This window comes from Blautia sp. HCP3S3_B11 (assembly GCF_052064435.1).
Lineage (GTDB): Bacteria > Bacillota > Clostridia > Lachnospirales > Lachnospiraceae > Blautia_A.
The window spans coordinates 54,207-108,342 of sequence record NZ_JBQHVP010000009.1; the positions used below are offsets into that span (position 1 = coordinate 54,207).

74 protein-coding genes (2 of these 74 only partly in view) are annotated in these 54,136 nt (G+C 42.4%); all 74 read right to left on the reverse strand.

Features of this window, described 5'->3' with window-relative positions:
• On the reverse strand, nucleotides 1–1,257 hold the 5' portion of the coding sequence (locus tag ACTNC0_RS08625) for an NlpC/P60 family protein (RefSeq protein WP_441087036.1). It extends 114 nt beyond the left edge of the window; the window shows 1,257 of its 1,371 coding nt (coding positions 1–1,257); the start codon lies at nucleotides 1,255–1,257; the stop codon falls past the left edge of the window.
• Between the two features lie 42 nt (nucleotides 1,258–1,299).
• Nucleotides 1,300–1,614, reverse strand: a complete 315-nt coding sequence (locus tag ACTNC0_RS08630; protein WP_008704562.1) for a hypothetical protein — start codon at nucleotides 1,612–1,614, stop codon at nucleotides 1,300–1,302.
• A gap of 18 nt (nucleotides 1,615–1,632) precedes the next feature.
• Entirely contained in the window at nucleotides 1,633–2,124 is a 492-nt protein-coding gene (locus tag ACTNC0_RS08635; RefSeq protein ID WP_118566517.1) for a DUF2829 domain-containing protein, read from the reverse strand.
• A 4-nt stretch (nucleotides 2,125–2,128) separates the two neighbouring features.
• Entirely contained in the window at nucleotides 2,129–2,434 is a 306-nt protein-coding gene (locus tag ACTNC0_RS08640) for a hypothetical protein (RefSeq protein ID WP_441087037.1), read from the reverse strand.
• A 21-nt stretch (nucleotides 2,435–2,455) separates the two neighbouring features.
• Nucleotides 2,456–2,920, reverse strand: coding sequence for a hypothetical protein (locus tag ACTNC0_RS08645; protein WP_441087038.1), 465 nt, complete (start codon nucleotides 2,918–2,920; stop codon nucleotides 2,456–2,458).
• A gap of 27 nt (nucleotides 2,921–2,947) precedes the next feature.
• The gene (locus ACTNC0_RS08650) at nucleotides 2,948–3,118 is read right to left on the reverse strand and encodes a hypothetical protein (RefSeq protein WP_441087039.1); all 171 of its coding nucleotides are present in this window, start codon (nucleotides 3,116–3,118) and stop codon (nucleotides 2,948–2,950) included.
• A 29-nt stretch (nucleotides 3,119–3,147) separates the two neighbouring features.
• Entirely contained in the window at nucleotides 3,148–3,294 is a 147-nt protein-coding gene (locus tag ACTNC0_RS08655) for an XkdX family protein (RefSeq protein WP_441087040.1), read from the reverse strand.
• Nucleotides 3,291–3,479, reverse strand: a complete 189-nt coding sequence (locus ACTNC0_RS08660; protein ID WP_441087041.1) for a hypothetical protein — start codon at nucleotides 3,477–3,479, stop codon at nucleotides 3,291–3,293. Before ACTNC0_RS08660 ends, ACTNC0_RS08655 begins: the two co-directional genes overlap by 4 nt.
• A gap of 15 nt (nucleotides 3,480–3,494) precedes the next feature.
• Entirely contained in the window at nucleotides 3,495–5,207 is a 1,713-nt protein-coding gene (locus tag ACTNC0_RS08665; protein WP_441087042.1) for a DUF6273 domain-containing protein, read from the reverse strand.
• On the reverse strand, nucleotides 5,164–6,351 hold the full coding sequence (locus tag ACTNC0_RS08670; RefSeq protein WP_441087043.1) for a reverse transcriptase domain-containing protein: 1,188 nt from the start codon (nucleotides 6,349–6,351) through the stop codon (nucleotides 5,164–5,166). Before ACTNC0_RS08670 ends, ACTNC0_RS08665 begins: the two co-directional genes overlap by 44 nt.
• A gap of 316 nt (nucleotides 6,352–6,667) precedes the next feature.
• Complete coding sequence (locus tag ACTNC0_RS08675; RefSeq protein ID WP_441087044.1) at nucleotides 6,668–7,171, reverse strand: hypothetical protein; 504 nt, start codon at nucleotides 7,169–7,171, stop codon at nucleotides 6,668–6,670.
• Entirely contained in the window at nucleotides 7,171–7,557 is a 387-nt protein-coding gene (locus ACTNC0_RS08680) for a hypothetical protein (RefSeq protein WP_441087045.1), read from the reverse strand. Before ACTNC0_RS08680 ends, ACTNC0_RS08675 begins: the two co-directional genes overlap by 1 nt.
• Nucleotides 7,558–7,644: 87 nt before the next feature.
• Nucleotides 7,645–8,028 (reverse strand): phage tail-collar fiber domain-containing protein, encoded by a 384-nt coding sequence (locus ACTNC0_RS08685; RefSeq protein ID WP_441087046.1) that lies wholly within the window; start codon nucleotides 8,026–8,028, stop codon nucleotides 7,645–7,647.
• Nucleotides 8,028–8,792, reverse strand: coding sequence for a putative phage tail protein (locus tag ACTNC0_RS08690; protein WP_441087048.1), 765 nt, complete (start codon nucleotides 8,790–8,792; stop codon nucleotides 8,028–8,030). Before ACTNC0_RS08690 ends, ACTNC0_RS08685 begins: the two co-directional genes overlap by 1 nt.
• A gap of 2 nt (nucleotides 8,793–8,794) precedes the next feature.
• Nucleotides 8,795–9,925, reverse strand: coding sequence for a baseplate J/gp47 family protein (locus ACTNC0_RS08695; protein ID WP_441087049.1), 1,131 nt, complete (start codon nucleotides 9,923–9,925; stop codon nucleotides 8,795–8,797).
• A 4-nt stretch (nucleotides 9,926–9,929) separates the two neighbouring features.
• On the reverse strand, nucleotides 9,930–10,382 hold the full coding sequence (locus tag ACTNC0_RS08700) for a DUF2634 domain-containing protein (protein WP_441087050.1): 453 nt from the start codon (nucleotides 10,380–10,382) through the stop codon (nucleotides 9,930–9,932).
• 8 nt (nucleotides 10,383–10,390) lie between these two features.
• The gene (locus tag ACTNC0_RS08705) at nucleotides 10,391–10,741 is read right to left on the reverse strand and encodes a hypothetical protein (protein WP_441087051.1); all 351 of its coding nucleotides are present in this window, start codon (nucleotides 10,739–10,741) and stop codon (nucleotides 10,391–10,393) included.
• 8 nt (nucleotides 10,742–10,749) lie between these two features.
• Nucleotides 10,750–12,000: an XkdQ/YqbQ family protein gene (locus ACTNC0_RS08710; RefSeq protein WP_441087052.1), complete on the reverse strand. Its 1,251-nt coding sequence runs from the start codon at nucleotides 11,998–12,000 to the stop codon at nucleotides 10,750–10,752.
• A 12-nt stretch (nucleotides 12,001–12,012) separates the two neighbouring features.
• The gene (locus ACTNC0_RS08715; RefSeq protein WP_441087053.1) at nucleotides 12,013–12,711 is read right to left on the reverse strand and encodes a LysM peptidoglycan-binding domain-containing protein; all 699 of its coding nucleotides are present in this window, start codon (nucleotides 12,709–12,711) and stop codon (nucleotides 12,013–12,015) included.
• 14 nt (nucleotides 12,712–12,725) lie between these two features.
• Nucleotides 12,726–17,474, reverse strand: coding sequence for a phage tail tape measure protein (locus ACTNC0_RS08720; RefSeq protein ID WP_441087054.1), 4,749 nt, complete (start codon nucleotides 17,472–17,474; stop codon nucleotides 12,726–12,728).
• 163 nt (nucleotides 17,475–17,637) lie between these two features.
• Nucleotides 17,638–18,192, reverse strand: coding sequence for a phage tail assembly chaperone (locus tag ACTNC0_RS08725; RefSeq protein ID WP_441087055.1), 555 nt, complete (start codon nucleotides 18,190–18,192; stop codon nucleotides 17,638–17,640).
• A 61-nt stretch (nucleotides 18,193–18,253) separates the two neighbouring features.
• Nucleotides 18,254–18,709: a hypothetical protein gene (locus ACTNC0_RS08730; protein WP_441087056.1), complete on the reverse strand. Its 456-nt coding sequence runs from the start codon at nucleotides 18,707–18,709 to the stop codon at nucleotides 18,254–18,256.
• A gap of 13 nt (nucleotides 18,710–18,722) precedes the next feature.
• A complete protein-coding gene (locus tag ACTNC0_RS08735; RefSeq protein ID WP_441087057.1) occupies nucleotides 18,723–20,132 on the reverse strand; it encodes a phage tail sheath subtilisin-like domain-containing protein in 1,410 nt (469 codons plus the stop codon).
• Nucleotides 20,132–20,377 carry a hypothetical protein gene (locus ACTNC0_RS08740; RefSeq protein ID WP_441087058.1) on the reverse strand — a complete coding sequence of 82 codons (246 nt, stop codon included), beginning with the start codon at nucleotides 20,375–20,377 and terminating at the stop codon, nucleotides 20,132–20,134. The genes ACTNC0_RS08735 and ACTNC0_RS08740 overlap by 1 nt, the downstream gene beginning before the upstream one ends.
• 12 nt (nucleotides 20,378–20,389) lie before the next feature.
• A complete protein-coding gene (locus tag ACTNC0_RS08745) occupies nucleotides 20,390–21,259 on the reverse strand; it encodes a hypothetical protein (protein ID WP_441087059.1) in 870 nt (289 codons plus the stop codon).
• Nucleotides 21,249–21,533: a DUF5026 domain-containing protein gene (locus tag ACTNC0_RS08750; protein ID WP_441087060.1), complete on the reverse strand. Its 285-nt coding sequence runs from the start codon at nucleotides 21,531–21,533 to the stop codon at nucleotides 21,249–21,251. Before ACTNC0_RS08750 ends, ACTNC0_RS08745 begins: the two co-directional genes overlap by 11 nt.
• Before the next feature lies 1 nt (nucleotide 21,534).
• Nucleotides 21,535–21,894: a hypothetical protein gene (locus ACTNC0_RS08755; RefSeq protein ID WP_195382632.1), complete on the reverse strand. Its 360-nt coding sequence runs from the start codon at nucleotides 21,892–21,894 to the stop codon at nucleotides 21,535–21,537.
• A complete protein-coding gene (locus ACTNC0_RS08760; protein ID WP_441087061.1) occupies nucleotides 21,891–22,253 on the reverse strand; it encodes a hypothetical protein in 363 nt (120 codons plus the stop codon). Before ACTNC0_RS08760 ends, ACTNC0_RS08755 begins: the two co-directional genes overlap by 4 nt.
• Nucleotides 22,250–22,678 carry a hypothetical protein gene (locus ACTNC0_RS08765; protein ID WP_441087062.1) on the reverse strand — a complete coding sequence of 143 codons (429 nt, stop codon included), beginning with the start codon at nucleotides 22,676–22,678 and terminating at the stop codon, nucleotides 22,250–22,252. Before ACTNC0_RS08765 ends, ACTNC0_RS08760 begins: the two co-directional genes overlap by 4 nt.
• The gene (locus tag ACTNC0_RS08770; RefSeq protein WP_441087063.1) at nucleotides 22,678–23,112 is read right to left on the reverse strand and encodes a hypothetical protein; all 435 of its coding nucleotides are present in this window, start codon (nucleotides 23,110–23,112) and stop codon (nucleotides 22,678–22,680) included. The genes ACTNC0_RS08765 and ACTNC0_RS08770 overlap by 1 nt, the downstream gene beginning before the upstream one ends.
• Nucleotides 23,113–23,123: 11 nt before the next feature.
• Entirely contained in the window at nucleotides 23,124–24,149 is a 1,026-nt protein-coding gene (locus ACTNC0_RS08775; protein ID WP_441087064.1) for a hypothetical protein, read from the reverse strand.
• Nucleotides 24,150–24,173: 24 nt separating this feature from the next.
• The gene (locus tag ACTNC0_RS08780; protein ID WP_441087065.1) at nucleotides 24,174–24,602 is read right to left on the reverse strand and encodes a structural cement protein Gp24; all 429 of its coding nucleotides are present in this window, start codon (nucleotides 24,600–24,602) and stop codon (nucleotides 24,174–24,176) included.
• Nucleotides 24,603–24,619: 17 nt separating this feature from the next.
• On the reverse strand, nucleotides 24,620–25,798 hold the full coding sequence (locus ACTNC0_RS08785) for a hypothetical protein (protein WP_441087066.1): 1,179 nt from the start codon (nucleotides 25,796–25,798) through the stop codon (nucleotides 24,620–24,622).
• Between the two features lie 64 nt (nucleotides 25,799–25,862).
• Complete coding sequence (locus tag ACTNC0_RS08790) at nucleotides 25,863–26,354, reverse strand: Gp49 family protein (RefSeq protein WP_441087067.1); 492 nt, start codon at nucleotides 26,352–26,354, stop codon at nucleotides 25,863–25,865.
• Nucleotides 26,347–26,811 (reverse strand): XkdF-like putative serine protease domain-containing protein, encoded by a 465-nt coding sequence (locus ACTNC0_RS08795; protein ID WP_441087068.1) that lies wholly within the window; start codon nucleotides 26,809–26,811, stop codon nucleotides 26,347–26,349. Before ACTNC0_RS08795 ends, ACTNC0_RS08790 begins: the two co-directional genes overlap by 8 nt.
• A complete protein-coding gene (locus ACTNC0_RS08800) occupies nucleotides 26,798–27,736 on the reverse strand; it encodes a phage minor head protein (RefSeq protein ID WP_441087069.1) in 939 nt (312 codons plus the stop codon). Before ACTNC0_RS08800 ends, ACTNC0_RS08795 begins: the two co-directional genes overlap by 14 nt.
• A 4-nt stretch (nucleotides 27,737–27,740) precedes the next feature.
• Nucleotides 27,741–29,108 carry a phage portal protein family protein gene (locus tag ACTNC0_RS08805; RefSeq protein ID WP_441087070.1) on the reverse strand — a complete coding sequence of 456 codons (1,368 nt, stop codon included), beginning with the start codon at nucleotides 29,106–29,108 and terminating at the stop codon, nucleotides 27,741–27,743.
• A 26-nt stretch (nucleotides 29,109–29,134) separates the two neighbouring features.
• Nucleotides 29,135–30,601, reverse strand: coding sequence for a DEAD/DEAH box helicase family protein (locus ACTNC0_RS08810; protein ID WP_441087071.1), 1,467 nt, complete (start codon nucleotides 30,599–30,601; stop codon nucleotides 29,135–29,137).
• Nucleotides 30,594–31,394: a phage terminase small subunit gene (gene terS / locus ACTNC0_RS08815; protein ID WP_441087072.1), complete on the reverse strand. Its 801-nt coding sequence runs from the start codon at nucleotides 31,392–31,394 to the stop codon at nucleotides 30,594–30,596. Before terS ends, ACTNC0_RS08810 begins: the two co-directional genes overlap by 8 nt.
• A gap of 99 nt (nucleotides 31,395–31,493) precedes the next feature.
• Nucleotides 31,494–32,015, reverse strand: coding sequence for a ParB N-terminal domain-containing protein (locus ACTNC0_RS08820; protein WP_118566490.1), 522 nt, complete (start codon nucleotides 32,013–32,015; stop codon nucleotides 31,494–31,496).
• Nucleotides 32,008–33,150: a phosphoadenosine phosphosulfate reductase domain-containing protein gene (locus ACTNC0_RS08825; RefSeq protein WP_441087073.1), complete on the reverse strand. Its 1,143-nt coding sequence runs from the start codon at nucleotides 33,148–33,150 to the stop codon at nucleotides 32,008–32,010. Before ACTNC0_RS08825 ends, ACTNC0_RS08820 begins: the two co-directional genes overlap by 8 nt.
• Nucleotides 33,141–33,794 carry a ParB/Srx family N-terminal domain-containing protein gene (locus tag ACTNC0_RS08830; RefSeq protein ID WP_291810195.1) on the reverse strand — a complete coding sequence of 218 codons (654 nt, stop codon included), beginning with the start codon at nucleotides 33,792–33,794 and terminating at the stop codon, nucleotides 33,141–33,143. Before ACTNC0_RS08830 ends, ACTNC0_RS08825 begins: the two co-directional genes overlap by 10 nt.
• A gap of 45 nt (nucleotides 33,795–33,839) precedes the next feature.
• Nucleotides 33,840–34,616, reverse strand: a complete 777-nt coding sequence (locus tag ACTNC0_RS08835; protein ID WP_441087074.1) for a phosphoadenosine phosphosulfate reductase domain-containing protein — start codon at nucleotides 34,614–34,616, stop codon at nucleotides 33,840–33,842.
• Nucleotides 34,606–35,985, reverse strand: a complete 1,380-nt coding sequence (locus tag ACTNC0_RS08840) for a sodium:solute symporter family transporter (protein WP_441087075.1) — start codon at nucleotides 35,983–35,985, stop codon at nucleotides 34,606–34,608. The genes ACTNC0_RS08835 and ACTNC0_RS08840 overlap by 11 nt, the downstream gene beginning before the upstream one ends.
• 194 nt (nucleotides 35,986–36,179) lie before the next feature.
• Nucleotides 36,180–36,752 carry a helix-turn-helix domain-containing protein gene (locus ACTNC0_RS08845; RefSeq protein ID WP_441087076.1) on the reverse strand — a complete coding sequence of 191 codons (573 nt, stop codon included), beginning with the start codon at nucleotides 36,750–36,752 and terminating at the stop codon, nucleotides 36,180–36,182.
• A gap of 8 nt (nucleotides 36,753–36,760) precedes the next feature.
• A complete protein-coding gene (locus tag ACTNC0_RS08850) occupies nucleotides 36,761–36,991 on the reverse strand; it encodes a hypothetical protein (RefSeq protein ID WP_441087077.1) in 231 nt (76 codons plus the stop codon).
• A gap of 1 nt (nucleotide 36,992) precedes the next feature.
• Complete coding sequence (locus tag ACTNC0_RS08855) at nucleotides 36,993–37,202, reverse strand: hypothetical protein (RefSeq protein WP_441087078.1); 210 nt, start codon at nucleotides 37,200–37,202, stop codon at nucleotides 36,993–36,995.
• Nucleotides 37,180–37,383: a DUF6011 domain-containing protein gene (locus ACTNC0_RS08860; RefSeq protein WP_441087079.1), complete on the reverse strand. Its 204-nt coding sequence runs from the start codon at nucleotides 37,381–37,383 to the stop codon at nucleotides 37,180–37,182. The genes ACTNC0_RS08855 and ACTNC0_RS08860 overlap by 23 nt, the downstream gene beginning before the upstream one ends.
• Nucleotides 37,328–37,681: a hypothetical protein gene (locus ACTNC0_RS08865; RefSeq protein WP_441087080.1), complete on the reverse strand. Its 354-nt coding sequence runs from the start codon at nucleotides 37,679–37,681 to the stop codon at nucleotides 37,328–37,330. The genes ACTNC0_RS08860 and ACTNC0_RS08865 overlap by 56 nt, the downstream gene beginning before the upstream one ends.
• Nucleotides 37,678–38,109 carry a hypothetical protein gene (locus ACTNC0_RS08870; RefSeq protein WP_441087081.1) on the reverse strand — a complete coding sequence of 144 codons (432 nt, stop codon included), beginning with the start codon at nucleotides 38,107–38,109 and terminating at the stop codon, nucleotides 37,678–37,680. Before ACTNC0_RS08870 ends, ACTNC0_RS08865 begins: the two co-directional genes overlap by 4 nt.
• A complete protein-coding gene (locus ACTNC0_RS08875) occupies nucleotides 38,106–38,498 on the reverse strand; it encodes a hypothetical protein (RefSeq protein WP_441087082.1) in 393 nt (130 codons plus the stop codon). Before ACTNC0_RS08875 ends, ACTNC0_RS08870 begins: the two co-directional genes overlap by 4 nt.
• On the reverse strand, nucleotides 38,495–38,989 hold the full coding sequence (locus tag ACTNC0_RS08880) for a hypothetical protein (RefSeq protein ID WP_441087083.1): 495 nt from the start codon (nucleotides 38,987–38,989) through the stop codon (nucleotides 38,495–38,497). Before ACTNC0_RS08880 ends, ACTNC0_RS08875 begins: the two co-directional genes overlap by 4 nt.
• Nucleotides 38,970–39,299: a hypothetical protein gene (locus tag ACTNC0_RS08885; protein WP_441087084.1), complete on the reverse strand. Its 330-nt coding sequence runs from the start codon at nucleotides 39,297–39,299 to the stop codon at nucleotides 38,970–38,972. The genes ACTNC0_RS08880 and ACTNC0_RS08885 overlap by 20 nt, the downstream gene beginning before the upstream one ends.
• Nucleotides 39,296–39,451, reverse strand: coding sequence for a hypothetical protein (locus ACTNC0_RS08890; protein ID WP_441087085.1), 156 nt, complete (start codon nucleotides 39,449–39,451; stop codon nucleotides 39,296–39,298). Before ACTNC0_RS08890 ends, ACTNC0_RS08885 begins: the two co-directional genes overlap by 4 nt.
• Entirely contained in the window at nucleotides 39,444–39,686 is a 243-nt protein-coding gene (locus ACTNC0_RS08895; protein ID WP_441087086.1) for a hypothetical protein, read from the reverse strand. Before ACTNC0_RS08895 ends, ACTNC0_RS08890 begins: the two co-directional genes overlap by 8 nt.
• Nucleotides 39,683–40,099 (reverse strand): YopX family protein, encoded by a 417-nt coding sequence (locus tag ACTNC0_RS08900; RefSeq protein WP_441087087.1) that lies wholly within the window; start codon nucleotides 40,097–40,099, stop codon nucleotides 39,683–39,685. The genes ACTNC0_RS08895 and ACTNC0_RS08900 overlap by 4 nt, the downstream gene beginning before the upstream one ends.
• The gene (locus ACTNC0_RS08905) at nucleotides 40,100–40,348 is read right to left on the reverse strand and encodes a hypothetical protein (RefSeq protein WP_441087088.1); all 249 of its coding nucleotides are present in this window, start codon (nucleotides 40,346–40,348) and stop codon (nucleotides 40,100–40,102) included. It abuts the gene before it with no gap.
• Nucleotides 40,349–40,386: 38 nt separating this feature from the next.
• Nucleotides 40,387–40,773, reverse strand: a complete 387-nt coding sequence (locus ACTNC0_RS08910) for a hypothetical protein (protein ID WP_441087089.1) — start codon at nucleotides 40,771–40,773, stop codon at nucleotides 40,387–40,389.
• Between the two features lie 81 nt (nucleotides 40,774–40,854).
• Nucleotides 40,855–41,046, reverse strand: coding sequence for a hypothetical protein (locus ACTNC0_RS08915; RefSeq protein ID WP_008704644.1), 192 nt, complete (start codon nucleotides 41,044–41,046; stop codon nucleotides 40,855–40,857).
• On the reverse strand, nucleotides 41,027–41,251 hold the full coding sequence (locus tag ACTNC0_RS08920) for a hypothetical protein (protein ID WP_055200067.1): 225 nt from the start codon (nucleotides 41,249–41,251) through the stop codon (nucleotides 41,027–41,029). Before ACTNC0_RS08920 ends, ACTNC0_RS08915 begins: the two co-directional genes overlap by 20 nt.
• Nucleotides 41,248–41,499: a hypothetical protein gene (locus ACTNC0_RS08925; protein WP_441087090.1), complete on the reverse strand. Its 252-nt coding sequence runs from the start codon at nucleotides 41,497–41,499 to the stop codon at nucleotides 41,248–41,250. Before ACTNC0_RS08925 ends, ACTNC0_RS08920 begins: the two co-directional genes overlap by 4 nt.
• Before the next feature lie 13 nt (nucleotides 41,500–41,512).
• The gene (locus ACTNC0_RS08930) at nucleotides 41,513–41,716 is read right to left on the reverse strand and encodes a hypothetical protein (RefSeq protein ID WP_118566470.1); all 204 of its coding nucleotides are present in this window, start codon (nucleotides 41,714–41,716) and stop codon (nucleotides 41,513–41,515) included.
• 5 nt (nucleotides 41,717–41,721) lie between these two features.
• Nucleotides 41,722–42,786, reverse strand: coding sequence for a DNA polymerase III subunit beta (locus tag ACTNC0_RS08935; protein WP_441087091.1), 1,065 nt, complete (start codon nucleotides 42,784–42,786; stop codon nucleotides 41,722–41,724).
• Nucleotides 42,767–43,318: a Holliday junction resolvase RecU gene (locus ACTNC0_RS08940; RefSeq protein WP_441087092.1), complete on the reverse strand. Its 552-nt coding sequence runs from the start codon at nucleotides 43,316–43,318 to the stop codon at nucleotides 42,767–42,769. The genes ACTNC0_RS08935 and ACTNC0_RS08940 overlap by 20 nt, the downstream gene beginning before the upstream one ends.
• Nucleotides 43,305–43,586, reverse strand: coding sequence for a hypothetical protein (locus ACTNC0_RS08945; protein WP_441087093.1), 282 nt, complete (start codon nucleotides 43,584–43,586; stop codon nucleotides 43,305–43,307). The genes ACTNC0_RS08940 and ACTNC0_RS08945 overlap by 14 nt, the downstream gene beginning before the upstream one ends.
• The gene (locus ACTNC0_RS08950; protein ID WP_441087094.1) at nucleotides 43,567–44,583 is read right to left on the reverse strand and encodes a DUF5131 family protein; all 1,017 of its coding nucleotides are present in this window, start codon (nucleotides 44,581–44,583) and stop codon (nucleotides 43,567–43,569) included. Before ACTNC0_RS08950 ends, ACTNC0_RS08945 begins: the two co-directional genes overlap by 20 nt.
• Nucleotides 44,576–44,806: a hypothetical protein gene (locus tag ACTNC0_RS08955; protein WP_441087095.1), complete on the reverse strand. Its 231-nt coding sequence runs from the start codon at nucleotides 44,804–44,806 to the stop codon at nucleotides 44,576–44,578. The genes ACTNC0_RS08950 and ACTNC0_RS08955 overlap by 8 nt, the downstream gene beginning before the upstream one ends.
• Entirely contained in the window at nucleotides 44,806–45,000 is a 195-nt protein-coding gene (locus tag ACTNC0_RS08960) for a hypothetical protein (RefSeq protein WP_055149907.1), read from the reverse strand. Before ACTNC0_RS08960 ends, ACTNC0_RS08955 begins: the two co-directional genes overlap by 1 nt.
• The gene (locus tag ACTNC0_RS08965; RefSeq protein ID WP_441087096.1) at nucleotides 45,000–47,162 is read right to left on the reverse strand and encodes a PcfJ domain-containing protein; all 2,163 of its coding nucleotides are present in this window, start codon (nucleotides 47,160–47,162) and stop codon (nucleotides 45,000–45,002) included. The genes ACTNC0_RS08960 and ACTNC0_RS08965 overlap by 1 nt, the downstream gene beginning before the upstream one ends.
• A gap of 11 nt (nucleotides 47,163–47,173) precedes the next feature.
• Complete coding sequence (locus tag ACTNC0_RS08970; protein ID WP_441087097.1) at nucleotides 47,174–47,869, reverse strand: Cas9 inhibitor AcrIIA9 family protein; 696 nt, start codon at nucleotides 47,867–47,869, stop codon at nucleotides 47,174–47,176.
• Nucleotides 47,854–48,600: an N-6 DNA methylase gene (locus tag ACTNC0_RS08975; RefSeq protein WP_441087098.1), complete on the reverse strand. Its 747-nt coding sequence runs from the start codon at nucleotides 48,598–48,600 to the stop codon at nucleotides 47,854–47,856. Before ACTNC0_RS08975 ends, ACTNC0_RS08970 begins: the two co-directional genes overlap by 16 nt.
• A gap of 76 nt (nucleotides 48,601–48,676) precedes the next feature.
• Nucleotides 48,677–49,603 (reverse strand): phage replisome organizer N-terminal domain-containing protein, encoded by a 927-nt coding sequence (locus ACTNC0_RS08980; protein WP_441087099.1) that lies wholly within the window; start codon nucleotides 49,601–49,603, stop codon nucleotides 48,677–48,679.
• A 10-nt stretch (nucleotides 49,604–49,613) separates the two neighbouring features.
• Nucleotides 49,614–53,441 (reverse strand): metallophosphoesterase, encoded by a 3,828-nt coding sequence (locus tag ACTNC0_RS08985; protein ID WP_441087100.1) that lies wholly within the window; start codon nucleotides 53,439–53,441, stop codon nucleotides 49,614–49,616.
• Nucleotides 53,438–54,136: the 3' portion of a hypothetical protein gene (locus ACTNC0_RS08990; protein ID WP_441087101.1), read on the reverse strand. 423 nt of this gene lie beyond the right edge of the window; only the last 699 of its 1,122 coding nucleotides appear in the window; the start codon falls outside the window, past its right edge; the stop codon is at nucleotides 53,438–53,440. The genes ACTNC0_RS08985 and ACTNC0_RS08990 overlap by 4 nt, the downstream gene beginning before the upstream one ends.

Consider the following 54,136-nt stretch of genomic DNA (forward strand, 5'->3'; position numbering starts at 1 on the left):
CATCACATCTACAACCGCATTCTTTTTAATCACTGGGAACATTTTCGCCTGAGTCTTACCAGCTACACTGTAGCATTTGCAGTCCTTTGTAAATCTCGCTACATAGGCTACTGCGTTCTGCTTCTTTTCTGTGTCAGAAGCGGAGGAAAAAATATTCTCTCTATACCTGAGCACACAATTCCAAGGATAGTTCCGATAGCTCCGGATCAGAAACTCCTTACCAGTCTGGTCTCCCGGTTTGCCGCCATGAGCGGTACCTTTCTCGTTAATTGAGGCTTCTACCTCTTTGCCATTTCCACAATACATGGCTACATGATGTGCTTCATTCAGCAGCACATCACCGCGTTTAAGTCCTGCTGCCGTTTTTACATTTACATCTGCTGTAATGTCCTTGAATCCATTACGGAGAAAGACATTTTTCATGTCCCCTGTATATGTCGCACCGGAACTTTTTACGGGAACTCCGGCGTTCTGCCATGCCTGTATTACTGCGGAACTACAGTCAAAATCACCTTTTTCATCCCAACGATAATCCTGATCGTAGCCATGAGAATCATCTTTCGCCCATGTCTCCATTTGTCTTATTGCTTTTTCTGTCTTAGTCATTGCAATACCTTCTTTCTCTGTGCTATCAGCATATGTATGAATCATGTTTATGACAGCTTTCTGCCTGTCTGTGTAATCCCCTACCTGGTTCGGCGTCGGGTCTGCCGGATCCCGGCACAGTGTTACATAAATCTTGTCTGCAGTATATGGTTCCGGAGTTTTAGACAAGATTCTTTTCAATGCGTCAAAGCCACCCTGGTGCAGGACATTAATACATTCCATCATGGCTGAATCTTCCATGGTTCCATATGCTTTTTCAATGATCGGAATATACGCTTGTATCTGGTCTTCCATGTACTGATCCTGGCATTCCTTCCCCAAGTCAGTGCTGATAATGTCTACGATACATTTTCCTTTCGCAGATTCTGCTGTTACGGCGTATGTATCCCAGTTCTTCATCAGCAGGTCTTTTTCCATACCTGCATTATCCATGTCTTTGAATAGCTTCGGATTTGCTCTCTGAATCCGGTATAACAGTTCTTTTGCTTCTCCTGCGTACCACTGGCCCGCGCCGATCGTAATAGCTTTTTCATTGCTACAGTTCGCTCCGACCCCGGCAAAGCAGGAATAATCCTGCTTACCATATACCTGATCTCCGGATTCCACTGCGTACAGTATTTTTCTCAATACAGTTATATTTTGCTTATTCATAAGTCCACCTCACAAAAAAGAAGCCTTAAAACAGGCTCCTAACTACTCGTTCTTATTCGGGAGTTTGATCTGTCCAAGTGACTGAATGACTTTATCATATCCAACCATTGCAGACAGCCATGAAAGCAGGATCAGCGCAATAAGGTATACTGCCATCTTGCTGTTGATCTGTGCATCCATCAAAATAATATATCCACTTCCTACAAGCACTGATAAAACTACAGCCACCCCTCCTGCAAGGAAATTTGCCTTGTAGGTTTTTTTTGACTCTTCAAGCAACTTCTTAATACCTTCAGTCACTAAGCCGGTAAAGATTGATACAATCATAAGTAACAGTAAAAAATATTCTAATGTCATAAATTTATCCTCCTCTTCTTATGCAAATACCCAGTCTTCAGCAAGCATATCTGCCTGTGACGCTAGCCATCCCATCTGTACACCAGAAGTTCCGACAAAAGCTACTGCCATGTTGCCGATTGCGTCATGTTCACAGTTCACGATATCTCCGGTAGGCGCTTTATAAGAGATTCCGCTTGCAAGCTGAATGTACTGCTTCTTTCCATTCCATCCTTTTCTTGCTACTTTCATGCCTCTTTTCAGGTACTTAATTGCTTCTCCGAAGGAGAATGTTGCTTCTCCACCAAGTATTGGGCAGTTCCGACTATCCGCATAAACCCACTCATCGGAAAGAATATTCTGAAGCGTATACTCCACATTCTGTGTTTCTCTTATATCCAGACAGCCACCGTCTTTTGTGTACATAAGGATTGTCTGGGATTCTTCATCCCACCACCAATAGCCAGCCCATGACGGGAGTTTTACTGGAATTCCTGATTTCATCTCTTCAAATGCTTCTTTAAATTTCATTTTCTCAATCCTCCTCATTTTCTACCATATTGGCGTCGTTTTGTTCCTGCTTCTTCCTGTCCTCTTTTTCCCATTTCCGATCCTGCTGTTTGTCTTTATTCGTCCGAATCCAGCCGCATATGCCACACTCTCCAATGGTTGCTGCCACAACTGCACAGGCATATGTTTCCGGCATGCTATCACACTGTCTGTACAGCAAGATCATCTGCCAGTTGAACCATATAAAAAAAGCGCCGACAAACATCAGCACCAGGTTCAATGTTCCGACTTTCTTTATCGCCGAAACTATCTTTTTTAATCTTTTTTTCATTTTACCTGCCGCCTCCAGTGTTTACAGAAAAGAATGTTCGTCACTACATTTATCATAAATCTTCCGGATATTCGAAATCGAATGAACTGCTTTTCCATTTGGAAAGCGAGGATGATCGCTACAATAATTTTCATAAGTATCAATATCTTCAATAATCTGGTCAAAATGTTCCTCTGTATGTTTTACATCATGCTTAACCTCATCATTAAATCGAATAATTCTGTAACGTGCATTCTTAGCGTTTCCCTCCTCGATTTTGTCCATGACTTCTTTGTTCAGTACGCGACCAATTGATCGTCCCAATGCTGTCCAAGGATTTACCTTAATTGGCGCTACCTGTACTAATGTAAGAACAACAAAAAGGATTCCCCCACCAGCTTCCAAAATCTCTTTTAACGTCATTCCAATACCTCCGTATTTAATTTCTAAGACTTCTATATTGCTCTTACGGCGGGCTTCTTTGGCTACACATAGTTTTACCTCCATTAAAAAAAGAGCCTGCTCAGGCTCTTTTCATGCCATCAATTCTTCATCATCTGCTTCGACATACTTTCTACAATGAAATTCCAATGTATCCATATCCTGTTCAATCTCATCAAGGGTTCTTTCGCTCGCCCCCTTATTAAGAAGCAGAAGATCATAAATCAATGACCATTGTTTACTTATTATCTGCAATTTTGTCATTCTTTTTATCAAACTTCCCAAACATATTATTATAAAGAGTATGCTTCACCAGTAATCTCTTCGTACTCTTCTTCAGTTAATGCTCCAAGCTCTACAAATCTCTTGAGCTGGCTCTTAGTGCAGCCTCCTCTTTTATATCTTTCTTTTAAAATTTTGAATCTTGGTGAATGACTCATAATGCTTCCTCCTTATTCTGATCTACTTTCTGCTGTAACTCAAGAACATCAAGTTCAAGATCTGTGATTGCCTGTTCATGGATGATATCTTCTATCTCCTGATCGGTGATCGCTCTTTCCAGTATTGCAGGCAATTCCTGTTTTTCACGCTTCATTTTTAGCGAAGCCTTTTTTATAACTAACATTCTATGCTCCTTTCTTTAGTCGAAGCTAAAGCCAAATCCATCGCAGTATACCCTGTCGATTCCGGCAGTCTTGCTTATTGTTACTCTTATGGATACACCATAGCCAGATACTGGCGCATTTGTGAAATCATGCGCTTTACTGGCGAGATACTCTTCTGTCATATCCTCCCAGTGCTTATCAGTTGCAGTCGCATCATTGCATGCCTCAACCTTTATTCCAGGTGATCCGGTTTTATCATAATTTATTCTTACGATAATCCGCTGCGCAGGCGCATCCGTTTCTACCGCTTTTGTTTCGAAACACAGCTTATCCGGCGTTTTCTTGAATGTAATATACCTATACACCTCTGCTCCGCTGCTGTTGACTGCTTTTACCTTAGCTGTGTGGGAAGCTTCCGGGGCAGCACTCTTAAACGCATCTGCAAAATCAAATGTGATTTCTCCGGCTGTATGTGCATCATTGACTGTCCGGATCAATGTGTCATCTAGGTACTCATATACGGTGATAGCATTCCCAAGAGAATCTGTTGCCGTATATGAGTATTCCGGCACAGACCATATTGATCCCAAGTTGGTATCGCTTCCGGAAATCACTATACTGCTCGCAACACGCTTAAATGCTATCGTCTTCGTTGATACATTCCCGAAAGAGTCTGTTGCGGTTATGGTTATATTGTGCAATCCAACTGCTAGGCTATTGAGCTTTTTGCCCGAAATACTATAAGTATAGGTCTGGCTCTGGTTTACCGGATTAAGATTCATTACTTCTGCCCCATCTAGTTTTACAGTTGCAGTCACTGTATCTCCGTCTGGATCCTTAATCGTAAATGACACATCAAACGGTGCATTCTTATCTCCAAGGTTTTCGCTGGCGGTAGATATTTTAGGCGCTGCGTTCCACTGTATCGTATATGCTCCATCTGTATCGGCTGTGTCAGAAACAAGAATAGAAGATGAAATACAACAAGCGGGGCGAACGCCACTGTTGCCATAGTACGCATAGTTGTAGTTGAGTGAGCCGTCAGTGTCGATAATGCGCGCACAGTGAGAATACGAGGCATACGGGGTTCTCAGCCAGTAATACCAGTTACTATTAACATTCAGGTTTGAATCTGTATACTCGCTCTTCGATACAGCTTCTGCTGTAGGCTTGCACTGTCTATTGCTTGCAGTCTGAAACAATTTATAAATCGTGCCTTCAGCAATAGAGTTTTCGTTAGGTAAACCTACTTCTGTGTTTGACAGAAGGAATATCTTGCCAGACACATTTTCATAGCCTCCGCCGTCAGTGGCTGTATTTTTGGCTGTTTTTTTTGCCACGCTCATAAGAGCAGATTTCATATTTTTGCTGAAGTTAGTCAGGAATCCAGCTTCCTGATCGTACTCATTTTTGTTATTCCACACATAATCATTTGTCGGAGCTTGGTCAGCATTATGCTGTGCCGTATACCAATTTCCGCCAGCTGCATCTGAGTTCAGCCATAAGCGCAGATTTGAGTGCAGGTATCTATTGTTTCCATAACTGTATCTGTCACCGCTGTTGTTTGGTTCTCTCGCATCAAAACACTTCAGTGTTATAAGTCTCTCTGTTACCAACGCGGTGGAGCCCGAGGGATCGCCGCTATGACCATGTTCCATGATCTTCCAGATGATCGGCTTGTTATTGTAAATGGTATTCGCATCCTTAACAAGCGTCCCTACTGGCAGACTGCTCAAGGTTTTTGCCATTTTTCCTTTTCCTCCTCTTGTGATTTCTGTATTTTTGTTCTTTTTTCAGTTTCCTGTACTCTGCCTTTTCTATTTCTGATAAATAGTCCATAAAAACTGTATAAAAATAAAATTGCATATCGCGGATCAGGTAATAAGATTCTCCCCTCTTAGCATGTGCCTTCCTGCTATCAAAAGATTCTTTCGCCTGCTCATAAGTCATCTCTCCTGATAAGACTTTTTTCTTATGTTTGCGGATTTTCTCTCTCCATCTTGACTTTGATTTTGCTTTTATCCTGCTTATCACTTTTCCTGAATCCGTAACATAAAAATGAAAGCCAAGAAAATCTATTCCGGCTTTCATTGGTGATATTTTAGTCTTCTTACTGTTCAACGTAAGACCAAGTTCTTTGGTGATCCTACGGATATTATCGAGGCATTCCTGCAGATATGTTTTATCGTGATGGATAAGGTAAAAGTCATCCATGTATCTACCATACCCTCTTATATGCAATCGTTCCTTTATGTAATGGTCCATCGGGCTTGCAATCATAAGCGCATCATTCTGGCTAAGTTGATTGCCTAACGGCACGCCTATGCCGCCAGGAATGCTTGCGTGAATGTCAGTAATTAGTTTTACCAGTTTTGCATCATGAAAATAGCTCCTGTACATGTCGTTCACCACATCATGCCGAATACTGTCGAAGTATCCCGAGAAATCGCAGATAAGAATATAGCCACCAATTCCATGTTTTGAAACTTCTTCACGCAGATGTCGTCTCAAAAGATCAAGTGCAAAGTTGGTTCCCTTTTCAGCTTGACTGGCGGAATTTTCATAGCAGAATGTAGGCTGGATTGCAGGGACAATTATGTTGTCATTTAATATTTTCTGCACAACTCTGTCTTTGTATTGCGTGCTCTTGATCTGCCTTGTTTTTCCTCGTTCATTTACAGTAAATCGGTGATAATCACTAATTTTATACTGTCCTCTTGCAAGCAGTGATTGTAAATACAGAGTACATTCCGGTGCTCTTAGATCATAACTGGCAACGCTGTCTTTCCAGAGCTTACCTTTGCGGCATTTTTTATGTGCCGCATACAAATTATTATAATCTGTAATAATTTCAAAGTTATCATACTCACTTATATCTCTTTTATATGTCATAAATAATACTCCCTGTTAAAGAAGTTCATGCCGCATACGCATGAGTACGTGTCCTGTACCTCAAATGAGAAGTACAGGATGTCGGCAATCGTTTATTCGATCATGTTGATCTTGATCTGGGATAGATTCTCCTTGGCCGGTGTACAGTGTTCGGCTTATTTCAGCTTACTATGTCAAACTTGTCCGGCAAATCGGGGCGAACGCCATTGTTGCCATTGTACGCATTGTTGTTGTTGAGTGAGCCGTCAGTGTTGATAATGCGCGCATTGTTAGAATTCGAGGCATTCGGGGAACAGATTCTACCCCAAGCAGAAAATCATGCCTGCATTTTTATTTCTTTCGCCATATCAAGAAATGTAAGTTCCAGCTCCGTAATAAATATTTCTTGTTTTGTTTCCGCAATATCTGCAAATCTCTTGCCAAATGTCTGCAATTCAGCTTTATACCATGCAGCTGTTGCATATCGAATCTCAACTACAAGCTGAGTCCAGTATCGAACTTTGTCTCCCGGAAGATGAAACAACTCCTCTGCAACGTCTATCATTGCAGTAAGGGTTCTGCAACAGGCCATTGCCTTACGCTGTTTCCTCTGCCTTTCTTCAAATTCTTTCTTGGTCCGGGGGAAAATTTCGTTTGTTTCATACAGCAGTGTAAATATCTCGAATGCTTTATTTGTAATCTTATCCGTAATTGTCAGACGAAATCTTTTCGGGAAATAATTTGTGTTGTTTGTGATCCTCACTGTATGGGCGGCCATCTGCTTCGCTTTAACAATTACTTCCAGATCGCCTTGCGTTCTCTCACTTCTTCTTGTTGCCATTATGCGTACAGCCTCTTATTTGCAGCGTCATATGATCCGCATATCAGCACTATATCGTCTGCTGTATCAAACAAATCAACTGCAACATTATCCGAATCTAAGACTTTTGCATCCGTCATAGCCTGCACAACCATCGCAATCTGCAGAACATTTTCCTTCAGCACCACCAAGCGTGCATCAACAGCACCCGCCACTTCCAATGAGCCTTGAATTCGCTCAGATAATTGAGTTTCTAATAATTGTCTCTCTTTTCTTTCGCAAAATTGATTGCTAATTATTTGTTGAAATACGTAATTAAAAACATCTGCATGAGCTCTATCTGTTACCTCTAATTTGCGGATTTTCTCATTAAAAATTACATTCTCCGAAATATCATAATACGCCATGTGTCACCTCCCATATCGAAAATTGATATTATCACTTTTGGCGAGACTAATGCTCAAATCGTTAAAAAATATCGAATATCGTTATTGTCAATCTTTCATCGAATCATCGATTTGAAACGTCATTTCCCACTCTGGGTCTTTTCCTTTTTTTAAAAAGTTCTTTACGGCTATTATATCTCCCTCTGCGTCATATAAGGCAATTTCAGATATATATTTTCCTACCAATTCATCTTCTTGCAATGTGCAGAAATATCTGCAGGTAAGATTATCAATGAGTTCATATTTATCTATTTCCTTGCGCAGTAATTCGCTGTTCAACATCGTTTGTGTGATACTAGGAATCTTCACATTTCCTTCTTCATCAGTCCCGCCATCCCCAAAAGCAAAACCAACAATTTTAGGGAGCGCTTTCACCCCCATTCTTGCCTGAAGAATTTTTTCCCTGGCTTTTTCCGTTATTACTGCTTCCATTATAATTTCTCCTTTTCTTCCAAAGCATTCAGTTGTTTTTTACCATCTAGTAATTCGTTGCCATCTAAACGCCACATAGCCTTTCTTCTTATCACCGCGACATCTATGTTCTCAGAAAACAGCATATGAGGTAGCGGTATCTGCATCCGTATGTTGATTTTCTCTTTTTTACACAAGCTGAAATGTGTCCTTAAAAGCAAAACTTTCGAAATGAAATCTTCTATGTTGTGGCATACTATTTGTTCAATTCCAACTCGAATTGACAACGACAAATGAGACGGTTTGATTTTTTTAACATATTCTATCACCTGGTAAATATATTCGATATTCATTAGATAGCTTAAATCTATCAAAAGGTTTATAACTATTATGTATTTATCACAATACTCAACCACGAGAGATCTCAATCCATATACAGATGATATTATGTTTTCAATTCTATACGGATTCAATGGAGATTTTATCGTGCTGTCTCTGTATTTTGTTATCTGCCTTCTCCGGTCTTCGATTGGTTCTTTTTGATTTATCGGTATTCCATACATTATCTCATGAAGATATAGTCCCCATGTCGCAGTTTGCGGAAATACTTGGTTCTGTATTTCCGCAGTTGATTTAATCGCTGTATCTAATTCTTCTCCGATAATTTCAAAGATCCATTTTGCAACATATGATTTATCATACCAGCCTCTTGTCACATACGTCAGGAGCCTCTGAGCAACCTCATTCGTAGGAAAATGTTCCAAATCAACATTGTCTATATGCATCTCTATCCCTCCGTAAAATTAAGCTCCGTCGCAGTTGTGATCGGATAATAGTCTGCCGCAACCGATATATTGTTCGTATTTTCATTTATACGAAAATCTGAGAAATCAATTACTCCGGCTGTGTTAGACAACAATGCAGATGCAACCGTATACCGGATTTCTTCACTGTCCTTAGCTTTCCTGTAGTAGGTCTTTAATGCTGTCAGGAATGCTTCCTTTACATTATCGATACTGTAATTGCTTTCCAATTCAAGCACTGCACTGTAGGATATGGTCATATCCTTCACTGTAGATATCGTCACGGATGCTCCAATTGGAGCCAGACGCTTCATTCTGTCCTTCGGAGATACAATATAGTCTTCAACCGCCTGCAATGTTTCTTCTCCGACTGCACTTCCGTCCGGATCAGCAACAACAACCTTAACAGTTCCAGGTCCTTTCCATTCAGCTTCCACGACAGCAGAACCAACACCAGATACCTCTTTCGCCCAACGTACATAATCTGCATCACAGCCAACAAAAGAAACCTCAGCTGAACGCAGTTTTTCAAGAATTCGTTCACGATATGTATCATCGTCTTCTTCGTCTGTTCCGCCTCGGATAGGATTTTCATTCGTCACGGAAGCGATGTTTTTATTTGTCTGTTTTTGCAATATTACAGTGTTTCTCGTAACATTATAGGCAGCTCCTGCCATGACAGACGCAACAGCTATATCAACCGTTCCGGAATCCGAAATAGTTTCCTCAGTAGTTGTAGCAAATTCAATAGATTCTGTATCTGCTGTTCCTTCCGTACAGAAGACAGTTCCTTCTTCAATCACGGTTCCCGGAGTACCTGTAACAGTCACATGCCCGGAAGCTCTGCTTGCCTGCTTTCGTGTTACCTTTGCAGATACTCCATGCAGATCAAGCCATTCACCCCAGGCCCACATTGGAAACATAAGCATCAATGTTCGGGTAAGGTTGTACTGTATCAGTCTGGAGATCTCGATTGCAGTCGGCATGGTAAAATCATATGGAAAGTCTGCCGGCATATCAGATATATCAACTGGCAGATTATTCATCATCCGGGACTGGATTGTATCAGGATCGCTGTTATCTATAAATTCTGGAGTTACAAATTCTTCTGTCAAATTCTCATCTCCTTTTCAATGTTACTTCTAAATCAAATTTCTCCCAGTGTATTGCGTACACTGTAAATTTCACATAAACCACAGATGGTTCCCATGAGAACTCAAAGTCCTCTACGGATTCAGTTCGTGGATTTACCATCAGGGCCTCTTCTATGGTACGTTCGATTGCCAGTTCCACAGCTGTATCATCTTCTTCCTTCATGGCATCTTCCATCTCTGCGCCGATATCATCGTCGTACCCGAGACAGCTATACCTTTCTGTAGCAACTGCCTTTACGCACCATATCTTATATGCTTCGAGCCCTTCGCTTTTAAGCATGCAAAAAGGAGATTCACAAACGAAATCTCCTTTCTCTAAGTCCCACGCCACAGATGGCTTGTACTCTGTATCATATTCTTCGCTTTCTTCCTCATATTCCGGTATATCCACCACCGGATATAAGTTATTGTCTGCCATATGTCCTCCTATACCGGTCTGGTTATAATGTCGATCACAACAGCAGTGTCTTGCACCCACGCAATCAACACTCTGTCTCCGGCCTGCAACTGCCGCATAGATTCCGGAAGATATGCTTTTCCAGAATGTTCATCTGCCCGGACATCGCAAAATGCATCTCCCGTCTTTCCAAGAGTTAATTGCCTACAAACTCTGTAATCGTTTTTAGGAATTGGAATCGGAAATGTATTCGAGAGCAGGCTGCCGTCTGCCTGAATCTCTGCAAAATCAAGGTAGAGCGGCTTATCTGCGTGTTCCTTCATTCTTGCATCTAATGCCGCAGCTAATCGTGCGACACCGTCATTACTGTCATATGCCATATGCCCTCCTAATCAAACGAGCCTTCGTCTACCCAGCCGCATACATGGGTCTCAGCCCAGTTAACATTTTCCAAGCACCATGGATGAGCACTGCCCGGATTACTGTGTGTTATTGTCGCCTTTCCGGCGCTTACCTTATATCCTGACGTTGCATCCGAAGAAACATAATGATAGCCGCCATGGAAGTTGACTGTATCTCCGATGCTGTAATCTCCATCCTTTTTCTTGTTATCCTTTTTCGAAGACGAAGATTTCAGCTTAGTTTTCTTTAAAGTCATAGTCATTTCCATCTTGTCGCAATCATGAGTAATTGCCTTTACCCAGTAATACCCTGATCCAGTTGACATTTTAAGATGGATAATATCTCCTTTTCGGATGATAGGAATGTCGATAGTAACTACCTTGATTTCCTCTTTCGGCTTTCCATCATCATCAAGAACTTCTTTTGCCTCTTTCTTCGCCTCATCTAAGCTGTCATCCTTGCCTCTGGTAAGGATCTTCTGGCGGATGCCGTACTTTGTTTGACCATCAACCGTAGCTTCTACTGGCCTACGCTTATCATCGTCTGCTTCTCCGAGAATCTTTACTCGTGTAACCATTCCCGAAGTGCTGATCTTATGAGAAACACTTATTAGATTTTCTGTCTCAGCAAAATGATAGATGTTCTTGTTGCTGCCAATCGCCAGAATCTGGGCCTTGCCCTTTACAGAGCGGATTACCGAATAGCCTCCACCCTTTTTCTTTGCTTCGTCCAGAATATCCTTAACCATCGTTCCAAGCTTCTTTTTATCTTCTTTGATAACTCCATGAGTCACATCAGGTCCGGCATATTTGCCAATTGGTATACCCCATTTCTTGAAATAATCCTGTATAACCTGCTTGGTTCTTGCTCCGGAAGAATAATATACACAGTCTTCCGACTCCTGCAAATCATACAGGTTATCATAGGCCTTCAGCTTTAATGGTTGACTGCTTGACTTTGCAGATGGATTCCATTCTACAATCCGGCCACGCATAGCTTCATGCGCAGTTCCTGTCTTATATCTGTAATATAAATACAGATAACAGCCCGGTTTAGACAAACTGGAAATACGTCCTTTTGCAGTCTTATCATTTTTTACTGTACATGATAGTCTTGCTGCGAGTTCGTTTTCCAGCTCTTCCCATCCCAGATCTTCGACAAAATTTGTTATGTCATATTTCTTCCTTTTTTCAGTTACAAGAACCAAATAGTAAGAATATTTCAGCGGATCAACCATATAATGCCTCCTTTACGGTATCGTAAGGATAGTTCCAGGGAATATCCAATCTCCCTTATTGCTATCCTTATGACCATATTTCTTTGCAGCTTTTTCTATTGTCGTCTTATTCGCATTGTAAATTTTTTCCCAGTCTGCGCCAGATCCATAAAACTTTCTTGCAATATCCCATAGACAATCGCCGGATTTTATTGTATAGGTCTGTTTTTTCTTTTCTGTCGAGGTCTTCTTCAGGTTTGTTCGGGTTGTTGTCTTCTTCTTTTTCTTGTCAATTCCAAGATCCTTTGTAGTCTGAATCTTTAGAGGGCGGTAACGATAAAAAGTGATGGAATAGGAATAATCTCCTTTTCCACCAAACTTCTTATATTCAAAGCTCTGTATTGTGACATCGGTATTTATACCTCCGCCAGCGGAAATTACAAGATTCAGGATTGTACCTTTATCTCTCCAATTTTCCAGTTTCTTTATGCAGGACTTCGGGTCCAACCACTTAGTGTTTATGTTCCATTTCTTTCTCGCTCTGCCCCAAAAATATCCGCTCCACTCATATGATCTGATATCTGGACCAGCCGGAAATGCAAAGGTTCCTTTTTTTATCAGATCGTACTTCTGGTATTTTGAATTTCCCTTAACAGTAATCTCCTTGTCTGGGAGAGAAGGAAAGCGAAGACAGGATTGCTTATTTGCCGCCTCTTTTAAATATATCTCCATACTCTCTCCCCTTTCTACGTCGGCATATTTGCGTATGATTCGAGTAATCTTGATGCCAGTTCTCCGGACATTTCGTTAATCAGTTCTTTCAATTTCTCCTTGATTGAATTGACTGTATCATTTCCTCCGTCTCCATTAATATTGAAGACTGGATTCATGTTAATCACAACCTGTCCCTTATCGCCATTGTTGCCAGAGCTTCCGGAAGATGAGTCTGCCGAATCTCCTGACAGTGGAACATCTCCAACCATACCTCCGTCTGCATACTCTTTGACACCCAATGCCCGTCCAGCCTGTAACCACAAGTCCATGCCTCTGTCTCGGCGTTTTGAGCCAAGAGGAATAATAGCTTCTGGACCATCTTCACCTACCCAGGATAACAGTGGACCAGTAACAATGCTTCCTTCTGCATTGCCTGCAATAGATGCCGTTACAGAAGAACCACTTCCTGATGTCGTTATTCCGGCAGATGGATTTGTTATATGCCAGTTAAGAGTTACATTAACGGTGCATGATGCAGGAATCGGATTAGAGAAGGTAGACTGTACTTCTCCTGCAACTTCAGAATATACTTCTGCTGCATTATTTGTCTGATCGAGTGTTACATCAGTGTGGCCATCTGCCGGCATAGATTCAGAGAATGTACTTTCAACCTCTGACTGTGCTTGCTCTTTTGCTCCGGACGCATCTGTGGTCGCATCAGTGATATTAACGTTTGCAGTTGTATCTGTCTCAACCGGTTCCGTTTCAGTCTGCGATTCTGTCGCACTCTGAATACCGGAAGTATCAACATTTACTAATTCCTGTGGAATCGTTACCGTTGCCCCAGACGTTACAGTTATGTCATTCGCCGCAAGCGTACCGGATTCCATGCCAAAGGCTGCCTCAATTTGCGCTGTAGCTGATTCTGAATCAACCTCAACGTTTGATAAGTCCACCTTAACTCCTTCGGCAGTAACAGAAAACTCTGCTCCCTCAGTTGTTAACGCAGACATAGCGTCACTTATTGCAGCTTGTGCGGCATCACCATTCACTTCTGCCTTCAAGGTATCCATTGAAATCGTAATCTCATCTCCCGGATGGATGATATACGGTTCTTCAATACCATTCTCCTCTGCAATCTTATGCCAATCAACGCCCAGTGCATTTCCAATATCCCATAGACAATCACCAGCTTCAATCTTGATTTTTGCGCCTTCTGCCGTAACTTCTTCAGTAGTTGCAAGATCTCCAAGTTTTTCGTTCATAGCCGATACCCAGGAATCTTTATCAATATCCACATCTCCATCAACAGCAGCTCTCAGCCCTTCAAGAGTTATCTCATCTGTTGTTGTTTCTGCCGCAGCCCTATCAATTGCAGTTCTAAGCTCGTCAGGTAACTGCTCTCGTAAATCTTTATACGCAGGATTGCTCGGGTCTGTGAGAACGCTCTTCATTTCTTCACTTCCGGATTCGAGGATCTGGTTTGCATAATTCTGCCAAGCGGCATCAACATCACCTGCTGCCGCACCAACTTCAATAGCTTCCTTGTACCCATCCATAAGACTCTGTGGCACTGCCTGTCCTGCTTCTCTGTACTGGTCAATCAAGCTTCCCATTTGACTAACATCCGGAGCTATTGACTGATACAGCTCATTTAAAGCTCTCTGATCGGCATTTGCGCCAAATCCAAAGAATCCTTTACCATCATCCATTGATTTAAACGTGTCTTCAAAAGTACCCGCAATCATTCCATAGCTTCCACTCTGTAAACTGGTTTCGGCGCTCTTTAAAGCATCCTGTGCATTTTCCGTAAGCGTCTGGATGTTTCCGGTAATCTTCTCACCGTATGTATCATTCAGGGTATTACTTCCAAGTTCAAGGCTCTTGGCTAATTCGGAGCCTTGCTGTCCTCTTACATACCACCCTGTCTGCTCCTGATAACTCTGATTCTGCGCGTGAGTAATTCTTCCGGCAGCTTCCATGGCATTCAATTCTGAATACCACTGAGTAACATCCGCCTGAACACTTTCCATTGCGGTCTCACGCTGGCTTCGCATTTCATCCATCAAATCTGTAAACGAACCGCTTTCCAGGTCAGCAGCACTCATATGTCCGTATTTCTGGTTAATCCAGTCCCACTGCGCTTGTGCTTCGGCTTCTTTCCAGCGAGCAGTAATGTTATTCATCTTCTCCTGCAATGCACTAATAGCTTCTTCTTCATTCACATCAATGATGCCGTCTCTTAGGGCTTCTGATACCTTTTGCGACAACTGACTGGATAAATCGGATAGCTCTAAATTGTCCGCTCTAGCCCATTCCTTGATGTTCTGGGCTAATGTCTGGCCGTCTTCTGTACCTCCGAGATATGTCTGGACGTGAATGTGAGCCGCAAATGTACGACTCTCCAACTCAGATATCTTGCTTTCGACAAAAGTATTAATATTATCCGTATATTCCTGCTGTTCATCAGCTGTCAAAGTGATTCCAACTCTGCTCTTGAACTCAAGGACATCATTTGACTCTAAAGCTTTCTGTGCTTCAGCTCTCAGATTGTCGGCATTCTGTACTTCATTCAATGCCAGTTCGACATTGGTAAGGTACTTCTGATTCAGTATTCCTGCCGCCACATCTTTGACTTCGTCTGCAGATAATTTAATCTTCCCAAAATGTTCCTCCAAACTATTCTCAAGCTGAGTCTGGTTATACTTGTCGATTGCAAGTTTGATTCCTATAATCGCAGCTGTAATTCCCGCTGCCGCAAGTCCAACTTTTGCTCCCATAGGAATCATTGAACCCAGATTACCTACGAAATCCATCACATCGTTTGCGCTTCCAGCCGCCTCTGTAATATTACCGATAGCATCTCCGATAGGGGATAGGGTTTCCACTACACTTTTCCCTTTTTGTGCGATCGCCACCGCTCCTTTCGCTAGAACTCCTGCACTTAACCACGATGTTAGCCCTGCTTTTTCACCGCCAGGAAGAATAGCCGCTGCACTCGAAAATAATGTGCCAAGCCCACTGGATATTAATTGCGCGCCATCTCCAGAAACCCAATTCCCGAACGGCTTTGCGATTATTGAATCCCATGCTATGTCTATCTTTCCAAACAGATCCGCATTCTTCCATTCATCAGAACCGGTCATGTCAGTGATCTTACGCTTTACATCTGCAATCTTATCGTCTATCACGTCCATCATGGTATTGATTCCGTCTGTTATCCCCGGCATTGCATCAGCTATTCCGCCTGCAATATCTCGCAGATATGGAGACAAACGCTCTCCAAAAGCATTCTCTGTGCCTTCGATAGCGCTCTGCATTAATGTAAAGGAACCTTTAAGGTTGTCCAGCATCGTATCAGCCATATCCTGCGCTGCATCATTTGCATTATAAATAGCATTACTCAACTTGTTATAGTCTTCTTCACTGGCATTAACAATCGCAAGCATTCCTGCCATTGCTTCTTTACCAAAGATAGTAGATGCTACTGCTGTCTGCTCATCTCTGGAAAGCCCACCTAAACTTCCTCTTACGTTATCAATAACACCTTTAAGCGACTTTAAATTCCCTTCGCCATCCGTGATACTAATTCCGTATTTATCCATGGCTTCTGCCATATCATTGGTAGGTTTTACCATATTAGCTATGGAAGTTTTTAATGCCGTACCAGACATACTGCCTTTAACATTTGCACTGGCCATTAAGCCTAATGCTAACGATGTATCTTCTATTGAATATTTCATAGCACCAGCTACAGGAGCCACATATTTAAATGATTCACCAAGCATAGATACATCTGTATTGGCATTCGCACTTGCTTGAGCCAATACATCAGCAAAATGTCCAGCATCTCCTGCAGTTAAACCAAATGCAGTAATAGCATCCGTAACGATATCAGAAGTTGTCCCAAGGTCTTCTCCTGAAGCTGCTGCAAGGCTCATAATGCCGGATATACCATCTATCATCTGTTGCGGCTTCCATCCTGCCATAGCCATATAATTAAACGCCTCAGCTGATTCTGTAGCCGTAAACTTGGTCGTTGCGCCCATCTCCTGTGCTTTTGCGGTCAGATCATCGAATGCCTGTCCTGTTGCACCAGAAATAGCTTTCACCTGGGACATCATAGCTTCGAAGTCCTGGAAGGAATTAACCGATTCTGCCACACCGAAACTGGCACCGATCAACGATGCCCCTTGCACAACCGGATTTTTTGCTGCACTTGCAAGCGTAGAAATAGGAGCGGTTGCCGCATCTATGACACCAATGGTAGCATTAAACACGCTTCCTCCCCATGATTCCGCTGCATCCTGTGCGGCCCGGATAACCGGCGTAGCTTCATCAGATGCTCCAATCTCGGCATCCCCACTCATTCCATCGAAATTCTCCACCGCATCAGAAGCGGCGGATACTACCGGGGTGGCGCTATCGTCTGCTCCTATTTCTGCATCTCCGGAAGTACCGTCAAAATTTTCTACAGCATCCGAAGCAGCATTGACCGTCTGCGTAGCAGAATCATCTGCCGCAACTTCAACTTGTGCCGTCTCTCCGTCTATCTGCTCCGTAGCATTTTCAACAGCTGAAAGAACCGGGGTTGCATTGTCGTCTGCTCCTATTTCTATCTCAGCCGCTACGCCTGATCTACGCTGGAATCGTTGTGCCGCCCTATCCGCTCTCTCGAACGCTCTTTCCATTGCAGTGAGATTCCTGGTCACACTCGACGTTCCGGAACCGGTATTATCGACTACATTAACAGGAATCTCTATCCTTATCGTTTCTGCCAAGCATCTCACCTCTTTTCATTTTTCTTGATATTTTCTTCAATCCATACCTCTGTAGAGGCAAAAAGAAAGGCTCTGACCCCAGAGGGTAAAGCCATAACCTCATCCGGCCGTATTCCCTGCCTCTGGAATATCCAGTGCAACAGGGCTGATTTGTAGCCGGACCTTATAAGTTTTTTGCTGTTTCAACCTTTGTTTCTTCTGTATCGTAGCCTGAAAGCTCGTCCAGAACAGCTAATACGTTCTCTTTTTCTCCCGGAAGCAGTACCGCATCAATAACATCCAGGGCATTAATAATGTGTTTTCCTCTCCGTCTTAATGCTTCCTGAACCTGTTTGTTATCCCACAGTTTTTCCTGATCCTCTGCAATTGTCGCATTGTAAATCATAGAACTGCGGAGTTTCGCATTGTCTACTCCTTCAGCTACCTTTGTGCCAGTTCTCTTATTTTTCACATACTTAGTATATTTCTTACGAATTTCATACAAGGTTCCATCTGCCAATGCGTGAATAGAGAAAACGAAATAAAGCTTCCCATTACGAACAATCTCAATCTTCTTTGTTTCGTCTTCTGCATCTTCTGCTGCATCTAAGAGGCCCGTCAGATAATCTACCTCATTTGCCGCCATATCTGCCTTTAACACTTCTTCCGCTTCAGCTTCTGTCATATCAAGTTCCGTTGTTTTTGCTTCTTCCGTTTCATTGATATATGTTTTTCCCATGTAACATCCTCCATTTTTTAAATAGGGTGGCTACATTAACCACCCTTATATTAGTCATGTATCAAATTGTCAAAGCGGATCTCTGCTCCGGACGTCCATTACAGTGTAAATTATATGATCTTGTCAGGACATCTCCTGTGGATACGTTCTGCAGATCCTGATCTCCGCTAAAGATGCATTCTCGATAAGTAACACGTTCCTGAGAGCCATTGCGTCCTTCGATAGCTCCATCCATTGTCATAACCGGGCTTTCGCCATCCTGTACTGCTTTAATAACCTGATTAAACAGGTATCCATCGAGCACGACAATTTCGGAGATTGTAATCGTTACTCCGACAGTGTTGTTGACCTCAAGTTCCATGTTCTGGCCAACCGGATTATATTTATTATTATTGAATGATGCCTTCGTCTGGAAGCTGTTTACCTGTGCAAATGCTTCGCCGTCTTCATTGTACAGCATCGCATCTTTGCCAGATCTACTATGTCTTGCATCTGTTGAAGCTCTTGTATTTAACATTTAATCGTCCTCCTTATTCTGCAATAGTGCTAAACTGGAATCTAAAGAATTCGTAGATATGCTCTGCTGAATCCTTATCAATTACGTCAATGTCAAAGTAGCAGTTATCTGTATCTGCCACATAAGTTGTGCTCTCTGCTACCGTTCCCTGTACCAGCTTGCCTTCCTGAACCATATCGTTGATGATTTTCTGAATCTTCCCTACAATCGTAGCTCTGCCGTTTACATCATTATCAACTTTACCGACTAATGCATCTGCCTGAGCATTTGCCCTGTACAGCAGTTCATAACGTGTTTTTACACGACGGATTTTCTTCCATCCGGCATCTTTGTTATCTGCAGGTTTAATCAGCGTGTTGATGCCACTGTCAATCCACACTTCATCAGCAGAAGATTTGCTCAGGACCAGACAACCTTTCAGCTCTGCCTTAGTGATCTGCGTGTTCGTAAGCACCTCGCCAAGGTCCGTATATCTTGAGATTACGGTATGTGTCACAGACTGGTTTGTAGGAGTTGAAGCAATAATGCCAGCAATTCCTCCGGTGGTCTGATAACCATCCAACGTTCCGCCATTAATCTGCACTTTCGGATTAAGAACATAAACCATGTTCTCTCCATTGTAGCCTGCTGCTGCACTCATTCTTTCTTCAATATCTTTATTGTCTTTCTCCGCAATAACGCCAATTCCAAACTGGCCAGCTTCATAGATTCTATCCAGAAACGCCTGCAACAGCGCATGTACTGCAGGTTCTTCGGTATCCACGCAGATAGTATTGAAGAAATATTTTTCCGCCTGTGAAAAAGCTTCTGAATAATTCGCAGTTGCTACCACAGGGTTCTTGCCTCCTGTAAACGCTGTCTGATTAACATTTGTAATAATGCCCTTTGCTGATTCTTCAAGAGAAACTGTGAAATTCTTTGAATTCGCAAAAGCTTTTACGAGAGAAGCTACTTCATCATCACCTACTGCAAAATACACCTTTTCAAATTCAGTTGTACCTGTGTAGATAATGCACTCTTTTCTGTCTGTATCTGTTAAACGGTTCTTGACAGTTACGGAAAGGGGCATCTCTCCGGGATGTTTTGCTGTGATCTTCACTTTTCCAGTTGCGGCTGTAAGACTTGCACTTGCCGCTGTTCCACCAGTTCCATTAAGCCGGCAACAAATAACCTTCTTGGCACCACCATACAGGGCTTCACGAATAAGATCAGTTGTTAATCCATCTCCGTAGACTGATGTGTAATCATCTCCTCTTTCCAAAATCGTTACTTTGTCAACTGGTCCGAAAGCCGCCTTAAATACGGCTACAACGACACCATCAATTGCTCCAAAGAGATTTTCATCGCCGTTCTTATCTACATTAAAATAAGCCCCTGGACGAACCTTAGTCCCTGCTTCCGGGATCTGGAAATATTCCGCCATTATTTAACCTCCTGTTTCATAAAATCTGTAACAAGCTTCTGAGCTTCTGTAACTGTCATTGTTTTTTTCTGTGACATTTTCAGAGCTACTACCACGCAGTCCTTAGGGGCTACATGGTTTTTAGGGCAATAAAAAAGCTGGTCGCTCGCGGCAATCAGCTCATCAATGCCATATTCTGTTTCTTTTTCTTTCGGAAGAACTTTTGTATTTTCCCCCGGAAGATTTGTTTTTTTTGTTTCTGCCATCTGCTTCTCCTTTCAATTTGTGAACTCCATTCCCATTCCAACAAGATCATGATTTTTTGTGTTGCCTCTGAGACATCCATATTTTCCGGTTATAGTCAGCTGTCCTTCCCTGAGATAATCTGACTTATTGTTCAATTCAAGACTCTGAATAATCATGGGCGAATCATCTAGCATAATTATCTCTTCATCTATGGCCACCTTCTGATTGATAGATGCAAGTGTCTTTAACCTTGTTGAAGATCCCGGATAAATCAGATGTACTGCAATCTTTCCGATAAACCAGGAAATCGTATTCATGCAGTGTCCTGTCGTGTGCTGTATATTTGCCAGTCTACAATAGAACACTGGTGTTTTAGAGGTTTCAATAAAGTCTCCAACATTATCTATGCCAAGCACCATTGTTTCCGGAAATATCTTTTTGATATACGCAGCTACCGCAAGAACCGGATCAGGATCCGTGCTGAATTGCTCTGGATATTCGAGGATGTCAAATGCCATTTCTTTGCACCACACCTCTTTTCCCTCAATCGCATATGATTCTGTACGCGCCCATGCCACGCAAAACGGTGCTTCTCCTGCCGGCTTCATCAGTACGTCCTGAAGGCAGTGCTTCACAGCTGTTTCAATATCTTCGATTATTGTACTGGTTTTATCCGTATACATTGCAACATACAAGGTTCCCGCCGATGATCGTTCCTGATTGACCTGCATATCGATACGGTAGCATATCCTCGGATACTGCGTGGCTCCTTCCCATCCTTCCTGCTGGTCTGCCGGAAACTCAGAGTCAAAAATTGCAGGTGCTCCGGCATATGTAGCAAGCATTGTCTGCAAATTTTCGTCTGCAGAAAGACGTTTAAAAATCAGTTCACTAAGATTCATTCGCAGCCTCCCTGTATTCCTGAACTGTACGAAGGCCATCGCTTGAATATCTTATTTCCCACTCATTTTTATAAACTTCTGAAACAGGTATGAAGAAATGATTTTGGGTGTTTGTCTTCTCATTCGGGAACATGACTGTTATCCGTTCCTCAGAAACATGATAAACAATGCCAGATATTCCTTCTTTCCATGTTCTGTGCTTTGCATATATGAGTGTTCCTCTGCGTACTTCGTCCATATCGAATTCTATTCGTTCAATATGATTAATCAGCATGTCAGCCTCCTATCTCTGCAAATATAGCCATGATATTCGGCAATGCAGTCTGCTGTATCTTGTCGACAAAAGGACGGGCTGCCATCTTTCTTGTTCCATGTTCCAGATAGCCAGCATATCCCATGCCTGACGTAATGCATACCGCACCACCACTCATATGCCAGTTATTTTTTAAATGTCCGCTCCGAACACCCGGTGGACTTCCTGGTGGAGATGGGCTTGGATTTGCCAGTACAGATAATGCAGCATTTCTAAGGGCATTTGAAGCCCTTGGATATCTTGCGATCACCTGCTGCTCTATCCGTTCCTTATCTGTCTGAACTTGAACTTTTACTGCTTCTGCTGCTTCGGCAGGTGTCATTTCAGATCATTCCTTTCTTCAAGATAGATCAAGCCAGTTGCTCCAAGGTTTCCGGGATCTTCAAACAAGAGAACGAGAAAGGTTCTCCCTGCGGTAGTTAAATAGTCTCCCTGCTTTACATTTGCAGAATCCCGGATAACAAGAGTGTGGGTTAAGGAATGCTGTTCCTGATCCCACCTGTGTTTCATTCGGTCAGATTCATTTGATGAAGCTTCTGCGAGAATCCCGGATATCTCGCCTTTCGCTTCAAAATCTGACACAGGATGTCCGAGTATGTTGCGAATGCTCTTTCGTCTTACTACAAAATCCGTCCATAAATTTCCCGGTCTTAGATACATCAGGCCAAATGGGCTTATCATATGTCATCACCTTCGCTCTCTTCATGGCTCATCATTCCATTATAGAAATACGGTGGTGGCTGTTTACCTCCCGCATTCATCAGAATCGCCGAAGGAGATGTGGAAGCAAAACGAAGTTCTTTCTTTAACACCTCATACTCTTCCTGCCACAATTTAGCCCTATCACCAAATTTGAATGATGTAGGACCAACCGTTGTATCAGGTTCAAAAGAAAACCTGCGAAATATGCTTTCAAGGCACTTTAATTTAGCCCGTTTCCAATCTTTCGCAGACTGAACATCATCGCATAGAACAATGTATTCCTCGTCTGACAATGCACAAGTTCTCTCTTTTCCATCTACCATCACATCTCCCAGTTCAAATCTCATTCGATCTTTCCCATACGATGTGATCATAGCAGGTTCATATGTATAAGTTCCTGTCATCAGGCATCACCTGCACTTTCCTCCAGTTCCTCAAGGCTCTTCGCTTTAGTTTCAGCTTCTTTCTTTACAGCAGTTCTCGAATCTACTGCGTTCAGAAAGATAAGCACTGTATTATCTTTCACAGAGCCTCTAATATGAGCTACAGCATCCTTCTGGTTCATCTGCATAGTTTTTACTGCTTCCTGAAGCTGAGGCTCTGTAACGTCCAAATCGAAGCTCTTATCTCCTTTTACGATTCCGATTTTGAAGAATACTTCTCCGACTGATGCCACGCATTCCTCAAGTGTTTCAACCGGAATACCGTCACGAATCACAGTCAGTATTCCCATTTTTTCAAGAGCTACCGGATCAGTGACTGTTTCGGCCGGGATTTCCTCTCCGATGAAGTATCGTTTTCCGCTCAGAGTGCATGGTTTATTTGCAACAAGCTTCATAAGACACCTCCTTAAACTGCAGCTTTATAAAATCTTGCAAGATCGTCAGATGTCTTATGCATATCTGTTGCCATAAGTCCTTCCACGTATTCTGTATGTGTTCCATTCTCGCCAAGATAGTTCAGAATCGGAAGCATCTGTCCATTTCCAAGCATATCCCATGTAAAGATGTAGCCGGCAGACGGTTCATCAATGCTCGGTGCGTTTGTGGCATAGGCAAGAAGGAATGCATCCGGATCTCCGATGTACTGCATGTTTTCATCTTCTCCCATGCCGGCATTGTTCATGATGGATTTAAGCACCACGATCTTTTCTACTCCGAAGAGCTGTGCCAGAACGTTTTCTGTTACAGACGCTGGGTTTGCAGTGCTTCCACCATATTTAACCCTTTCAAGGATTGCCGGATGCACCTTCAAGGCATTGAATACATTGATACCAAGGCCGAGGCGGTTCGGCATGCGTCCTGTCTGCTGATTCATGCTTGTCTTCTCGCTATCGATAAATGCAATAGGATCAGAGTTTGCATTGCTGAATTTAATGAACTGGTTTGTGCTCGGAGAGGTATTGTCTACTCCTTCAAGTTCATTCTTCCATGCGCCGGCTTTGAAGTAGCTTTCCGCAAACAGACGATCCTGATGGATATTTGCCTGTTCTGCAATGGTTTTTACTCTCTGCTGTTTCGGCTGCATTGTGGTTGGTCCCTGTCTTCTGCTGAGATCGGTCTGGCGAATCTGATCAATTCCCATGATCATCTGGTCTACCTGGCATACATAAGGTTTCATGCTCTCGCCTACTACTGTAGGATCAACTTTTCCATAAGCAGGTTTTCTGCTCCAGTTATCTCTCAGAAGATCTTCCTTGCTGAACTCATAGTAATTGTCAGAAGAAAGGCTTACCGGACAGGTTGGGAAAAGAGCCTTTGCGAAGTAGTTAGCTGCATTCTGGTAATATGCCAGAGCCATGTTTGTAAGTGCTGTGTGAGGTCTGAATACGCCTTTTGCGATTTCAGACTGGATTCCTGCTGCTGTGTTTCTCATCAATATTATCCTCCTTTATCAAGATTATGCTTTTGCCTTCTGGTATTTAGAAAGCTGCAGTCTGCTGTAGCCTCCGGCAGATACATTGTTAAGAGCTACCCCGATCACGTAATCACCAGCTGCCGCAACTGCCGCTTTTCCTCCGGTGGTCGCAGTAACCTCCTGCCCTTTCTTGATCTCAGCGGAAGCAATGACGAATCCGATATCCTTGATCAGAATATCAACGTCTTCACCTTTTTTAACTTTTCCAGCTTCTGCGCCGGAAATGTCATTATATCCACCTTCGATAATAGAAACGCCAAGCAGAGGTGCTGTGCCATCGGCAGCGACAACCACATTTCCATCAGTATCGTATTTCAGAATAAGGTTACGGATATCAGTAATATCTGCGCCTGCCTTTTCGGAAATAGTTGGTGACTGGTTGATCTGTGTTCCATTAAAATTTTTACCCATTATCATTCGCCTCCTTCTTAGTATCCGGCTTCGTCTTCATACTCAGCCATAAGCTCCGGATGTGCTTCCCAGGCTTTTGCCAGTGCCATGTTATATGGCATGGAAGGCTCTTTTTCAATCAATCCTTTTGCAATCGTATCGATTTTTCCTTCTGCTGCAGACTTCTTGACTGCTGCAGTTCCGCCAGAGAATGATTTTCCGATTTCTCCAAATACGCCAGAGTTGTTGACCATTGCCACATTTCTGTCGAGAATGCTGATCATATCATTGTAGGCAGTTCCACCTGCACTTTTCAGTGTTTTCAAGGACTTAGCCAGTTCTTCCGGTTTTTCTCCAAGAACTTCATACTTTTTAGCAACTGCATAAAGTTCTCTGTCTTCCGCTTCTTCCGCTCTTTTCTCGAGAGCTTCCAGTTTTTCTCTCACAAGAGGATGCAGTCCTTTGTAAATATCATCGTCAGCATTCTGTTCTGGCGGTGTAAAAGATTTCTTTGTATCTGTTTTCTTTTCAGCTCCTTCATCATCGAGAACGTCCGGATTTTCCTCTTTTTCGCATTTCTGCGGTGCTTTCTTCTCGATAGATGGGTCCTCGTTTGTCTCTACGGCAAACTTTTTGATAAGTTCATCATATGTCGCTCTTTCCTCAGCAGACATTTTTGACTTGTCGATTTTAAGCATGTCTTCCAATTCTCCTTTCGTTTCTACGGATTTCTGAATGATTTCCTCCAGATTGCTATGCGCTTTCATCACCATAGGAAGATCTGTTTCATCAGGTGCATCCAGATTCTTTTTGATTTTTGCAGATGTTCCCCCAGCCCATCCGGGAATGTATTCCTTCATAGCTGTAGCGAACTGTTCAATGCTTGTATCCATTGCGCTCTGCTTCCCGCTGCTGTCCAGTTCTGGGTCGCACAGGATTGAATTAAGTGAATTCTGCAGGGCGTAACATACGGACCAGATTTCATCCCGGATCGCATCCATGCTCACAGCGTTGATCTGTTCATCAAATGTTGTAGCTGATTTCTGTACTTCTCCGCTGATCCAGTTCAGAAATCGTTTAAACAGTCCGATTTCCGGGTCTGATGTTTCCTCTGCTTTATTCTTGCCTTTCAGCAGTTTGATGTCAGCTCTCTGATTTGCGCCTTCATCAACAAAATCTACTTTACCTACTTCCAGGCCTTTCAGTTTTGTTGCCACAATGCTTCCTCCTTTCGCTTTTATTTATCAAAAAAGCACCCTTTCGGATGCCTATTGATCACATTTATTTAATTCCATGCCACGCTGTCTGAAGCAGAAATCCTAAAAGATACCAGATCTTATCCTTTATCTTCTTCATACAGATTTCTTCTCCAAGCTTCTGGTCGTAATTCTGAGCATCTACGCATGCAGATGTTTCAATGATCTCAAAACCATTTCGAAGCACGCAACGAACCATTGTTGTCTTATAGCCTACGGTACTGGTTTCGATATAGCTGATAAAGTCATTCACCATGTGTTCTCCTATTGATACGCCAGATATCAGTTTCGGATTCTCCTGAACCTGCATATAAGACTTCTCGAACACATCTTTCGGAGACCAGCTAATGTATCCATCCGGATATTTAACTACATATCCCGGATTGCCATCATCTGAACCTCCAAATCTTTTTCTTGCTTCTTCAATGGTATCGCAGGAACCTGTTTTTAATGCCTGTGCTTCCGCAAGAGTTGCTTTTTCTGCCTCAATAAGCTTTGTTCCAATATACTTATTCATTGTTTACTTCTACCCTTTCTGCTTTCCCTTCAATGGAGAACATACTGTAAGTTCCATCTTTTACCTTCTCCCAAACATCCGCATCTGTTACTTGAAAGCCTATCCACCATCCAACAGGGAGCGTACCTTCCGGGATTCCCATTGCCGCCATCTTCTCTTCCGTAAATACAACACTCTCGATCAGATACGCAACCCCACCTCTTTCGTGCATCTCCCCACCTTCCCTGTAGAGATCAACGAACTTGTAAGCGGCACTTTCAAGTTCATCAGGCTCTATGATGTCGCCCTGCCAGTCTTCCAGAGTTTCTCCATTCTCAGCAATAGCAACACTGGCCCACCCGAACGCCTGCATTTTTTCATCATCGGATTTCTTGATCTGAAATTTTTTCTTTTCAACCGGTGCTTCTTTTGATTCCGGTTCGTCCCTTATCTTCATGATTTCATTAAATGTTTTCACCTGTCACCTCCACATATTTGACCGCACATTTGCACCGAGGATGCAATGGCGGCAATAATACTGTTACATTCCTTCTTCCTGACTGTGTCTCAAAACTATCATCCATACTAATCTGTACGCCCTCAAGAGCCTGGCACTCTTTGCACACTCTCCCATCCAGAGCAGTTGACCATTCTTTCTTCATTTCCGGCATCAAATCATGCCGCATGGCTTCTCTGATGAAAGCATCTGCTCCCGCATTGTATGCCTGTGCAATCTCTGTCCTGGCAATCGTTTCAGCTCTATATCGCTGTTGTCGTTCAGCATACTTCGCAGCCGCTGTTCTGGCCTTTCTCTCAATAGATTCTTCTTTCATGCGTGGATGATCTGCTCTCAGATGAGTCTTTACACTGTTATAATGTCTCAGATTCGCTGCTGCCTGTCTCTCTGTCAACCCAATAGTCGGCCGGATATATCGAGCAGTTTCATCACTGCTCATGCCTAACGGCTGGGCTTCTGCAATCAAATAGCGGACTGCATTAACCTGATCACTACAGACATTCGTAATCAAATTACCCGTTCGATTTATAATCCAATCTCTCACATAGATTTCTGAACTAATCTTCTCTTCCAGAGCAACAAATTCAGCTGTTGAATTCCACGCCGCAAAATAAGCGCTTTCCCATGATGCTGTCATTTTCGAGGAAAGAAATACGGAATAATCAGAGAACCATTGGTCGAACAGGCTCTGCGGATCCACTTCTCCTACCACGATTTCTCTAAGGTCTTTGTATAACATTACCGCCGCCTGGTCTTTCCAGAACCTTACAAGCCATTTCATCGGCTCGTCCAGGTTACTCTCAAGATAATTATCAAGGGCTTCAAGAACCTTCTGTGATTCTACGCTTTTTTTAATCGTTCGAGACCTTGCCCGCATCTTCAGCATATGTTCACCTGCCTAACCGTTTCTTCGCTTCTTCGATTTCCTGATTTTCCTCAGGCTCAACTTCTGATGTTTTGCCTTCTTTTTCCGGCGACCTTCTCTGTGCTTCCCGCTGTTCATCCTTATTTCTAGGATCATCTGACAACGTTCTCTCCGGCAGATTGGCAACTTCTCTTACATAATCCTCAAGGTCTTCATCTGGGATAAGGATTCCAACTCCAACCATGTCTTTCAGGAATGTAGATAACTTCGTGATATCTCGCTTGTCCACATCACCATGTGCAAGCTGTGGATAATCTGTTATTGCATCAAAATGAGCGCCATTCATATCGATCAGGGATGGAATGCCCTGATTATTGAATGTTTCGCATATGACATCCAAGAACGCCCCAAGAGCAACTGCGAACAGTTCTGTTTTATCTTCACTCAGCGCAAAGCTTCCTGTCTGCTCATGCCCCAGCATGATGAAATCCGCCATAACAGTTTGAGCAATCTTGGCATCATATCTATTGATAATAGCATTCGTATCAAACTGTCTGGTTCCACCAGTGCTCAGGAGTTCAGCTTCATATCCAGCCGGAAGAACAAGTCCTTCATATTCGTTTCTGCGGATGTTCTTGACCATTGATGTAAGTGCTGCATTAATAGATACCAATTCAGGGTCTTTATCGTCCCATATGTCTACACCATCTGGTGCGTGCAATACCGGAAGTCCAGCAAGGTCTCTTTCAATTCCAATTGCTTCGATTTCCTGAATTCTTCTTTTGAAGTACCAAGACCGATAGGCATTTCTCAGAATGCTTCGTCCCTCAGGATTGTCTTTTATGCTCTCTGTTCTGAACAGCATTGCTTTGCTGATCGGGATGGTAAGCAATCCATAATCCGGCGGAGGTTGCTGAGTCATTCCGATCAAGTTGTCTTTATCGTCATATTCCCATCTGTACAACGTATCCTGCGCTCTGGGCGGAATCTTCTGCCATCCAATCAGTCCGTCTGAATATTTGCTTGATGTTTTTCGATTTTTTGTTTTTCCCATCCTGCGCTTGTAGACAATTTCATGGAAGCTCCAACCGTATGCAAGAAATGATAAAATTTCCGAGATGGTATCCGTCCATGTATTCTGCATGTCAGTCATGCAGCTCTCGACAAATTCTGCTGCTTCCCGGTCTTTTGCACTATCACCGCCCGGCTCAACATGCCATTTAACCTGACGAATCAGCATCTTGATAGCAAACATAATCGCTCCAATCGTATCATCGTTGTCGAGCATCTCACGATATGTTTTCACACCTCTTATTCCGGATAGTTCAGGAAAAAACTCTTCATTGAACACGCCTTCCCAACGTTTCTGTCCAATCCGTCCATACTCTTTCATCTTCATCACCTCTCTTTCTGGCTATATTAGCCCCAATAATTATCTTTTGACAATTTCTTCATCGTGCCAACACTTGGTGCACTACCGGTATGCTTCTTAATCTTTCCGAGATATAATGCTAACGCAAGGGCATCTGCCCGGTCAGGAGAATCAAGTCCTCTTTTCTTCATTTCCTTTTTTGGTTCAATCTCAAGCTTTCCGTTACTCGCCATGGTGTATTTTCTGGAAGAAAGCTGGCCAATCGTCTGTTCATCATCTTCAATAACAATCTGTTTGTTATCAAGGAGGTCTCGCATACTGGCCCACATAGCGGTAGTTAAGTTATTGTACCTTTCAGCTGCATCTTTACCTGCTGCCGTATCAGTCTCAATCTTTTCAGCGGCATTTATCGGGATAACTTGCATCTTGTACAGCTTTTGTTCTTTCCGGACTTCCTTTAGTCGGTCAGTGACGCCTCCTCCAAGTCCTGTATCATCAATCTGCACATATACCTTGCCTTCATACGTTGGATGTTCTCTATATATCTTCTTGAATTCCTGTACGATATCCCCTACAGTAGCCATCAGGTTCTGCCCTCGCCTGTTCCGGACTATCTTGCAATGTCCATGATAGTTACGATATATGATCGTTTCATCATCTCCGAAACGGGCCACATCCACCCCCAATGATACAAACTGCATTCCGTCCGCATCATCAAGTTCTAGCAATTTGCTACTGCACTGCTCGATCAGGCTTAACGGAATAAATACATCATCTTCCTGATTCGGAAATTCTCCCCGAACACGAACACGAACTACGTTCGAATCCCATCCATACTTTCTTATGAGCGAATCAATATTTTCTTTGTTTGTTCTACTGCTGTCTGCAGATGATACAGTGTGGCATTTATACAGTGCCCGGTCTCTGGTGTGTGAATCATAAAATGTACCAGAGGTTCTTGTTGGGTTTCCGCATAGCAGGAGTTTATTATTGGCACCTGAAAGAGTACCAAGAATAGCCTCCATAATCGGATCTGCAACACCGGAAGCTTCATCAACGATAAAAAGCATGTTATCTTCATGGAAACCTTGCATATTTTCTGGCTTTGTAGCAGTCCTGGCAACACCAAACCAACGCTTTTCATTGCCAACCATATAAACATAGGTCTTTGTCCATTTCAGAAGCATGGAGAGCAATTCAGACTTACTCATCCACTTAGAAATCTCAGACCAGAGGACATCGTGCAACTGCTGTTTGGTTGGTGCTGTCGCAACGATTCTTGGATATGGGAAACAGGTAATAAACCACAGGAACACTGCTGCCTCAAGACCAGTCTTTCCTACACCCTGTCCAGATTTAATACTGACTTTTGGGTTTGCCGCTAAATCTCTTGCAGCTTCCGCCTGCCATTCATCTGGTTCAAAGCTGAGCACCTCCCGGAAGAACATAACCGGATCATTTCGCCACAGCGGTATGCTTTCATCAAGGAATTCAGAGAACTGTATATCATCCATCTTTGTTCTCTCCTTCCCTTGCTTTTACCACAGCTTCGGCCCATGCACGAACAACTTCATTGCCCTTGCTTTCTCCGGCAATCTTCTGCTTTTCAAGCCTCAGCTTCGCAAGTGCTTCAATAGCCTTGGTCTTCTTTGACTGTACAGTAGAAAGTTCTTTTTCCAAACGAGCAATCATATTATCCTTGTTTTCCATATTTGTCATCATGTTATATGTGTTACCCGGAAGACGATCTCCAGAAGCAACCTTTTCTTCAATGCGTTCTTCATAGAGCTGTTTATCTTCATCTGATTTGAAAGCTCGCTTGTCTTCAGTTCTGGTGAAGCCGAACAAAGATACTTCTCCATTCATATTCCGGTATTTATTGATTGCCGCCATGATTCGTCTTTCTCTGACAGCAAACAACTGAATCTGCTCTATCAGGAGCATTTCTTCATCCATCGGGATATCTTCGATCATATCTTTTTCAGACTCATCAAGGACGTCCCAATAGACAGAAGAATACGCTCCATGTTTCTCTGCGATCTTATCTCCCGGTTTCAATGGACCGCCTTTGTTTCCTACAGCATTTTTGTTACCAGGTTGTCCGCCTTTATGGCGAGCGTTCGTTTTTTTCTTTTGCGAGCGCTCGCTTTTTTTCTTTTTTGCATCCCCATCCCAATTCTGGGTTGATTTCCAGCGTCGAACTGTACTGGCAGGAACATCCAACTTCTTGGCAATGTCAACAAGCTTCATCCCTCTCTTATACATATCCTCAGCTTCAATGCTGTTGGGACTTCTTGCCCTTGCCAATGGACACCCCTCCCTTCCATCATCTTATTTCGGCATATGCAAAAAGGAGAGGTTGCACTCCCTCTCCCCGCTTTTTGTTCTATGTACAATAGAACAGTGTTAAATTTTTGTGATAAATTCAGCTTTTGAATATCCCGTCACCCCTTTTGTCATCATCTTCAAGAAGTCTTCTTTTGAAAAATCAGACAAACGGAAGATCTCTTCCGGTCTCATTCCAAGCTGTTTTCCGATTTCTTCAACCGTTTTGCCTTCGTCCATGAGCTCTTTTACAATTTTCTTCATAGGTTCGAGCAAATGAGTACCTCTTGCCCTGTTGTGGGTAACGGTACCGTAAATATCTTCTGAATGCTCTTTATGTTCTACAATAACAACAGGAACTTTCCCATCCAGTTTAGAACATAACGGTTCCATTCCGGCAACTGTCCATCTGTGGAATCCATCGATGATCGTCATGTCTGGGCGAACAACAATCGGAAGTGTCCAACCATTCGTGAGAATAGACTGGATAAGCAGTTTCAAATTCTCCTTCGAAACTTTGTTCGGGTTGTAATCATTCGGTTTCAATGAGTCCCTGTTTACCCATCGTAGGGTAGATAACGGTGCTGACAGCTTATTATCCATGGTGTTCTCCTTTCTTCGCATCATTAATATATCGTCCATATATTCTCTGGTATAGTGCCCGGAATGCCCTCATTTTGGGATCTCCCGAAATCAGGCCTTCGTATATATGTTTGTAATCAGTCGGCGTTGCTATTGCTGATACCGCCATAAAGAAATTACGGTATCGTTCTGCCACATGCCTTTTATGCGGAGTGTCGAAGAAAACGTCCATGTGATTAAAAAGATATATCAGCTCCTGCCGATAATCTTTCTGCTCCTGTCCTGCTTCCGCCTCTTTCCTTTTTCTGGAACTTCTGCCGAACATCTCGCTATCCCAATACAGGGCAGCCAGATAAGCATTCGGTTCCCTTCTGATGATCCGTTCCATGAGATCTGGATAATATTCATTCATCTTCACGAGGCTTCTGGCCGTATCAACAGAAAAGAACTGAGATACCCTCATCTGTCTCTTGCTTGATCCAGACTGCCAGAGAAACAGATATATCTCCGGGATATCGACATGGTTTCTCAGAAGAAACAGCCATACATCATTGTCTGTCCAGTCGTAGATTGGGAACACCTGTTTCTTTGCGGTCATTTTATTTCCTGCTTTTGTCATGGACGCAATATTCTGAAGTCTCTGTACGGATTCCGCTGTCCTGATGCCAACCATTGTAATTCCGGATACGGTTGTTCTCGGCAGGAAATCCTGATAAGCATCAATCCTTGGGCGTAACAGTTTATGGTTCCTTATTGCGAATGATGGTGGCTGTCTTACCCAGACATCTTGCTTCGTAGAATCCCAGCAGATAAATGTTTCGTCATTTGACAGTTCATTGAAACAGTTAAAATGCTTTACCTCCACGCAATACCATTCAAACTTTGCTCCCATCATCATAAAGATACGCCGCCATTTCTTTGTCATATCTTCCATGCAAGGAAATATTGCCTCTTCATCTATGAACTGCACTGTAAGCTGCTTCATATCGATCTCGCCCCGGTTGGCTAGATTTACCATCAACTGTGCCACACATAAACTGTCCTTTCCACCACTGAAGGAAAAGAACACTGGCAGACCATTTCCGAATACATTTTTTATCCGGATCTCTGCAGCCTTCACAACATCAATGTTTGATTCACAACGTTTTACAGCCATATCTTTTCACCGCAGTTCGGGCAGATAACAAACTTCCGGGTTTCTGTTATTTCCGGTTCTGCTTCAGTGGTACTCTGTCCTCCTGCTGTCGGATTATCCGAAGTGTTCGGCTTTTCCGAACTGTTCTCTGAATTATTGTCCGGCGTTTCTTCTGATACTGCTTTCTGTTCTCTCTTTTCATTTGCCTCTTTCATCTTCTGAATCTCAGATTCATCCAATGTGCCATACTCCGAGAGCTTGTCAGTTACTTCGTCCGCATCAGCGACCATCTGCTGTAAAATTTCTTCATCATATCCAGGGATATCCAGATCCCCCTGCAGTTCTTCAAGGAACTCATTCAGGGTTTCCAGATTGTCAATTCCAAGAGCATAGGTCTTATTATCTGCTATCATAAGTTTCTTCTTGTCATTCTCTGAAAGCCCTGTCTTTACATATACGGTTGCTTCCTGATATCCAAGACTTACCATAGCTTCGTATAAGCCGTTGCCGATCAAGATAGTATCGTCTTCATCCACAACAATTGCTCTGGTCTGTCCAAACTTTTCAAGGGAGCGTTTCAGCTCTCTGATCTGCTGTTCGGAATGTATTCTAACGTTTTTCTTGGGATGTTTAAGGGCATCCAGCCTTTTTGTAGTAACGTTCATTTTGTCCTCCATTTCTGAAGGGCAATGGCTTCCGGCTGCAACCGGCTATTTGATAGCTTTTAAAAATTCTCTGGCTCCATCGAAATGCTGTGCCGCATTTTCAACTATGGTCTTATCAATGTCGTAAACTTCTTTCCAACCCTGCTGTTCTGTCTCCATGTACTGTCTGGCAGGCCATGGATGTGTACCGCATAAATATCCCTTCTCCCAGTCATATATGGGCGGGAGCTTCACATCATAATAGTGAATGTATGCAAGGATATCTTCGTGCCTCCACTCTGCAAGAGGGCTGTATCTGGTGATTCCGGCTGAATTAGTGTAGATATTATCTTTTCCAACATAATTGCCGTCTGCCTTTCTGCGTCCGAGCAGGAGTATTTCCAGCTGATGCTCTTTATAATATCGTGCCTGTCCCCTGTGCTGTACGATATGGAACCACTGTGCTGCCTTATTGCTTTTATCCGGGAACAACATATCCGGATGCTTTTTCAGCCATTCCATATCCTGTCCGGTATTGATAATCTCAAGGCCAGAAGGTTTATTCTGCTCTATCCATGCAATAAATGCCGGATATTCCAGGTTACACCTTACAAGGACGCTCTGATCAATACCGGCTTTCTCGCATATCTCTCCAAGTACCAGTGAGTCTTTTCCCGCACTCCATGCATAGGCTGCCTTTTTTCCCTTGCATTTCTCTTTGATGTCTTTCGCTGTCTTTTTCACAAGGGAATCCAGTTCTTTCTTTGGCACCGTCTCTTCAATGTGATCAAGCGCATTCTTCCAGTCTTCATTATTTCGAACGGATTGTTTTCTACCGAGCATAGCGTCTCTCCTTTCCGGAAGCGGCCAAGGCGATAAGTCCGCTCAACAGGACTGTCAGCAAGCTTCCCAGTGTTTTATATGGTCCACTATTCAAAACGCTGCCGTAGGCGAATACAGGAAGCCCTACGGCCAGTGCAGCAACCACACCTGTGATAATCCCTTTTGCATTCAGTCTTACCCCTTTCAGTGTCATGACTGTTGGAAGTAATGTTGACGCCCTCAGTGTGCCATAGAACAAAAACAGATGTGTCACTGTAATTCCCGGGATATTTGCAATCAGAATGCCAGCGATCAGAAGCACTGCCATTGCAGCTCTGGTCTTCCTGATGTCTTTTCCTCCTGCAATATCTGTCGTAAGCGAAGATACTGCGCACAGGTTGCTATCCACGGTAGACAGCAAGCCGGAAACAATCATGAAAAGGAACGGCAATACTACCCAGGACGGGAAAAAGTGGCGGATCAATTCAAAATTGATGATTCCAAGGTTCTGTGCCTGATATCCTGCACCGGCTCCCATAAATCCAAGAATTCCCATTGACAGCGGAACCGCCGCAAAAAGAACTGCTCCAAGAAGAAACGCTCTTCCCAGCTTCTCTTTTTTTACTGCAAATGCCCTCTGCCAGAAGCTCTGATCTCCAAACGGCCCGGATAAAAGTCCAATCGTTGTCGGAAGCCCAAAGGCTAAGAAAATCTCTACTCCTTTTCCAGAGAATAGTGTTGTGTAGTCTCCTGATATACCGCTCAGTCCCTGTATAATGCCCTGTGTTCCTGTATTTCTTACTCCGAATATTACAAATAGGCTACATGCAACAAGCATGAATACCATTTGAATAGCATCTGTAAGCATAGATGCTTTGATTCCGGAGAACAGGGAATATGAAATTGCTATGCAAGCAAGCAGAATAGTCATGGCTTTGAATGAAATTCCTGTTACTGCACTAAGGATCTGACTTCCTGCAAGAAGCTGAACTCCCGTTGACAGAACAGACAGCCCGATCAGCTGAAAGAGGTAAACTCTTTTCACTCCATCGGATTTGTATTTTTCTTTCATGTAACCAGACAGTGTCATTCCTTCCGGCATTTCCTTCCGGATTCTCTTTGCAAAAGGAATAAATATCACAAGGCAAAGAGCATTCGGGACCAGAAACCAAAACAAACCGACCCATCCGGCGGAATATGCTTTTTCCGTTGATACAAATAATGCCGGAGCCCAGATCCACGTTGCCGCAATGCTGAGAGCCGACATTAACCAGTTTTCAGAACGACTTCCCACACAGAAGCGTTCCACGCTCTTTTCTTTTTTCGTCAGGATTACTGTTGCCAGGATCATGATAACTGCGTATGCAAATAATATTGTTACTCCATTCATGTGTAATCTCCTCTAAAATATTAAAGGAGCATTTCGTCTTTCTGTCCTTTCCTCCCTCCCAAGATTGCATTAAAAAAGCCACCAGATTTCACTCTGATGGCTCATGGCTCATGATAAAATTTTACCCGATTATCATACACCATTTTCGTTATTAAGTCAATGTTAAGTTAACGCTTTTCGATATTTTCTATTTTTCAAAAAAATCTCAGTCCGTCAATCCCGAAAAACAGCGAAGATAAGCGCTCTTTCGCAATTTTGATATCTTCATATACAGTGACCTTGCTGACCGAAAATTTTTTTGAAATTTCTGCAATTGTCATTGGCGTCTTTGATATGTAAAGGGCTTTAATAATCTTATAGCGTCTCTTATCTTTTTCCGATAATTTGCTACAATAGATACGGTATACATCAAGCATTTTGTCAATATGCTGTACCATGATAGCGGTTCTTTTGGCCGAAGTTTTGATGCTCTCCACTATGACCTTATCATCTTTCATGGTCATGATGTCTTCCAGTACCTCTTTAACCTCCCCTTCCTTGGACTTGTAGACGGCATTTTCGTAGCTCGCCTTTAAAGTTCTGTAATTTCTAAGGAGCAAATCAGTGTTATGCAAACGACGATCAATCTTCTCCTTCTCGCTTTTTCTCTGCCCTACCATCATTGCATCAGACGCAACCTGTGCTCCGGCAAGAGCAGCCTGCTGAATCATTGCATCAATTTCCTCTTTTGTCAGTGCTACGAATTGTACTTTTTTCTCTGTATCCATGCCATACCTCACACATATTTCTTTCCAGTCTCAGGATCCTCGAATTTGATTCTGTCACAGAGTTTGAACCCAAATCCTTTTGCAAGTCTTTTTACCATCCTCACAAACAGTTCTGCTTCCTCATCCTTTTTTGTCCTGCTTGCCCTGTACACTAATGTTCGGGTTCTGTCCGCTGCACAGATCGCATCATGTGCTGTTCTGTCCTTACATCCGCTTGCATTATATAAACTTTTATCCATATCAATTCTCCTTTATATATTTAAGCATGTACTCCTCTTTATATTGCTTCCATTGATGATCTGTCATTCCCGGAGCGTAGAAATCTCGCACTGTATCAAGTGCTTCCATCATCCCACATTTAGGACATATCATTGTTTTGTTATCTTTTCTTGATAATGCCGGGCGAGAACTATACTCTTTCACACATTCAGGACATATCTTTTTCTCCATCTTTTAGACCTCCTAGAAAGTCTTCAATCGTCATTTGTCCAGGTATTTTGTATTTTTCCAAGTCTTCCGGATGCGGGTAATAATGTGTAGTCAAGCCATTCCAACATTCCGGACCATATCCCCTTTCAATGCTCTCCGGATCCGTCAGTTTTCTCCCGCATTTCTGGCATTTGCTGTACATGTGAATCCTCCATTTTCCCGCCAAGTAATGTAAATAGCCATGCTCTCTGGCTCTGCAGGTACTCTATCTTCCATTGAAGAATCATCTGGTCAATCACCTGATCTTCAATCACCTGATATTTTTTAGCTATCGCAATCTGTTCTTCATTCTCTCTGATAGCTTTCTCGATATCAATATGAATCCTTGCATACTCCTTCAAAGGAGCTTCCTTGGCCTTTTTAGAAGCTATAACAGCCCATAAAAACCATACAATCATGCAAGTAAAGATTCCGCATAAGTAAAACACAATTTCTTTCATTCAGACTTCACCTCTTCTCCATCGTACCAGCCTCGAATCTTCTCAAAATCAAGGCTTTTCAGAACCTCATCCATAGTTTCCCTTGACATTTTATTTATTTCAGTTGCAGATTTTCCAAGGATTAATCCTTTTGGTAATACTTTGCTATTTCTGATAACAGCAAAAAGAGCCAATTTATACTTTTCAGCGTCTGCTTTTGTATGTTCGATTCCTCGGTTATACCCGCTGATCCATGTTGTATCCTCTGAGCAACCGCACTTTTTGCATATATATTTTCCCGTCCGGTCAGTCTCAGGCCTTTCAAACGCATGACCTGTCGAATAATCGAATGTCACTTCTTTCGCCCAATAAATACGTGGATCATTGTGAGGATCAATTTTCTTTTCGATCATTGCTGATAGTTTTGCTGTAATCTCAGGTCTTGTCATTTCTTCATCTCCTCTAACTTCTTTTCGGCTTCTTCACGGGAGAGGAATACCAAATCATTTAATTCTCCGAGCCATTCATCCTCGTTCGCCCACAAAAACTGTTTACCATCTTTGTCGCATTCAATTCCACTTAACACGTTTTCCCGAATATCCATGCCACATATGTCCCATACAGTTGTACCAATAGGGCACGGCAATCTCACAAGCAAGCCCTGTTCTTCTAAGTCTTCATAATCTGCAAGTTTTTCAAAAGCTTTCTCTAATTCACATTTGCTACAATTATGTTCAATATCGTTACAAATATCTTCGCAAAGTTTAGCCCCACATTCTCTGATTAAAACTGTGTTCGCAATAGAATCTTTGTATCTTTCCGTTAATCTCTCCATCATTCCACCTCTTTTAGCTTTTCGTCCAAACAATATTTCAGCGCATACATCACCGTATAATCCAACATGTTTATCTCTTTAGGCTTATTTTCTTTTCTGTAATTGTATTTGATTATCTCGCTTTCCAAGGCTGACGATAATTTTAATGGTTCTAATGGATCACCGATATCATCTAAATACTGTAACTCCATTTTCTCTTTATAAGATCTTAGCTCTTTCAGTTCTTCTAACAGTTCTGCAACATCTTTCAGCCAATACAGATCCCCGTCTTCGAAGCAACATCCATAAGTTTTCTGATGATACGGGCAACCAACCGCTTTCTTCCCACTGATATAATCTCTTAAATCCTCGCCAGTTCCACAGACGATGCGTTTATGCTCGTCATCCTGCATATGCATGAAGTTTTTGTGGTCTGCATAGCAATCGCCTTCTGTATCTTGGCTGGCAACACATCTAAGTGCTTTTATCATATCGTCAAGTGTTAATCTCTCCATCTACTTCACCTCCTGTAATCGCATCAATGCAATCGTTCCAACCAATCTTGTAGCTAGGCATTTTCCCATTGCTTTGAAAATACTCTCTTCCGTACACTCCTGTTAATTTCATTTTATCCGGCAATGGCTTCAGTGGACACCAATCAGGTCTTCCTGCCAGTTTTTTGAATCCTTCATGGCTTACTTTAGAAATAGTTCTGATTGAATCATTTCTTGTTGCAAGGCATAAATTAAAATTGAAATCCGCCATATGAAATGGGCAAGCAAAACATCCTTTTGGTGTGCTCATGATTAATACTGATTTACTCATCTTCTCTTACCTCTTTTCTTCAAGAATACTCCGTACTGTGCAGGACTAATGATAGTATCTTTTTCTCTTGTAGCCTGACAATATCCAAGCCTTCCATTCTTTTTATTTTCTTCTCTTGTAAACATAGTCGAAATATCTTTGCCTTTACTCATTCACTTCACTTCCTCTCAACATCAGACTTAAAGTATTATATCCCGGACAAGTTCTGACTCCGTTTCTGGTATCTCTTAACAGCACGCAGTACGGATATAATGCCATTACCTCATAGACGTGTTCTGTGGTGTCCTCGCCGCGCTGATCGATGTATTTGAAACATTTACCCGGTCTAAGAAAATATCTTGCACATACATATGCTTTTGTTCCGAATCTTACACTTGCACTACTCATCTGTGTTCCTCCTGCAATAATTCTGGATTGTCAAACGCATTACCTAGTACCTCTACCGTGGTTTCTCCGTTACTATTCGGTTTCAACTCCCAGAACTCATGATTCTGCCAAGCTGGATACATAATCCACAGTCCATCTACACGCTGTTTAACTGTACCTATTGCTCTTGAGCCTTGGCTCCATGCCTCAACAATATCATTCTTCCAGATTCTCACCCCGTTCTTATCGGTCATCACGGTGAACTGGCATATGGTATTGGGGTCTACTTCTATCCACATAACCTTTGGCAACCACTCATAAAGCAGGCAAGTAGCGCAAATAAAAGCTTTATTTTTCACATTATCGTAAACGTAATATCCCTCAACCCATTCACCATTATCAATCCGCTTTGCCTTGAAAAGAATTTCTCTCATTTAGTTCCACCATCCTTTTACGATTTCATCAATTGTTGCATCTCCTTCTATGTAATATTTTTCAAATAAATAATTCTTTAATTGCTCTACAACTTCATCTACATTAAAAGCTGTCGGCTGTCCATCAATTTCCATGAGCGTACTCACCAAAGCAACATCCACGTCAATCATTTCTTCTTCCGGGTCTAACGGTTTCAAGCATTTTATTATATTATCTTTCAATAAGTCTGCATCTATTAATCTACCCATTCAATTTCCACCGCCTTTCACGATTTCTATCGCCCTGCTCATAAGCTTCCTGAGAGCATTTTTATACCCTCAAAATAGAAAATCCATTTATCCGGTTCTGGTGCCTGTTCCTGGAAAAGCTGCCAATGTTCATATGCTTTTAATACCAAGCATTCCATAGCGTAGTTTTCTACATCATTCTCCGTTTTTAGCCATGCGCAGTTTTCTCTACAGTGATCTTTGATTGCTTCCAAGAGTTTCTTTTTACCGGCAAGTATAATAAGTTCTTTCACCAATGGGTAGTAATTACAATCCTCGATATCTCCGAATAGTGTTTTCTTAAAACTTATTCCTCGATACCGTTTCCGGCCGGTCTGATCTTTTCCGATAAATTCAGATCTGAAACAATTGCCTGATTTTAAATCCTCAAGCTTACATATCAACATTTTTTCCTTTCCCCTGCCGCAATCTGACAGGCTCATGCGGCAGGATTGAATCTATGTGAATTTTAGAGCACCCTTTATTTTTCAAAGCGCTTCCTGTAACTTATCATCATTTTTCTCATTTATTTCACATACATAATTTGTAATAAGGCATTTATTGTTTGCAGCTACTCCTGCAATAGCTCTCAGCAGATATCCAGCAATCTGTTCTTTTTTTACACTAGATTTTTCCGAGCATTCAACATTAATTGTTATCTTAATATTTTTTTCTTCCATAACGCCATCTCCTTCTCACTTCTGCTCTTTTTATACGGTGAACCTCATTTTCCAAAGCATTCATCTGTCTCTGGATATCATCAACATCAACCAGTAAATAGAAATCCGGTTGAACCAAACGAGTCGGCCCCACATTCAGATTCATCTCCTTGTGAAGTTCCTTGCACTTGTTTTCTCTCTCATGCACTGCTTTATATATTTTCACTTTCCGCACCTCCTAAGAAACTTTTTCCGAACATTATCATATTCTGTCAGCAGATCAATATCTTTCTTCCAGCTCAACGGACGGTCTGTAATTTCTGCATAATACTCTTTCTTGATCAGGAGCCCATAGCTTGCCGAAGAATAGATATCCTGTCGATCGCATCCAATTCGCTTTGCTATGTCGGATGCAGTGATGGAGTATTCCATCACTGTCCCGTCCTTTCTGCACAAATTATATAAATTCGCCATAATGCATCACCTTTCAGCTGTGCGTGGCAATAAAGTTTTCCATCGCCCATCTGTTTCCAGTAGCAGCCACCTGTGCTCTGGTTCTTTCATATGGAGTAAGTGGTTTCCCGGAAATTCTTTTGGATCTGGTTTTCGGAAGGAATCCTTTCCGACGAAGCTCTTCCAGTTCTTCTGGTGTTGCATCTTTTACATCTTTCATATCCAAGATCTCAATCATAGTTTTTATTCCTCTCTTATCATTACTGGAAGCACGATAGCTTTCATGTCACTGTCTTCTGCTTCAACAACTGCCGGCATCTTAGGTCCTGAGAAATTCATGGCTATATTTTCACAAGTGAATGCTTTCAGTGTTTCAAGGACCAGTTTAGAATCGAAACCAATTTTTAACGGTTCAGGAAGCGGATCCTGAAGCTTCACCTCTTCCTGATAATCCGTAAGTCTGTCGGCAATGCGAATATTTAACTGATCTTCGTTCATTTCGAAGACTGCAGGTTTCTTTTCTTCCGTACACATCTTAGCCCTTGTCATTGCCGCAACTAATTCCTGTCTGGAAACATAAGTTTTCATCTTTCCCGCCATGAAAAATCTATCGTAATCAAAATACTTACCCTCTATTAACCTCGTGTAAATGGTATATTCTTTTGATTTGAATACCGCTCTATTTTTTGTATATGTAACAGCAACATCATCAATAATTCCCATTGACACAAGCTTCTTTGCCACTGTTTTAGGCACTATCAGCTTCATATCTGCGGTACCGTCAGTCGGTATCGAATCAACTGCTACGACATGTCCGTCAAGTGCGAACAACTTAATCTTGTTTTCTCCACCTTCAAAGTACACACCCATCATCTGTGTTGCAGAACTGCTGTCTGCAGCTGCATAGATAACATGTCCAATTGCCTCCATCATCCTCTTGCCATTGATCACAACTTCTGGGGCATCCAGATCTTCTGTAATATCAAAACTGAATTCTTCCGGAGGATAGCTCTGGTATTTATTCTTTATAGCTTTTGTCTTGATCGTAACAATGTTTTTGCCGTCTGCATCAATAATCACTTCGCCATCCGGAAGATTTTTAATTACATCAAAGGCTTTCATAGGAATGATGAAACAACTGCCTTTAGAGGCCTCTAATTTGAGCTGCATGGTCATTTCTGTATTGGATGCGATTAAATACCCGTCCTTTACCAGAACGCCTCCTAATGCCGGAAACTGGTCGTTCTTCTGCACAATGCTTTTCAATTTATCAATAGTTCTGGAAATCTCATACTTCTGTACTTTCATCTTCGTTCCTTTCCCGGAGTGTTATCCCGTCCAGATATTTCACAACACCGTTGTTGTATTTAACTCTATAAGGCGCCAGTTCCTCACGATTCATATACTTATGTCCGTAGATTTTTTTCATGTCTCTGAATACGATCCATGGAACCCTGTAAAACTCCTCGAATTCGAGGGATATTACCAAGAAGCACATGGCCCCCATCTTCATGTAGCGTTCAAAGCATTCCTCCTGCTCTTCTGTCACAACATTCCGACTGATCTGGCCTTTATCTGTATGTTTCGCATCAAACAGAACCATTGTAGAGTCCATCAGGGCGCCTTTAAAATCCGGTTGAGCCTGTTGTGTAAAACAACATATGAACTGGCCTCTGTCTCTGTTATACGGCTTAATCACTTTAAAAGCTTCAGGGGTTTTATCTATAACAGCTATCCCCCGGTCCTCATAGAACCGGGAAGCTGCAATAATCATTCTTTCAAAATATTCGCCGTTTGATCTGCTCTGCAGGCCTTTTATCGAACGATTATAAGTATCCATTATCCTCTGCCACCTTCATAAGTTTGTTAATAGTTACTATTCCGATTCCTGAAATTTTGTTCAGCTGAAGGAATGCAATAAATTCCTTTGCGCCTTTCTTGTTTTTAGATGCATGTGCTTTTCCACAATTGAATCCTTCGCTTCGTGCTTTTTCCACACGATCTTCAACATAATGCACAAGCTGCTCATCCGTTTTCTTTCTCATTTCCACAGCTTTTTTATGAATAAGATTTTCATCAGTTGTTCTTTTACAGCTTCTCTTTGTCATCTTCATTAATCTCCTTTTTATCCAAGTCTGGTACGGGTATGTTGTGAGCAGTAAGCCATTTCATAAAGCAGGAATGGCACATATGTCCAAACGATGTTGCTTTTCCTCTCCTGCCCGCCCTTGCAGTCAAAGTAACCATTTTGTTTTTATCTTCTGTCTTTCCACACATCATGCAGCTGCCGCTAAGCCTTTTATTGACTTTCTCACTTCTTTTATGAATCTGCAGCCGCCTTGGGAAATCCCTTCGCATATTTTTTTCGCCAACAATCGGAATCAGACTGTCTTTCATAAATACCGGTATCCCGTTGTAATCAGCTTCTACAACGATTCTCTTAATCCATTCGAACTCAGGGATCACTTTCTCTTTCCTGTGTCCTGTCTCAGCGCCGATGATGATCCAGTTCACCTGTCGGAACATTACGTTATGCTCAGTTGCAATGTCACTCATCAGCGGTTCAATGCTGACAAATGTGTTACAGAACGCTGGAAGATAATTGAATCTGTCAGCATCTGTGTCACAAGTAATTGTAGTTCCATACCACATATTTTCTTTTCCGTAAGGCACACCATACTGGGTGTATCTTTCCGGATTCTTGGTAAGAAACAGGTAATTGTGCTGAGGATGTTTTTCGCAGATACCAAGGATATCGTCTATCCAACTGTCAGGAACCCATTCGCCAAATATATCGGCCATTGCTCCAACAAACACATTCTGTCCCTGTTTCAGCTTGTCCAGTGTGTTATATCTGTATCTGTGTAATGTCGGATTGAAACCAAATGGATATATAACAGGTTTCCCGTCTTCATTCATGAACGGTTCATCCAGGACGAACAGATCTCCGTCCTCTCGGTATTTATCTGTCTGGAGTATATTCCGCTTCATATTCCCACAAAAACGGAGAGACATCTTCGCAGCATAACAGTAAGGGCAGTCGTGCCGGCACCCAGTAATGGGATTCCATGTATGATCGCACCATTCGATACCACTCTTATTCATTGGCAACTCTCCTTTCTGTATATCCAAGTATTTTCTCCTCTTTCCATTTGATTTCTGAAAAATCTATATTCTGCCCGCATTTATCGCAATGCTCCGGTTGATAATTCGGTCCTGCATTCAATACATTTCTGCAGATGGGGCAGATATAATATTCCTGTTTTACTTTTACAAATCCATACTTGATATGAATTCTTGCTATAGTAACAGGCTTCATGGCCTTCATTATTCCACCCTCTCTCCGTACTCGATCACATATTCATACTGGGTTGTTTTTCTGGTCTCTCCGGCAGGAACTTCTTTTCTCACAACCTGCACTGCATATCCTGCTTTTGCCAGCATGGAAACCATCTGCAGTCTGTCCTCTTCATTCCACTGCACAGAACCTTTTCTGATGCTTCTGATAATTTGCTTCGCCATTACCCGCACTTCCTTTCCATCTTTTCTTCTCTTTCTTTCATTAGCTTCTCAAATGCAGCTACGAAAGCTTTTACCGATGCCGGCATCCCACAGTTGTGGCTTCCCCTGCACTGGATCACGCGACCATTGTTGTATTCCATTGTGAAATATGGTGTATCAGGTTCTTCCACTCTGCGCACAAAGAAGATGTGTGTCTGCCCTTTGGCCACTCGGTCAACGTAAGTTCCAACACAATGGTGAAGGGCAGCTCCTTCATTCTTGATTTCCTGTGCATCTCTTGGCACTCTCAATATCAATCCTTTTCCTTTTATCAGGAAAGCGTTATCTATGCCGGCATTCTCTTTGAGCATTTCTTCCAGAAGTTTTTTCATGACCTCGGCTTCCCGCTTTATCCGTTCATCTTCCCGGCGTTTCTTTTCCGCTGCCTTTTTATCCTGCAATGCTTGATATTCCGCAGCTGTCCGATCATGTACTTTCTTGAAATTCTTCGGAAAATAGAAGAACATATTGTTGAGATCATATTTCAGTTCTTTGCACCAGTTCAAATAATCAAGCCAGTCCTTAGCGCAATTCTGCAGACGTTCTTCTCTGATATCCGGTCTTTCTTTGTACTGCATATAAGAACATCTCCAACACCCTCCACGCTCTCCTACTCGATAATCGGAACCTTCGCGCTCGATATATCTGCAGATCTTATGAATCGTTGAATGTCTGTTTTCTTTCCGTATCAGCGTTGTATTGCATCCAAAGAGTTTATAGAACCGTTCCAATTCTTCCGCTTTCAGGTTGTATCCGGAGCTTTGCGCTTCCTGCAATAATCTCAGCTCGTCGATATTTCCATCAATAGACTGCAGTACTCGTGTGTTCTCCTTTGTAAGGCCGAGTATTTCAAATATTGTTTTTCCGTTTTTTCTGAGTCCCCTGATTCCATTCCGGCTATTATATTCAAATGCCCCGTCATGAATCTTATTGATCAGATGCGCGGCCAGTTTATACAGACCCATTTTTATAAACCATTCAAGCTGTGGAAACTCCTGATATCTGTAAATAGCATTGGCATAATGTATCTGTTCACTCGGTCTATTCTCTGACAAAATCTCCAGTGCTGAATATTTCATTGGAGTATCTTTCCATGCTTCCGGCAGGTTTCCGGGATATAAGGTGCAGTATGACCTTTCTCTGTACCCTTCATCTGTGCACCACCGCACAATACCAGTCTGTTTATACTCTCTGTATTCATAACTGCTGGTGCATGGCGTTCCGTTCGGTGCAAATTTGTAAAACGTCCTTACGATTTCAAGCAGACTGTCATTCGTTTTTCCATCCTGTTTCACCTCTCTATGGACCGAGAAATATCGCCACAGAAACCCCTCTTCTCTTGGTTCAATGAATGAAACTATCCTTTTGTCCCATATATGTGTCGGCATCCTGCCTCTGGCTTTAATGGTGACCGGACTTCCACAAAGGGGGCATATCCCCTTCTCGTTATTTCTTAACCGAATTTTCGTTCTGTCTACCAGTGTCACCCCATTACAATGAGTGCAATGCACCAGAGCCTCATTATTCGATCTCGCAGAATAGATAAGGTATCGGCTAAATGACATCACCTTGTCTGATACCCAGTTCTTAAATTCCTCAGGGATTTCTTTGACCGTTTCCATAAGCGCATCAATTGGATTGGTTTCTTTGGCATGTCTTTCATCAAGACGTTTTTGTCTGACCATATCCTGAAAACGCTCCACTGCTGTCCAGTCTTTAACATCTTTTTCTGTACTCCATTCTTTGAAAAATCCACGCATACGATCAATGTCTGCATCCGTCCAGAAAAACATGTTCGGGGTATATCTGTTCCCCTTATCTCTATCCCAGTGATATTCATACAAGCGAATACATTCCATCCGATCAAAAGCTGCAGTCAGCCATTTCACTCTTTCAGAGGCCAGATCCTGTGATATGTAATCATTCTTGGAGAAAAATGTTCTTAACTGAGCACCCTTTTCTCCTTTCTTCAATTTGTCAATAGGATAGAATGTCACCATTAAAAGGTCTTTTTCTATATCTCTGGTTGTAACAATATGCGTTCCCGCAGCTCGTTCCGCAAACCTGACCATTTCGTCTGTGGCTTCTTCTCTTGGAATCTGTGCTAATTTTCTCTTTTCCATGTGACATCCTCCTATAGAAGATCGAACAGTGACATCTGACCGTTCAGGCCGCTGCTTTTTGTACTTGTTTTTTCAGTTTTCTGCTGCTTAGAGGCAGCATCTTTTTTCGCTGGCTTTTCAGAAATCTGAGGTTTATCTTTTGTTTTATGTGATTTTTTCTCATTATCTGTGATTTTTTCGGTAGTTTTTGTTGGTGTAACCGGCTTTTTTGTTATCACAGGCTTTTTACCTTTTTCCTTTTTAACAGGTTCCTGTTTTTCATATTTGTGGTAATAATCCTCTGCCCATTCATATACAACCTGGTCTTCAACTGCAGTGGATCTGCCATTCGACTGCTTTCTGGCCTGTTCAACAATATAGCTAAAGCACTTGTTCCAGGTCTTTCCCTCCTGCATCACATCTTCAGCAAGCCCCTGATCCTCTTCGCATCTTTTCATCAGGTAAGTAATGACCGGATCCACAAAGTTCTTCTGGGTTGCTTTTTTCTTTTCAGCTTCCAGTTTTTCTCTGGCTTTCTGCTTTACCGGCTTTGCATTTTCAACTTCTGCTGCTTCAACTTCTTCCTTTGATTCATCGCCTTCCTGGGCCTCTAATTTGCCCTCTGTCGGTTTCTCTTCCTGTTCCCCTATTGTTTCACTGCCTGCAACCGTTCCCGTCTCTAAACGGTCAGTATCAGCTTCAAGTTCCTGTTTTAACTGTTCTGACATTTGTATTCTCCTTTCTCGAAATCAAAATAAAAAGTAATCTTCCCAGGGTTGCGTTCTTCAATCGGAGTTATCCATGAGCCGCATATTTCTTTAAATATCTGAACCTGCCGTCTACAGTTCCATTCTTCCCTAAAATAAAACGGTGTGTACCAGAATTCCTGTCCTGGCTTTTCAACCGGCATCAGTGGATCTCCGCACACCGGATTGGATATCGTATTTGCAACAGCCACCCATCCTGCGCACCCAAGAAGCGAAAGCTGTATGTAACACATCTGGGCAACTACCCTGTCTATGTCATTGGCAGTGAACAAAACCCGTGTCTGATAATTAAAGCCTTTCCTGTGAAATGTATTCGCCGCTGCTATAAGTGTTGCTCCAGCTCCGCAGGCAGGATCATTAACAGATATCCATTCTTTGCTCTGCAACTTCTGCATATTGTCATGCACAGTTGTTTCTGCCATGCATCTGCAGACGTCATATGGCGTGAAGAACTGACCCTTCCAATGATTCCCCAGTTTAAGGCTCATGTACAGCTTTCCAAGAAAGTCCTGATCTGGATTGCGTTCCAGTGCCTCAACCACAATCGCAAAGCATTTTGCCGGCTTCTCTACCCCGCCAAGGCGTTTGATGCACTCTGCATATTCTTTTTCTCTTGCAGTGTATCTAGGTTCCGTCTTATCAACTGAATTCGCCAGTGTGCAAGCCATTGCCGCCATTAGATCGGCCCACACCTGCCATGAACTCCTGCTGATGCAGAGCTGCCTGAACACATCCAAAAACTCTTTTTCGGTCCCTGTAATCTTTTCTTCATTCACGTTTCAACAACTGCCTTTCATATTCTGCAAAGTCATAATCTCTCTGGTGAAAATTATTAAAGCGATTTTGAGAAACAGGCTTTGGCTTATCCGGCACGCGAGGTGCTTTGTCCTGCTCTCTGGATATCCAACCTGTAATAAATCGTTTGATTCCCCTCGGAGTCTTTTTGTTTCTGGGGTTAGAATCAAGCCATCCACGCATATTACGCAATGCCTGTTCAACATCAACTGCCGGATATAATTCTTTAAGCTCTTTGACATATTCTTTTGTCACCAGGTAATCATCCCCATTGATTAACGGCAGTTTGATAAATACATCTGCCTGAGCCGGCTCTGTCTCTACCTTCAACTCAGCCTTTGAACAGGATGGCTCTATCTCCACCTTCGTCCTGTTCTCCGCAACTGGCTCTATCTCCACCTTCGGTTGCGGCTGTCCGGAGTTCACCTCCGGGCAAATGTATTTATTCTCTATCTCTTTATCTTTATCTATCTCTATCTCTTTCTCTACGTCACTGAGGTGTAACTGTCGCGTCACACCAATGTCACATTGTGACGTTTTTTTATCTCTAAGACGTCTCATTCTTTCAGCACTTGCGCTTTCAGATCCCACCATTCTGGAACACTCTGTAAGCTCATATTCGCTTTCGTCTATCAGTTGCAGGAGTCCCTGAGCCATAAGAAACTGGACTGTGACTTTTACGTTTTCCTCTTCTTCATCAAGTTCAAGTGCAATCTCTTCTGTAAAATTCTCTTCTACTCCATCGAAGAAGAGCTTTCCTTCATTCTTCAGAGATATCAGCAACATCTTGAGATAGATAATTGTGTATGTATCGCCTCCTGCGATCTTTCTAAGCTTTTTGATAGGCTTCTGCCGGAAAAAATCATCCGGCAGCTTAAGCCAATAGTATCTTTTTCCCATAGACGCCTCCTTAGTAAATGACCTTGGAGCCGTCTTCTGTTTTAATTACGGTTACAGACTGATTGAATCGAGCTTTCATAGCATCATCATGGGTTATTGCCATAATTTTCACATCTGGATACCTCTGTCTGATTGTTTCCAGAGCATCTACATAGGCCTGAGTTCCATCATCGTCGAGAAATGGAGGTTCGTCTATAAACAGCATTCCGAGCTGGATACCTGCGGACGTTGCTTTAATCTCAGACAATGCAAGGATAATAGCAAGCGAAGCCTTTACCTTTTCCCCTCCGGATTTCGAAGCATATGGGAGAGTTGTCTTTCCGTACTCATTGATCAGTACGTCCAGGGTAGCTCTGTCACCGTCTTTACCTTTGACGGTACGTTCCATCACAAATTCCACTCCCATAGTTCCGCCTGTCATAGATCCAAGGATATTGTTTGCAGTATCAGTAATGTGAGGAATAATATTTCGGATGATCTGATGCGGAACGCCATCCTGTGAAAATGCCTGTTTCAAAGCCTCGTAGCAATCAGCTTTCTCAGCTGCAACAGCAATACCTTTATTCAAAAGAGCTATTTCAGAACGCATCGCCTCAACATCTTCAACTCTCTGTGTCAGTACACCTTTTTGAATCTGCGCTTTTTCAAGAGTTTCTTTTGAAGATTTTAATCTTCTCTCAACTTCTTCAAGAGCTTCACTGCCTTCAATATCTTTTCTTAATTCTTCCAGTTTTATTTCCGCTTCACGAAGATTGTTATATAAAACAAGTTCGTTGGCATCTTCATTGCTCCGCTCCTGATATAATTCAGTAAGTCTCTTATCAATATGCTGCTTTCTCTCTTCATACACCGGAAGTTCCTTTTCCTGGTCTGCAAAATGTGCCACCGAATTTCTTTTACATACAGCATTATCGTACTTAATAACGGAATCAGATAACACATCAACAATATCAGTTGCTTTCTGGGCCTTTATATTGAGCTCTAAAAGGATTTCTTCATACTGCCCTATCGTTTTACTGTTGGTGTTCTTTTCTGTCTCTAAACGGGCGATTTCAAGTTTCTTTTTCTCGGCATCCTTTTTCAAGTTTTCATATTTCACAAGCGCACTTGCTTTTGTTGTCAAAAGATCTAATCTTTCAGCATCATATCCGATAACACAAATTTCATCCTGTTTTTTGGATATTTCTTCGTCTCGTTTGATCCTCAATACTGCTATTTCTTCCTCGCATTTTTCCAGATGGTCTGCTTCTTCTGGTAAACTCTTTACATCATCGATTGCTTTTGCGAGAAACCTGCAGCTTGCTCCATCTATATCAGGGCAACCGGAATTCTTCATAAATTCCTCCTGCTGTCTTATCTCGGAAATTCTGTCCAAACGATATTTCCGCCTGTTCTCTGCTTCTGATATACGCTGAGAATACGTTGCTCTTATCTGTTGCAGTTCCTGCTCCGCAACAGAAGCCAGATATCTTTTTTCCTGTAATTCCTCGCATTGCGTCCTCACCTGAGCCAGCTCCGTCAGTTTTTCTTCCAAATTATCCGGAAGTTCTGCTTTAAGCTGTTCAATAAGATTCGCAATGTCGTTATTTCGACGCTTTGCATCGTTTATGATATTCTGGCAATTCTGGATGTCAGCATTATACCCAGCAAGATTTCTTTTTGCATTGTCATGATTAAGAACGTCTTTCTCCAACTCTATAATCTGTTCGGACAACTGTTTATATTCGGCGGCTTTTTTTCTGACCTCATTCGCTGATTCCAATGCGACATTACAGTTTTCTAAAATCTGCGTCTTACTTGAGATTTCATCTGAAATGGAGTTGCGTCTCTTATGACAATCATCCAATTCTTCCGAAGCTTTGCGGCACTCCTGCTCTGCTTTTGCAATCTGAGCATGTTTATTCAGCAACTGTCCTTGAGTATCGCTTAAATCATCAATATCTTTATTAAGCTGCTGAATATCTTCCTCTGCTTTCTGCAATTCAGATTCCGGATCTCCTTTGGATTTGATAAAATCCGTTTTAATTCTGACAGCTTCTTTTTTCGAAGCCAGCTCTTTTCTCTGTTCGGAGAGTTTCTTTTTTGAATCCAGTTCCATAACTCCATAGATTCCAAGACCAAGCAGTTTCGCAAGTATTGCCATACGTTCGTCCTTTTTAGCCTGCAAGAATAATCCGTACTGATCCTGCATGATTAAAGCGCAACTTCGGAATGTCATGCTGTCCATACCGAGAAGCTTCTCTATCTCTGCCTGAGTATCAGCAATTCGCTCCTTTGAAATGTTTCGCCATTCATTTTCTTCATACTGAGATAGGTTCAACGTCGGTTTTCCTGACTTAGTTCTGGTACGTACGACCCTGAATCTCTTATCTCCAATGTCAAATACAAATTCTATAGAACCGCTTCTTGCATCTTCTGTACCGCGAATCCACGCCTTGTTGTCTCCCTCTCGGGTTTCTTCAAACAGACAGTCAACAATCGCATCCATGAATAAGCTGCTCTTTCCTGCTCCATTTACACCGTTGATCGTACAGAAAGATATATCAGCAAAATCAAATCTTTCTTCTTTATAATTTCTGTAATTACGGACAGCTATTGAAATCGGTCGGAATACTCCGTGTATCTCTGCAGTTGTACTCTGTTTCATCGCTTCCGCAATAATCGGTTCTGCCAGTTCTACGATCTTATCCGGATTCTTGAAGCATTTTTCTTCCAGATACTTCTTGAGATTTAAAGTCGGGTCGCTTTCCTCTGAGAGTAATCCTCTGTTCGTAACATCAATAGCATTCTCTGCCTCAATATCAGCTACATAAAACGCTCCCAGTTCATACAGGTCTTTCTGCAGTGCAGGAATATTTAACTGTTTCTTCTGTTCGGATGTACAGGAATACCGCACTCGAACAATCTTATCTGTCACATCTTCCGGAAATCCCAATCTATGAAGATACATCACTCCCTCTCGGATATAAGCTTCCACTTCTTCTGTATCCCATGTGATCGTATAGAACCGTCTGTATGGTGTGATGCAATTATGTCCTTTTGTCAGCTTTCCTGTATCACTGAACTCGTGAATCCAGAAACCTCTCTCCTGTCCTTCATCATTGAAATTCATAGCATTAATAGCCCCGGAGTAAAATACATTATGCAGACCATTAAGTATCTGCGGGCGGTGAATGTGTCCCAGGAGCACTGCTTCATACCCAGCAGCTTCCAATGCTTCTCTCGGAATAACCGGTTCAAAATTTGTAAAGAATGAAGTCTGGCCGGATTCCATGTTGCAACCAGGTACGGTATAATGTGCCATCAGTATAGGTGTATTATGGCATTCAGCTCGAAGTCCCATTACCATACTGGATATATATCTTGTCCATGCTTCGTTTTCTTCATCTGCAGGCAGACCAGGGAATCTTGATCTGAACTCCTGCTTATCAAATCCCGGAATGCAGGCTATATCAGCATATGGCGTACGGAGTACAGTTGGCGATGTTACTATATGTACATTTCCAGTATTTGCAAACATCTTGCTCAAAACTCTGAATTGTCCACCTCCATCATGATTCGGCGTTCCTCTCATTACGATCACTGCTTTCGCAACACCTGCCAATTTTGTGATCGTGTCTGTTGCAACAATCATTTCGTCCGAATATCTTACCGGACCTATCTGCTCCTGATGGAAAACATCACCAGAAACACAAACAATGTCTGGTTTCTCTTTCTGGGCTACCTCAACCATATATTCAAGACATTTTACTGTGTCCTGCAAACGGAGATTTACTCCGTCCACTACAGGTCCTTTAAACTGGCCAATATGCCAATCAGCTGTATGTAATATTTTCATCTGCGTCCGCCTCCTCTCTGACATTTGATACAAAGCGGCTCTCCAAATTTATTGATCGAGTATTCATAAACTCTTTCATTTATGATCTCGCCGCATCTGGAACACTGGAAATCTGCCGATCTATCCGGCTCTGGTTCTGGATCCGGTTCGGGAGCAATATCCGGCTCCTGCATTGGTGGATAATCATCTTCGCTTTCTGTATCCGAAACATATGCCGGATTATCCAAATCGTCCTGATTAAATGCTGTGCTTTCAGATTCGAAATCTACGTTCTTAACTGCTATCTGTGGTGTGCCAAACATATTGTTCACAGAGTTCATGCTCTGCGTCAGCATTGCCTGTCTGACCTGTGGATCCGAGTAATCAGGCGAAAAGATAACTGTTGGGATAGCGAAATTTTTCTGCAGTTCCGCCTTTGTGTATGTACCTTTTACGCCAAGCAGAGCTCTTATAACACGGAGCTTCGCACCAGTCATAGCCTTTTCAGCCCAGGTCTTTTTCAGCAGTGCCATGTTTACCATGACGGAGCGATCAATGTATCTATCCCTGTCTTCTTTCGCAATCACAAAAGCCTGGCATTTCTTTCCCCATTTATTTTTGGATTCCACCCATTGTCCAGAAAAGATTTCCGCAGCTGCCTGTGCCTGTTTTTCATCAGTTATGCCTTTTGCAGCTTTATCCGCAAACTCAATGCG

Coding starts and splice junctions, on each gene's coding strand:
- ACTNC0_RS08870 (WP_441087081.1), bottom strand. CDS start 38,109: ATGACAAGACCTGAGATTACAGCAAAACTATCAGCAATGATCGAAAAG.
- ACTNC0_RS08810 (WP_441087071.1), bottom strand. CDS start 30,601: ATGGATGATATACAGTTCTCTGAATTCCTTGATGAAAGCATACCGCTG.
- ACTNC0_RS08645 (WP_441087038.1), bottom strand. CDS start 2,920: ATGGAGGTAAAACTATGTGTAGCCAAAGAAGCCCGCCGTAAGAGCAAT.
- ACTNC0_RS08820 (WP_118566490.1), bottom strand. CDS start 32,015: ATGGATAATAAGCTGTCAGCACCGTTATCTACCCTACGATGGGTAAAC.
- ACTNC0_RS08675 (WP_441087044.1), bottom strand. CDS start 7,171: ATGGCAACAAGAAGAAGTGAGAGAACGCAAGGCGATCTGGAAGTAATT.
- ACTNC0_RS08905 (WP_441087088.1), bottom strand. CDS start 40,348: ATGGGTAGATTAATAGATGCAGACTTATTGAAAGATAATATAATAAAA.
- ACTNC0_RS08665 (WP_441087042.1), bottom strand. CDS start 5,207: ATGGCAAAAACCTTGAGCAGTCTGCCAGTAGGGACGCTTGTTAAGGAT.
- ACTNC0_RS08865 (WP_441087080.1), bottom strand. CDS start 37,681: ATGAAAGAAATTGTGTTTTACTTATGCGGAATCTTTACTTGCATGATT.
- ACTNC0_RS08630 (WP_008704562.1), bottom strand. CDS start 1,614: ATGACATTAGAATATTTTTTACTGTTACTTATGATTGTATCAATCTTT.
- ACTNC0_RS08845 (WP_441087076.1), bottom strand. CDS start 36,752: ATGGATACAGAGAAAAAAGTACAATTCGTAGCACTGACAAAAGAGGAA.
- ACTNC0_RS08705 (WP_441087051.1), bottom strand. CDS start 10,741: ATGGCATATGACAGTAATGACGGTGTCGCACGATTAGCTGCGGCATTA.
- ACTNC0_RS08850 (WP_441087077.1), bottom strand. CDS start 36,991: ATGGATAAAAGTTTATATAATGCAAGCGGATGTAAGGACAGAACAGCA.
- ACTNC0_RS08790 (WP_441087067.1), bottom strand. CDS start 26,354: ATGAATAAGTATATTGGAACAAAGCTTATTGAGGCAGAAAAAGCAACT.
- ACTNC0_RS08805 (WP_441087070.1), bottom strand. CDS start 29,108: ATGAAAGAGTATGGACGGATTGGACAGAAACGTTGGGAAGGCGTGTTC.
- ACTNC0_RS08935 (WP_441087091.1), bottom strand. CDS start 42,786: ATGAAAGTACAGAAGTATGAGATTTCCAGAACTATTGATAAATTGAAA.
- ACTNC0_RS08980 (WP_441087099.1), bottom strand. CDS start 49,603: ATGGGAAAAAGATACTATTGGCTTAAGCTGCCGGATGATTTTTTCCGG.
- ACTNC0_RS08940 (WP_441087092.1), bottom strand. CDS start 43,318: ATGGATACTTATAATCGTTCGATAAAAGGCCTGCAGAGCAGATCAAAC.
- ACTNC0_RS08715 (WP_441087053.1), bottom strand. CDS start 12,711: ATGGAGATATATTTAAAAGAGGCGGCAAATAAGCAATCCTGTCTTCGC.
- ACTNC0_RS08660 (WP_441087041.1), bottom strand. CDS start 3,479: ATGTTAGTTATAAAAAAGGCTTCGCTAAAAATGAAGCGTGAAAAACAG.
- ACTNC0_RS08640 (WP_441087037.1), bottom strand. CDS start 2,434: ATGAAAAAAAGATTAAAAAAGATAGTTTCGGCGATAAAGAAAGTCGGA.
- ACTNC0_RS08770 (WP_441087063.1), bottom strand. CDS start 23,112: ATGAAGCTTGTTGCAAATAAACCATGCACTCTGAGCGGAAAACGATAC.
- ACTNC0_RS08800 (WP_441087069.1), bottom strand. CDS start 27,736: ATGCTGAAGATGCGGGCAAGGTCTCGAACGATTAAAAAAAGCGTAGAA.
- ACTNC0_RS08910 (WP_441087089.1), bottom strand. CDS start 40,773: ATGTTGATATGTAAGCTTGAGGATTTAAAATCAGGCAATTGTTTCAGA.
- ACTNC0_RS08740 (WP_441087058.1), bottom strand. CDS start 20,377: ATGGCAGAAACAAAAAAAACAAATCTTCCGGGGGAAAATACAAAAGTT.
- ACTNC0_RS08730 (WP_441087056.1), bottom strand. CDS start 18,709: ATGTTAAATACAAGAGCTTCAACAGATGCAAGACATAGTAGATCTGGC.
- ACTNC0_RS08895 (WP_441087086.1), bottom strand. CDS start 39,686: ATGAGTAGTGCAAGTGTAAGATTCGGAACAAAAGCATATGTATGTGCA.
- ACTNC0_RS08880 (WP_441087083.1), bottom strand. CDS start 38,989: ATGGAGAGATTAACACTTGACGATATGATAAAAGCACTTAGATGTGTT.
- ACTNC0_RS08700 (WP_441087050.1), bottom strand. CDS start 10,382: ATGGCAGACAATAACTTATATCCGGTGGTGGATATACCGGAATATGAG.
- ACTNC0_RS08960 (WP_055149907.1), bottom strand. CDS start 45,000: ATGGCGAAGCAAATTATCAGAAGCATCAGAAAAGGTTCTGTGCAGTGG.
- ACTNC0_RS08650 (WP_441087039.1), bottom strand. CDS start 3,118: ATGACAAAATTGCAGATAATAAGTAAACAATGGTCATTGATTTATGAT.
- ACTNC0_RS08755 (WP_195382632.1), bottom strand. CDS start 21,894: ATGACACCTGCCGAAGCAGCAGAAGCAGTAAAAGTTCAAGTTCAGACA.
- ACTNC0_RS08860 (WP_441087079.1), bottom strand. CDS start 37,383: ATGTACAGCAAATGCCAGAAATGCGGGAGAAAACTGACGGATCCGGAG.
- ACTNC0_RS08710 (WP_441087052.1), bottom strand. CDS start 12,000: ATGGTTGATCCGCTGAAATATTCTTACTATTTGGTTCTTGTAACTGAA.
- ACTNC0_RS08685 (WP_441087046.1), bottom strand. CDS start 8,028: ATGGAAGCAGTAATAACGGAAAAAGCCAGGGAAAAAATTCTTCAGGCA.
- ACTNC0_RS08945 (WP_441087093.1), bottom strand. CDS start 43,586: ATGACAAAGAGAAGCTGTAAAAGAACAACTGATGAAAATCTTATTCAT.
- ACTNC0_RS08965 (WP_441087096.1), bottom strand. CDS start 47,162: ATGGAAAAGAGAAAATTAGCACAGATTCCAAGAGAAGAAGCCACAGAC.
- ACTNC0_RS08925 (WP_441087090.1), bottom strand. CDS start 41,499: ATGGCGAATTTATATAATTTGTGCAGAAAGGACGGGACAGTGATGGAA.
- ACTNC0_RS08760 (WP_441087061.1), bottom strand. CDS start 22,253: ATGATAAGCCCATTTGGCCTGATGTATCTAAGACCGGGAAATTTATGG.
- ACTNC0_RS08775 (WP_441087064.1), bottom strand. CDS start 24,149: ATGAGAAACACAGCAGCAGGAATCCAGTCTGAAATCGCAAAAGGCGTA.
- ACTNC0_RS08875 (WP_441087082.1), bottom strand. CDS start 38,498: ATGATGGAGAGATTAACGGAAAGATACAAAGATTCTATTGCGAACACA.
- ACTNC0_RS08970 (WP_441087097.1), bottom strand. CDS start 47,869: ATGTCAGAACAGTTAAAACAGGAACTTGAAGCTGATACTGACCGTTTA.
- ACTNC0_RS08985 (WP_441087100.1), bottom strand. CDS start 53,441: ATGAAAATATTACATACAGCTGATTGGCATATTGGCCAGTTTAAAGGA.
- ACTNC0_RS08855 (WP_441087078.1), bottom strand. CDS start 37,202: ATGGAGAAAAAGATATGTCCTGAATGTGTGAAAGAGTATAGTTCTCGC.
- ACTNC0_RS08680 (WP_441087045.1), bottom strand. CDS start 7,557: ATGGCGTATTATGATATTTCGGAGAATGTAATTTTTAATGAGAAAATC.
- ACTNC0_RS08690 (WP_441087048.1), bottom strand. CDS start 8,792: ATGCATATAGACAATGTTGATTTGGAACATTTTCCTACGAATGAGGTT.
- ACTNC0_RS08670 (WP_441087043.1), bottom strand. CDS start 6,351: ATGACATATAAAAGAGATATAAGTGAGTATGATAACTTTGAAATTATT.
- ACTNC0_RS08950 (WP_441087094.1), bottom strand. CDS start 44,583: ATGAATAAGAGTGGTATCGAATGGTGCGATCATACATGGAATCCCATT.
- ACTNC0_RS08890 (WP_441087085.1), bottom strand. CDS start 39,451: ATGAGTAAAGGCAAAGATATTTCGACTATGTTTACAAGAGAAGAAAAT.
- ACTNC0_RS08745 (WP_441087059.1), bottom strand. CDS start 21,259: ATGAATCTTAGTGAACTGATTTTTAAACGTCTTTCTGCAGACGAAAAT.
- ACTNC0_RS08780 (WP_441087065.1), bottom strand. CDS start 24,602: ATGGGTAAAAATTTTAATGGAACACAGATCAACCAGTCACCAACTATT.
- ACTNC0_RS08655 (WP_441087040.1), bottom strand. CDS start 3,294: ATGAGTCATTCACCAAGATTCAAAATTTTAAAAGAAAGATATAAAAGA.
- ACTNC0_RS08835 (WP_441087074.1), bottom strand. CDS start 34,616: ATGCTCGGTAGAAAACAATCCGTTCGAAATAATGAAGACTGGAAGAAT.
- ACTNC0_RS08955 (WP_441087095.1), bottom strand. CDS start 44,806: ATGAAGGCCATGAAGCCTGTTACTATAGCAAGAATTCATATCAAGTAT.
- ACTNC0_RS08915 (WP_008704644.1), bottom strand. CDS start 41,046: ATGGAAGAAAAAAATATTAAGATAACAATTAATGTTGAATGCTCGGAA.
- ACTNC0_RS08750 (WP_441087060.1), bottom strand. CDS start 21,533: ATGCTGATTAATCATATTGAACGAATAGAATTCGATATGGACGAAGTA.
- ACTNC0_RS08840 (WP_441087075.1), bottom strand. CDS start 35,985: ATGAATGGAGTAACAATATTATTTGCATACGCAGTTATCATGATCCTG.
- ACTNC0_RS08885 (WP_441087084.1), bottom strand. CDS start 39,299: ATGAGTAAATCAGTATTAATCATGAGCACACCAAAAGGATGTTTTGCT.
- ACTNC0_RS08900 (WP_441087087.1), bottom strand. CDS start 40,099: ATGAGAGAAATTCTTTTCAAGGCAAAGCGGATTGATAATGGTGAATGG.
- ACTNC0_RS08825 (WP_441087073.1), bottom strand. CDS start 33,150: ATGGCTGTAAAACGTTGTGAATCAAACATTGATGTTGTGAAGGCTGCA.
- ACTNC0_RS08735 (WP_441087057.1), bottom strand. CDS start 20,132: ATGGCGGAATATTTCCAGATCCCGGAAGCAGGGACTAAGGTTCGTCCA.
- ACTNC0_RS08635 (WP_118566517.1), bottom strand. CDS start 2,124: ATGAAATTTAAAGAAGCATTTGAAGAGATGAAATCAGGAATTCCAGTA.
- ACTNC0_RS08930 (WP_118566470.1), bottom strand. CDS start 41,716: ATGATTGAGATCTTGGATATGAAAGATGTAAAAGATGCAACACCAGAA.
- ACTNC0_RS08830 (WP_291810195.1), bottom strand. CDS start 33,794: ATGAACGTTACTACAAAAAGGCTGGATGCCCTTAAACATCCCAAGAAA.
- ACTNC0_RS08765 (WP_441087062.1), bottom strand. CDS start 22,678: ATGACAGGAACTTATACATATGAACCTGCTATGATCACATCGTATGGG.
- ACTNC0_RS08725 (WP_441087055.1), bottom strand. CDS start 18,192: ATGGGAAAAACATATATCAATGAAACGGAAGAAGCAAAAACAACGGAA.